Source organism: Vibrio sp. PSi01, from assembly GCF_054960695.1.
In genome coordinates this window covers 1-57,671 of the sequence record NZ_JBHNYN010000010.1, presented here as the reverse complement: position 1 = coordinate 57,671, position 57,671 = coordinate 1, and the positions used below count along the sequence as shown (strand labels likewise).

Sequence of the window (57,671 nt, the reverse complement as noted above, 5' to 3'; positions counted from 1 at the left end):
GACCACGTCATTAATCTCATTAAAGTCTTGACTGAGAATGGCCGTCTTGCAGTGATCAGAGACTTGTTTAACTTGTTCAGCGACCTAAAGGACGAACATGAACGTGTAATCCCTGTCACTGTCACCAGTTCAGAATTGCTTACACAAGATCAAGTGACATCACTCACTGCTGCACTTGAGAAGAAATTAGAGCGTCAGGTTGAAATGGAACAGGTTATTGATGACTCGCTGGTTGGCGGGATCGTCATCAAGGCGGGTGAAACCGTCATCGATGGTTCTTTGAACACATCAATTAACCGATTAGCTCATCAACTTCACGCGAGATAGGTAACAATAATGCAATTAAATTCAAATGAAATCAGCGACCTGATTAAAGATCGCATCTCGAAATTTAATGTGAGCACCGAAGCTCGCAACGAAGGCACTATCGTCTCGGTTCGTGACGGCATCATTACCATTAACGGCCTTGCGGATGTCATGCAGGGTGAGATGATCGAGCTTCCTGGTGGCAAATACGCTCTTGCTCTTAACCTTGACACGCATTCAGTCGGTGCCGTGGTTATGGGTCCCTACACTGGCCTATCTGAAGGTATGAAAGTGAAAGGGACAGGTCGTATCTTGGAAGTACCCGTAGGTAATGGGCTTCTTGGCCGTGTCGTGAACACATTAGGTGAGCCAATCGATGGCAAAGGCCCAGTGAGTTGTGACCGACTCGACCCTGTAGAAGTAATTGCGCCCGGCGTAATCGAGCGTAAGTCCGTCGATCAGCCAATTCAAACCGGCTACAAAGCAGTAGACACCATGGTGCCTATCGGTCGTGGTCAACGTGAACTTATCATCGGTGACCGTCAGACTGGTAAAACAGCGCTCGCTATCGATGCGATCATCAACCAGAAAGACTCTGGCATTAAATGTGTTTATGTTGCGATTGGCCAAAAAGCGTCAACCATCGCTAACGTGGTTCGTAAACTCGAAGACCACGATGCACTTAAAAACACCATTGTTGTTGTGGCATCAGCTTCAGAGTCTGCCGCGCTTCAATACCTAGCACCTTATGCGGGTTGTACCATGGGCGAATACTTCCGTGACCGCGGTGAAGATGCACTGATCATCTATGATGACCTATCAAAACAAGCCGTCGCTTACCGTCAAATCTCATTGCTACTTAAACGCCCACCGGGTCGTGAAGCCTTCCCTGGCGATGTATTCTACCTCCACTCACGCCTACTAGAACGCGCAGCAAGAGTGAATGCAGAGTATGTAGAGAAGTTCACAAATGGTGAAGTGAAAGGCAAAACAGGTTCATTAACCGCGCTTCCTATCATTGAAACTCAAGCGGGTGACGTATCTGCGTTTGTACCAACCAACGTAATCTCAATCACCGACGGTCAGGTTTTCCTACAAACCCAACTATTCAACTCAGGTCTACGTCCTGCTGTTGACCCAGGTATCTCGGTATCTCGTGTGGGTGGTGCAGCACAGTGCAAGATCATCAAGAAACTGTCTGGTGGTATTCGTACATCGTTAGCTCAATACCGTGAGTTAGCCGCATTTGCTCAGTTCTCTTCTGACCTAGACGACATGACGCGCAAGCAACTTGATCATGGTGAGCGTGTAACCGAACTGATGAAGCAAAAACAATACTCTCCAATGTCTGTCGCTGAGCAAGCAACGGTTATCTACGCTGCAGAAAAAGGCTATTTGGCTGACGTAGAGTTGCACAAAGTTGCGCGTTTTGAAGAAGAGTTAATTGCTTACGCAAAAGGTCAAAACCCAGAGTTGTTCGACACCATCAACGCCAACGGTGACTACAACGACGAGATCGACAGTGCACTTGCAAAACTTCTCGGTGACTTTGTAGCGTTGAAAGCTTGGTAAACGCTCCGGTTTGTTGGCTGGAAATCAAAACAAATTAGGAGCAGATAATGGCAAATACTAAAGAAATTCGCACCAAGATAGGCAGTGTTAGTAACACTCAGAAAATCACCAGTGCAATGGAGATGGTTGCGGCAAGTAAGATGCGTAAAGTTCAAGACAATATGACGCTAACACGTCCATATGCCGAGAACATGCGCAAAGTTATCTCTCATGTCGCATCAGGGTCGCTGGAATACCAGCACCCCTATCTTCAACAGCGTAAACCAAAACGTGTTGCTTACATCATTATTTCGTCCGATCGGGGCTTATGTGGTGGCTTGAACTCGAACTTGTTCAAGAAAGTGCTAGAAGAAATGGAACAGTGGCGTACCAAAGGTGTTGAGGTAGAGACCACCTTAATTGGTTCAAAAGCTATCTCATTTTTCCAACGCAGCGGCAATGTTATCGCGCAAACGTCAGGTCTTGGTGACGCACCTAAATTAGAAGACATCTTAGGTACGGTTAACGCGATGCTAGGGCATTACGACGACGAAAAAATCGACAGTTTGTATCTCGTTTATAACCAGTTCATCAACACCATGGTTCAAGAACCAACGACCTTACAGTTGCTACCCCACCCCTCAGATTCAGAGGCCGATGGCGGTAAGAAAAAAGCGCGTCGTTGGGACTATATCTATGAGCAAGCACCAAGAGACATCCTCTCTGAGCTGTTAAATCGATACATTGAATCGCAAGTTTATCAAGGCATCGTAGAGAGCATTGCCTGTGAACAAGCAGCCCGAATGGTAGCCATGAAAGCGGCGACCGATAACGCAGGCCAACTCATCGATGATTTGCAGTTGGTTTACAACAAAGCGCGACAGGCTGCCATTACCCAAGAACTGAGTGAAATAGTCTCAGGTGCTCAAGCTGTCTAAAGGCAGGAAAAGCGGGTCAGAATAGAATTTGAGGATTTAGAGATGAGTGTTGGAAAAATAGTTAAAGTTATCGGCGCGGTGGTAGACGTCGAGTTCAGCGGCGGCAACAGCCCACGCGTTTATGATGCATTGAAAGTGACGAGCGAAGAAGCAAGCTCGCTCGTATTAGAAGTTCAACAACAGCTGGGTGGCAGTATCGTTCGTTGTATTGCAATGGGTACGTCAGATGGCTTGCGCCGCGGCCTCACTGTTGAAAACACAGGCTCTCCGATCACGGTTCCTGTGGGCGAAGAAACCTTAGGCCGTATCATGAACGTGCTTGGTCAGCCTATTGATGAATGTGGTGAAATCGGCCAGAAAGAAAGCTACGAAATTCACCGTGAAGCGCCCTCTTATGAAGAGCAAGCTAACAGCACTGAGCTTCTAGAAACAGGCGTTAAGGTTATCGACCTTATTTGTCCGTTCGCGAAGGGCGGTAAAATTGGTCTGTTCGGTGGCGCTGGCGTAGGTAAAACCGTCAACATGATGGAGCTTATCAACAACATCGCTAAAGCCCACTCAGGTCTCTCTGTATTTACCGGTGTTGGTGAACGTACTCGTGAAGGTAACGACTTCTACTACGAGATGAAAGAAGCTGGCGTATTAGACAAAGTTGCCATGGTTTACGGCCAGATGAACGAGCCACCGGGAAACCGTCTACGTGTTGCACTGACAGGCCTGACTATGGCTGAGCGCTTCCGTGATGAAGGTCGTGACGTACTCTTGTTCATTGATAACATCTACCGTTACACGCTTGCGGGCACAGAAGTATCAGCACTGCTAGGTCGTATGCCATCAGCAGTAGGTTACCAACCAACGCTGGCTGAAGAGATGGGTGTGCTTCAAGAACGTATCACATCAACCAGACAAGGTTCGATCACGTCTATTCAAGCGGTATACGTACCTGCGGATGACTTGACCGATCCATCGCCAGCAACAACCTTTGCTCACTTGGATGCGACCGTTGTACTGTCTCGTAACATCGCTGCATTGGGTCTATACCCTGCGATTGACCCGTTGGATTCGACCTCTCGTCAACTGGATCCTCTCGTGGTTGGTCAAGAACACTACGACATTGCACAAACGGTTCAAACCACGCTGCAACGTTATAAAGAGCTTAAAGACATCATCGCGATTCTTGGTATGGATGAACTTTCAACGGAAGATAAGCAGATCGTATCTCGCGCTCGTAAGATTGAACGTTTCTTAACTCAGCCTTACCACGTAGCAGAAGTATTTACTGGTCAGAAAGGTGTATTTGTACCGCTAAGTGAAACACTGAGAGGCTTTAAAGGCCTGCTAGGCGGCGAATACGACGATATTCCAGAACAAGCATTCTTGTACTGTGGTTCTATCGACGAAGTGCTTAACAAAGCAAAATCACTCTAAAAAGGTAGGTGCATCATGGCTATTGGAGTTACAGGCAATACATTTCAACTTAATATCGTAAGTGCGGAAGGTACACTGTTTTCAGGGCCGGCACATGCCCTAGCTATTTCTGGAGCGGACGGTGAACTGGGGATTCGCCCAGGCCACTCCCCTCTTCTGAGTAAGATAAAACCGGGCGTGTCTGTGTTCGTTACCGACCTTAAAGCCGAGGAGCAAGTGCTGTACATCTCTGGTGGTATGGTCGAAGTGCAACCAGATGTGGTAACCGTGTTAGCCGATACGGCCTTGCATGGTAAAGACATTGACCGTGCTCGCGCGGAAGAAGCGAAATACGCAGCCCTAGAGAACATCAACAAAGGCAATGTCGACATCAACTTTGCACAAGCTCAACTGGAGCTGGCGAAAGCTGTCGCTCAGCTTCGTGCATCAGAATTGACATCTTCTCGCACTCGTCACTGAGAAGAAGCGTTATTTGCCGTTAGCTGTGCTAGCAAACAAATACAAAAAAGGCTCACTGAATAGTGAGCCTTTTACTATCTGCTTAACGCAAAACCGAAGTTTAACGTTGCTCGAATTTCAAAAGAATAGTTTTAGATCTGTAGTTTAGAGCTATAGTTTAGAGCTATAGTTTAGAAGAATTCAATCGAGTTACGGCCGCTTTTGTCGTCACGTTGTGGCTTAGGCGTATCCGCTTTCTTTTTCGCTTTGTTATCTTTCTTCTTTTCTTTTTTCTCTTTCTTAGGTTCTGCCTTTGCACTTAGCATTTCAGACATGCTTTTCTTAGACTCTTTCTTTTTTGAGTCTTTGCTTGGCTGATCTTTTTTAGCCTGAGATTTTTTAGACTGACCTTTCTTCGCCTTGCTGTCTTTTTTAGGCGCATCTTTCTTTTTCGGCTTGTCTGATTCTTCCTGTACTGGCTGGTCACACACCACTACATAGTATTCTTGATTGAATTCAAAGAAATCGCCATCGTACATTTTGCGGCGTTTTCGAGTTTCAAGCTCACCATTTACTGCTACGTAGCCTTCAGATATGATGTGTTTAGCTTCACCGCCACCACTCACTAGGTTAGCTATTTTAAACACTTTGTAGAGCTCGATTGGCTGTGATGAAACATCGATACCAATTGCTTCAATTTCAATCTCTTCGCCTTCTTCGCCCAGCTCTTGGCCTTCGTAGTCAGCGTCTTCGTAATGTTCTTGGTCCATGGTGACCTCTACCTAAATATGTACTTCTGAAATATTGGGCGCAGTGTAATCTTAAAACAACAAAATGACCATGTTGAATTCATCCAGCGCCCATTTGTTCTCGTTACGCCCGACTTGGCTACACACCACCCACATTGGAGAGGCTGACAAGCTGCTTGGTATATTCATGTTGCGGATTACCAAACAAAGTCTCAGTGTCACCCTTCTCAATCACCTCGCCAGCTTTCATTACAATGGTGTAATGACACAAGGATTTCACGACATTCAAATCATGACTGATAAACAAATAGGTCAGACCGTACTTTTCTTGAAGTGACTTGAGTAGATCTAACACTTGCGCTTGTACCGTTCTGTCTAATGACGATGTTGGTTCATCTAGCAAGATAAACTCTGGCTTAAGGATCAGAGCTCGTGCAATGGCGATACGTTGCCTCTGCCCGCCAGAAAACTCATTCGGGTAACGGTGGCGAGTTTCTGGGTCTAAGTCGACCTCTTTCATTACGTCACAGATACGTTGGTCGAGTTCAGTGTCATCAAGTTGTTGATGAACCAATAGACCTTCACCAATCACTTGCGCAACCGACATTCTAGGATTCAATGCAGAAAACGGGTCTTGAAAGACGACTTGCATACGACTTCGAAACGGTAGCATCTGCTGGCGGTTTAAGCCTTGAATTTGTTCGTCAGCGTAGGTAATCGAGCCTTCACTTTCAACCAATTTGAGGATCGCCATACCGGTTGTTGATTTGCCAGAGCCACTCTCTCCTACTAGGCCTATTGAGTGCCCCTTTTTCAAGGTGAATTCCATGTCGGTGACAGCTTTAACATGTGAAATCGTACGCTTGAATAAACCGCCCGTAATCGGGAACCAAACACGAAGTTGATTAACATCGAGCAGAGGTTCACTTTCCGGAGAAACTGGAACGGGCAAGCCTTTCGGATCAGAGTTAATAAGCTTTTGGGTGTAAGGATGAGCTGGCGCATTAAACAGAGTATGACAGTCGTTGCTTTCGACTAAGCGACCATCTTTCATTACCGCGACTCTGTCGGCAATTTGACGAACAATACTTAAGTCATGGGTGATAAAAAGCATCGCCATACCAAGCTCTTGTTGCAGGTCTTTTAAAAGGTCTAGAATTTGCGCTTGCACCGACACATCTAATGCCGTTGTTGGCTCATCAGCGATAAGCAACTCTGGTTCATTAATCAGCGCCATCGCAATCATCACACGCTGACGTTCGCCACCAGATAACTCATGTGGGTACGCTGAAATTTTTTGCTCGGGGTAACGAATACCCACCTTTGAAAGCCACTCTATAGCCAAGGCTTGCGCTTTGTTAGTTCGCATTCCTCGGTGAATAGAGAGAGTTTCAACCAGCTGTTTACCGACTCTATGAAGCGGATTAAGCGAAACCATAGGTTCTTGAAAGATCATACCAATGCGGCCACCACGAATCCCACGCAATTGTCTTTCAGAACAACTCAGAATATCGGTGCCAGAGAAATTGATCTTACCGTTCAAGTAATGCGACGAGCCTTTAGGCAGCAACTTCAACACAGAGTTAGCTGTAACCGATTTACCGGAACCACTCTCGCCCACCAGCGCGAGTGTCTCACCTTTGTATATTTCTAAAGAGACATCTTGCGTCACTTGCTCTATCGAATCTTTTCGCCCAAAACCGACTGATAATTTATCGATGGTCAGAACTGGAGATGCATTAGCAGCCTCTACTGTTGCCCCTGAAGTAGGAACTGTATTTGAAGTCATAACTTATCCTTACTTCTGTTGATGTGGATCGAAGGCATCACGTACTGCTTCACCAACGAAGACAAGTAACGTAAGCATCAACGAAAGTACGACAAAGGCAGAAATACCAAGCCAAGGCGCTTGTAAGTTAGCTTTACCTTGTGCCAAGAGCTCACCTAGTGAAGGTGAACCCGCAGGAAGACCAAAGCCCAAGAAATCTAATGAGGTTAATGTGGTCACCGAGCCAGAAAGGATAAACGGCATCATGGTTAACGATGCAACCATCGCGTTAGGTAACATATGACGAAGCATAATGCGTTTATCGTCGACACCCATAGCCTGTGCGGCGCGCACATAATCAAAGTTTCGACAGCGTAAAAATTCCGCTCGCACGATGCCGACTAAACTCATCCAACTGAACAGCACCATAATTCCGAGCAGCCACCAGAAGTTCGGCTCAATAAAGCTCGACAGAATGATCAGCAAGAACAGAGTCGGCATGCCAGACCAGACTTCAATGAAGCGCTGCCCGAACAAGTCCACCCAACCACCGTAGTAACCTTGTGTCGCTCCGACAACAACGCCGACCACGCTCGATACAATCGTCAGAATGAAACCAAACAGAACGGAAATACGGAAGCCATAAATGATACGAGCTAACACATCTCGCCCTTTATCATCGGTTCCTAGCCAGTTCACCGAATCGGGTTCCGATGGCACTGCGCCAGAAATATCGAAGTTTATCGTGTCGTAGCTAAACGGAATGATTGGCCACACGATGTAACCGCTGTCTTCAATGAGCTCGATAACATATGGGTCTTTGTAATCGGCCTCTGTTTCAAACTCACCGCCAAATTCTGTCTCGGCGTATTCATTGATAACAGGCACAAACCACTGATTATCATAAGAAACCAAGAGTGGCTTATCGTTGGCAATGATTTCAGCGAACAGGCTCAGGCCAAACAAGATGGTAAATATCCAAAGGGAGATAAAACCACGCTTGTTTGCTTTAAAACGTAACCAACGAGCTTCAGCTAAAGGGTTGTTAAACATTTATTATCAATACCTTGTTATTCGTTCGCCATTAACGCGCTTCAAAATCAATTCGAGGATCAACCCAGGTATAAGTCAGGTCGGAGATAATGCTCAGCACCAAGCCAAGCAAGGTCATGATATAGAGAGAGCTGAACACCACGGGATAGTCACGTTGAATGGTCGATTCAAAACCAAGCAGACCAATGCCTTCGAGTGAAAACATCACTTCAATCAACATAGAACCTGTGAAGAAAATACTAATAAACGCGCTTGGGAAACCGGCAATAATGATCAACATAGCGTTACGAAAAACATGCTTGTAGAGAATACTGCTCTCGTCCAAGCCTTTAGCTCTCGCCGTCACCACATATTGCTTATTGATTTCATCAAGGAAGGAGTTTTTGGTCAACATGCTCAGTGTGGCAAAGCCACCGATGACCATCGCAAAAATAGGCAAAGCTAAGTGCCAAAAGTAGTCACCAATTTGCTGATACCAATTGAGCTGGTCGAAGTTACTCGACACTAACCCACGCAATGGGAACCAACTGAAGTAGTTACCGCTCGCGAACAAAATAATCAGGATAATCGCAAACAAGAAGCCCGGAACCGCATAGCCTACAATCACCACCGCACTCGACCAAATATCAAAACGAGAGCCGTGATGTATCGCCTTCATGATGCCTAGGGGTATCGAAATCACATAGATGATTAAGGTACTCCAAAGCCCTAAGGAAATGGAGACAGGTAAACGCTCAATGATTAAATCAATCACGTTACCGCCCTTAAACAGGCTTTCACCAAAGTTAAAGGTCGCGTAGTTTTTCAACATATCGAAGTAGCGGACGTGAATCGGCTTATCAAAACCAAATTGCTTTTTGATCTCTTCAACCACTTCAGGATCAAGCCCACGTGACCCTTTATAGCCACTCGCAGACGCTTGGTCACTTTCGCTTAAATCAACTTCTTGCCCACCACCAGAAAAACGCTCCATGATGCCAGAGTTATGCCCTTCTAATTGGGCGACGGCTTGCTCTACGGGACCACCAGGCGCGATCTGAATAATGAAAAAGTTGATGGTGATGATCGCCCACAGCGTGGGGATCACCAATAATAAGCGTCGAAATATATACGCGGCCATTAACTAACTCCTAGCGACGTTTTTCAGGAAGCAAAGCCGCCTTCTCTTCTGAAATCCACCATGTATCGATACCTAAATCGTATTTAGGCAATACATCTGGACGCTCAAACTTGTCCCACATTGCTACGCGGTACTCACCAACGTGCCATTGCGGGATATTGTAGAAATTCCACTGCAATACACGGTCAAGTGAACGACCTAGCGTAAGAAGCTTTTCAGGATGTTGTTGGTTACGCGCAATTTCTTCTGTTAACGCGTCAACCACCGGATCCATTACACCAGCAGTATTGTAAGTAGAATCAATGTAGTTAGAGTTCCAAACAATCATTAAGTTCGGGCTAGGATAAGGGTTTGCAGAAAATGACGACGAAACCATGTCGAAGTCACGATCACGCAAGCGTTTGATGTACTGAGTAGTATCAATAGTACGGATCTTCATCTCAATACCCATACGCTTAAGGTTCTTTTGAACCGGCGTTGCGATACGTTCCGTAGTTGGACTGTAAATCAACAACTCAAATGACATCGGCTTGCCGGTCTTTTCGTTGGTCATTACTTTGTCTTTCAGTACCCAACCTGCTTCTTTCAAAAGTTTGAAAGCAGTACGCATTTGGCTACGAATACGGCCGCTACCGTCGGTGACTGGCGGTTGGAATTCTTCTGTGAACACTCTCGCTGGAATTTGGTCTTTATATTGAGACAACAACTCGACTTCAGCTTCGCTTGGTAAACCTTTCGCTTCATAATCTGTATTTTGGAAGTAACTACGAGTACGTTTGTACTGGCCATAAAACATGTTCTTGTTCATCCACTCAAAGTCCATCGCGTACGTTAATGCTTCACGAACTTTAGGGTCAGAAAACACAGGAGACTGAATATTGAAGACAAAACCTTGAGTCGTTTCAGGCTTCTCGTGGTTAATCTCTTCTTTAATGATATAGCCTTTATCGAAGTTTGAGCCCGTGTAAGAGTTGGCCCAGAACTTAGCTGAATTTTCGGTTCGAAGATCGAACTCCCCTGCTTTGAAAGCTTCCAGCATTACGGTGTCATCACGGTAGTAATCGTATTGCACTTGCTTGAAATTATTGCGACCCACGTTAACTGGCAGATCTGCAGCCCAGTAATTTTCATCTAGGCCGTAGGTAACACTTTGACCCGATTTATAGCTGATGATTTTATATGGACCACTGCCGACTGGCGGCTCACTCAGCGGCTCAGACAACTTTCTGTCTTTCCAAAAATGTTGGGGTAATACGCGAGTGCTTTGTGCAAAGCTAAACAGCTTCTCACGATTTGGCTTGCTCATCTCAATACGAACAACCAAATCAGAGACTGCCGTTACTGATTCGATCTCTTTGTAATACACGCGATATTGAGGCACGCCCTCTTTTGAAAACTTATCAAAAGTGAATGCAACATCGTGCGCGGTGATAGGCTCGCCATCTTGGAATTTAGCATTTGGGTTGATATCGATTTCCATCCAAGTGAAATCACTGGCGTAGCGAACTTTTGAAGCAATTAACGGATAATACGCATCAATCTCGTCACTCGGAGAAAACATCAATGTATCGTAAATTTCCCCTGTGTAACTCGCAGCAACGCCGCGGGAACCGAATCGATTGAAGCTATCGTAAGTACCTATGCTGCCATAGGTCACTTTACCCTGCTTTGGCGCATCAGGATTAACGTAATCGAAATGAGTAAAATCGGTAGGATATTTTGCTTCACCAAAACCAACCAGTTGCGTGGTTTCAATAACGGTGATGTCGGGAGTTGAATCGGTATCAGAAGCGAAAGTGATAGAGGGTTGTAAAGCAATAAGCGGCAGCATGACTGCACATTTGGCTAAGTTAAACCTGAAAAACTGAGTGCGCTGCGAGGCTTTGTGTCGAAAAACTGTTCCCATTTGACTCTCCCTTCAAATGTCATGAATTCTATATTCACATTGATTAATCGGCTTTAATGTAGGCCGTTAAAACAAGTATAGGTTCAAATCTAACATCATGTAATAACTAATAAAACCATCAGCACTCTATCTCTTACCGTTTATTTACAAATTACTCGGTTCACGCGGAGCTAGTGGGTGCACGGTCTAAGAAAAGAACGCTATAATTTGTCTACCTGTTACGGCATAAAGTTCCATTGTTATAGGACATTCAATTGAACAAACCATACCTACAGATGATACGTAGCCCACGAATTGTCCAACAATCAGTGCGTTAGTGGAGTATCATTATTACCTGGTCTAAATGGGATGACACTTTGAACAAACCAAACCAAATAACATTCGCAACGTTCAATCTTTTGAACTACCTCGAACCACCGAATGCTTACTATGATTTTGAGAACATTTACAGCTTCGAGGAATGGAAGAAGAAGCAACACTGGATGGCTCAAGCGATTAAATCATTAGATTGTGATGTGATTGGCTTCCAAGAAATATTTAGCCCGCGATCTTTAGAGCAGTTAATGAATGAACTTGGTTATCCTTACTTTGCTGTGGTCGATAGCGCGCATGTTGAAGATGATTACCTGTATACCTCGCCTGTCGTGGGTATCGCCTCTCGCTACCCGATTGAAAAAGTGCAGCCGGTTAAACCCGATTTAGAGTTGCTTTCAGCCTTCAATCTTAGTGACAGTTTTTCATTTAACCGAACGCCAGTACACGCCACAATTACCTTACCCCATTTGGGCTCAACCGACTGTTATGTGGTGCACTTTAAATCTCAGCGACCAACCGAGCCCAAAAGTCACATTCTAGATAATGCTGATAGATCTAAAGTCTCTCAAATTTCAGACAACCAAAAGCCCAAAAGCGACATGTTAGTTAAGCTTCATCAAGAACAACTCGGATCTTGGTTATCGAGCGTTCAGCGTGGTTTAGAAGCTCAGATGCTTCATCAATACATTACCAATCAGCGCTACCAAACCGATCAACCCGTTGTGTTGATGGGTGATTTTAATAAGCCTTTGTTTAATGATGAGTTTAAAGGGCTGTTGAGTTACTCAATCAACCGAGACGAAAACAGCAAGCATTGGCTGTCCCATTTTCGATTAAAAGACAGTTGGGATCTTTACCATCAACTGCATGAAGAAGACTTGCTTGAACTGCGTAAACCAACCCATTACTACGGCGCCTCAGGGTCTGTACTGGACTATATTTTAATGTCGAATGAGTTCGATTGTCAGAACTCTTCAAGTTTAATGGAGATCTCTAGCTACACAGTGTTAGACCATCACCTGATTAATCCAAGCTTCGAGCATGACCAATTCAGTACGGACCATGCCATCGTTGCTGTAACCGCTCATATCCGTGAAGCTTAACTGTCCGATTAAGATTTGCTTTAAAATTAAGATTTGCTTTAAAACAGACGTCTCACCCGCTCTCGCCATAACAACGCAATCAGTTAGAACAAAATAAGCTGATGAATAATAGGTAAATAAAAAAACGACCAACTGACAAACCTATCCTCTCATTCCTATTCAAACCATCCGGCTTTTATACTTTTATCGCACGGGCTTACGAAGGCTTACTTTCAAGAGTCGAGTTATTTTGCATAATCTGTTCGCTCTAGTTGGCACTCCATTACCTCCCAAATGAAGAATGAGACAGATAGAAACGCAATGAATAATGAAATCCACCTTGGTGATCTAACTCTGGATACGGCAACTCGAAATATCACGAACAAACAAGGAAACAAAATCCATTTACGTCCGCACCTATTTGCAGTGCTTTGTCTGTTGCTAGAAAACCCCGGTCAACCGGTCCCTAGAAAAGATATTGTAAGCGTATGCTGGGACAACCAACCTATGCCTACACAAGCACTAACCAATGTCGTCTATTACCTAAGAAATGTCTTTATCCGCTTGAGAGTTTCTAACATCAAAATTGTTACTATCCCTCGATATGGCTATACGCTGTTCATCATACCCAATACTGATGAGCGTGATCGCTTAGCTTCAGAAAAACACCCGAAAGCCTCAACACAACAACTTAGCTCAGCACATTCAGGCGAGTAAACCTTCGCTCACCTTGTCTTAATTTTTTGTGCCGACGGAAGTGATTACGATCACCAAAAAACGCCCCATCGAAACGTTTCGATGATCATCATCACACTCTAAGAAAGCGAAGGGTGCAAATGATAAATCAAACACTATTATCACTATCGAAACGTTTCGATGGCTTTTCTTGAGTTGTTCTCAACCCATTAAGCGTTATTTTTCGATAGGTCGTGATATGAAAAAAAGTACTCTAATTAATTCTGAACTCTCTTACCTAGTGGCGACTCTTGGCCATACAGATGAAATCACGATTTGTGACGCGGGCTTACCGATTCCAGACCAGGTAACTCGCATTGATCTTGCTCTGACTCACGGTGTACCAAGCTTTCAACAAACGGTAAAAACCATGTTAGATGAATCTCAAATTGAAGGCGTCGTGATTGCAGAAGAGTTTGCGAAAGTAAGCCCAGAACACCATGCAGCACTGATTGATTTAATCAAGACAGAAGAAGCGCGTTGCGGCAAACCGCTTTCGATTACTTACATCCCTCATGAAGAATTTAAACAGCGAACGCATGAAAGCCGCGCGGTTATCCGTACAGGTGAATGCACCCCATACGCAAATGTCATTTTCCAAGCTGGCGTAACGTTTTAGCTCAAGCAAAACGCAACGACAGTCCAGTGTCATCACTGAACAACAAAACAATACATATACAGAACAATCAAACACAACTGGCCCCGAGTAAAGGAACCGACATGACTCAAGCCATTTTAGAACTTAGCTCAATTGAGAAGGCCTTCCCTGGTGTGAAAGCACTGGATAAGGCAAGCCTCAACGTTTATCCAGGACGCGTCATGGCGTTAATGGGTGAAAACGGTGCAGGTAAATCAACGCTTATGAAAGTGCTTACGGGTATCTATCACTTGGACAGCGGAACTATCGCCTACCAAGGTAAGCCGGCGGCATTTAAAGGACCGCGTGATTCACAACAAGCCGGTATTAGTATCATTCACCAAGAGTTGAACCTAATACCAGAGCTTACCATCGCCGAGAACATCTTCTTAGGTCGTGAAATCACAGGGACTATGGGGCGCATCTTGTGGAACGAGATGTACCAAGAAGCCGACAAGCTACTTAAACGCCTTAACGTGAAACACAGCTCAAAAACACCTTTAGGCCAGTTAAGCCTTGGTGAGCAACAAATGGTAGAGATCGCAAAAGCCCTATCGTTTGAGTCTAAGGTCATCATCATGGATGAACCAACTGATGCATTAACCGATACCGAAACTGAGTCTCTGTTTAAGGTGATTAACGAACTTCGTGCTGAAGGCTGCGGCATTGTTTACATCTCTCACCGCTTGAAAGAGATCTTCGAAATTTGTGATGACATCACCGTACTTCGTGACGGTAAGTTCATTGGCCAATGTGAAGTAAAAGACACCGACGAAGATGGCCTGATCGAAATGATGGTGGGCCGTAAGTTGGACGAGCAATATCCACGTATAGGGCAGAGCCACGGTGAAACCTGCCTTGAAGTGATTGGCCTGACGGGTTCTGGTGTTCATGACGTGAGCTTTACTCTAAAGCGTGGCGAGATTTTGGGTGTGTCTGGCTTGATGGGTGCTGGTCGTACTGAACTGATGAAAGTGATTTACGGTGCCCTTCCGAGTGAGCGCGGTGTCATCAACCTAGAAAACAAAACCATTAACCCTGTAAGTCCGAAAGATGGCTTAGCAAATGGTATCGCTTACATCTCTGAAGACCGTAAAGGCGATGGCTTAGTTCTAGGGCTTTCTGTTAAAGAAAACATGTCTTTATGTTCATTGGATCAATTGACTAAAAGCGGTCAAATCCAACATAAAGATGAAGTGATGGCGGTTGATGACTTCATCAAACTATTCAACATCAAAACCCCGACTCGCGAACAAATTATTGGCAACCTTTCTGGTGGTAACCAACAGAAAGTAGCTATCGCTAAAGGCTTGATGACCAAACCAAAAGTACTGATTCTCGATGAGCCAACGCGTGGTGTCGATGTCGGTGCTAAAAAAGAAATTTACCAACTCATTAATAAATTCAAAGCTGACGGTATGAGCATTATTTTGGTCTCATCCGAAATGCCAGAAGTGTTAGGAATGAGTGACCGCATCATGGTGATGCATGAAGGCCGTGTAAGCGGTGAATTTGATGCTAAAGAAGCAAACCAAGAATTATTACTGGCGTGTGCGGTCGGTAAAAAGATCAACGAGGACGCAGCATGAGTACTAAAACCATGAGCAAAACAACTGAAACTGAAGCGCCAAAGAAAAAACCGTTAATCAGCAAAGAGTGGCTGATTGACCAAAAGTCATTGATTGCTTTGATCTTCCTGATTGTTGTCGTTTCTTTCTTAAACCCAAACTTTTTTACTGTCGACAACATCCTAAACATTCTGCGCCAAACCTCAGTTAACGCAATTATCGCTGTAGGCATGACGCTGGTTATCTTAACCGCAGGTATCGACTTGAGTGTCGGCTCTGTACTGGCACTTTGTGGTGCATTCGCAGCCAGCATGATTGGCATGGAAATCCCAGTGATGATCGCAGTGCCAACCGCTCTAGTAGCAGGTGCAGCATTAGGTGCTATCAGTGGTGTGATTATTGCCAAGGGTAAGGTTCAAGCCTTCATAGCAACGCTTGTGACTATGACACTACTTCGCGGCGTAACCATGGTTTACACCGACGGTCGTCCTATCTCTACTGGTTTCACTGACACAGCAGACGCCTTCGCTTGGTTCGGTACAGGCTACGCAATGGGCATCCCAGTTCCGGTATGGATCATGGTCGTAGTGTTCGCAGCGGTATGGTACCTACTTAACCACACACGCTTTGGTCGCTATGTTTACGCACTAGGTGGCAACGAATCAGCAACTCGCCTATCAGGCATCGACGTAGACAAAGTGAAAATCGGCGTTTACGCAATCTGTGGTCTGTTAGCAGCGGTAGCTGGCATCATCGTGGCATCTCGATTGTCATCAGCTCAACCAACAGCAGGTATGGGTTATGAATTAGACGCCATCGCAGCCGTAGTTCTTGGCGGCACAAGCTTAGCCGGCGGTCGTGGTCGTATCATGGGCACATTGATTGGTGCACTGATTATCGGCTTCCTAAACAACGCCTTAAATCTATTAGACGTATCTTCTTACTACCAGATGATTGCAAAAGCAGTGGTTATTCTTCTGGCGGTATTAGTCGACAACAAAAACAAGTAAAACTCTGTTTTATATTAAAAATATCTATCAGTAACAAACCTATAAACATTAAATCTATAAATAATGTAACAACGAGCTAGGGTTATCCAACCTAGCTCACCCTACATAAAGGACTTACACCATGAAAAAATTAGCGACTCTTATTTCTGCTGCTCTTCTTTCTACAACGGTATCTGTATCTGCACAGGCGCAAGATACAATGGCAATCGTTCTGTCTACATTGAACAACCCATTCTTCGTAACCATGAAAGATGGCGCAGAAGCGAAAGCGGAAGAGCTAGGCTACAAGCTTATCGTTCTTGATTCTCAAAACGACCCAAGCAAAGAGCTTTCGAACATTGAAGATCTAACCATTCGTGGTGTTAAAGCAATCCTGATTAACCCAACGGATTCAGACGCTGTGTCTAACGCTATTCGTATTGCTAACCGCTCAGACATCCCCGTATTAACGCTAGACCGTGGTGCAAGCCGTGGTGACGTAGTGAGCCACATTGCTTCTGATAACGTAATCGGCGGTGAAATGGCGGGTCACTACATCATGGAAAAAGTGGGCGAAAAAGCAAAAGTAATACAACTTGAAGGTATTGCTGGTACATCAGCAGCTCGTGAACGTGGCGAAGGCTTCATGAACGCAGTAAACGGCAGCGACCTTGAGCTTCTTGCAAGTCAACCTGCTGATTTTGACCGTACTAAAGGTCTGAACGTAATGGAAAACTTACTTGCTGCAAACCCAGACGTACAAGCAGTATTCGCTCAGAACGATGAAATGGCGCTAGGCGCACTGCGCGCAGTTCAAGCTTCAGGCAAAAACGTAATGATCGTTGGCTTTGATGGCACTGACGACGGTATTGCTGCTGTTAATCGTGGCCTACTTGGTGCAACGGTAGCACAACAGCCTGACCTAATCGGTTCTCTGGGTATCGAAATGGCAGACAAAGTACTGAAAGGCGAAACAGTAGACGAGTACGTACCAGTACCTCTAAAAATTGTTGCTAAGTAATTGAATCCAAAATCGATTAAATAAAGCAAAAAATAGAGCGACACATAGGCAGGGATTCCCCTATCCCTGCCTTACTTACCCACCCCAGACAATGCATCGCTGTTTCTCAATGAGTCGTCTAAAAAGGCGTGTAATTAACGTAATGAGAAAGACCCATGCATTTTCAAATACGATATATCATAAGGCTCGTATCATGACTCAACTGATTGTTTTAGGTAGCGTTAACGCTGACCACGTATTGCAAGTTCCTTCGTTCCCTCGTCCGGGTGAAACCTTGATTGGCGGTAATTATCAGGTCATTCCTGGCGGCAAAGGTGCAAACCAAGCGGTGGCTGCTGCGCGATTAAACGCAGATATCGGCTTTATCGCCTGTGTTGGTGACGACCCATTTGGTATCAACATTCGTCAAGATTTTGCTAAGGACGGCATCAACATCGACGGCGTTATCGTTGCAAACAACACCCCGACTGGCATCGCGATGATCCAAGTATCCGCAACAGGCGAAAACAGCATCTGTCTTTCTGCGGAAGCAAACAACAAGCTGACTTGCGACCAAATCAAGCCGCACCTAGAGAAAATTCGCAATGCTAAGTACCTGCTGACTCAACTTGAAACGCCAATTGAAGGCATTGAGTTCGCTGCAAAAGTGGCCAAAGAGAGCGGCACGCAAGTGATTCTTAACCCGGCTCCTGCTCGTCCATTATCGGATTCACTGCTTGCTTGTGTCGATGTGATAACACCCAACGAGACCGAAGCGGAAGTCCTAACAGGTGTGACTGTAACTGACAACCAGTCCGCTCACCAGGCGGCTTTAGCTCTGCATGCGAAAGGCATTGAGACTGTGATGATCACACTTGGCGCGAAAGGCGTTTGGGTTAGTCATCACGGTCAAGGTAATGAAGCTAGCGAAGGCGAATTAATTGCCGGTTTTCGTGTTGATGCAACGGATACTACCGCTGCTGGCGACACATTTAATGGTGCATTAGTGACAGGCTTACTTGAAGACATGCCATTACAACGCGCGATTAAGTTTGCTCACGCCGCGGCTGCCATTTCAGTAACTCGCTTTGGCGCCCAAACATCTATTCCAAGCCGTGCTGAAACGGATGCTTTCCTAGCCGAGCAGGTTTCGGCTTAGTGTATTGTTTGGTCTGTAATTAGACCGCACAAATACCCAAGCATAAGCCCCTGTTTTCAGGCAGAATATTGCGCAACGTGGACAAGTTATTCCCACAAGGATTTTTTTATGGCAACAATGAAAGACATCGCACGGCTCGCAAAGGTTTCTACATCGACCGTGAGTCATGTGATCAACAAGTCACGTTTTGTCAGTGAAGAAATCGCTGAGCGTGTTAACAGTGCGGCTAAAGAACTCAACTACGCGCCTTCTGCACTGGCTCGTAGTTTGAAAATGAAGCAAACCAAAACCCTGGGTATGTTGGTTACCACGTCTACTAACCCATTCTTTGGTGAAGTAGTGAAAGGTGTGGAACGTCGTTGCTATGAAAAAGGCTACAACCTAATCTTGTGTAACACGGAAGGCGACAGTGAGCGTATGAAGTCATCCATTGACACTTTGCTACAAAAGCGAGTCGATGGCTTAATGCTGATGTGTTCAACTCTTGAGGGTCAACACATCGATGTCTTCGAGCGTTACCCTGAGTTGCCTGTCGTAGTCATGGACTGGGGCCCTATGTTATTTGCGAGTGACAAAATTCAAGATAACTCCCATCAAGGTGGTTACATGGCAACTAAGCACTTGATTGATAATGGGCACTCTCAAATCGGTTGTATTACAGGTCCACTGCATCGCAATCAAGCCTCTTCTCGCTATAAAGGCTTCCAACAAGCAATGGAAGAAGCCAATTTAACGATCAATCCTCAATGGATTGTTGAATCAAACTTTGAATGTGATGGTGGCTTTGATTCTTATCAAACACTGAAAACTCGTGGCGGAATGCCGTCAGCCTTGTTCGTCAGTAACGATATGATGGCGATGGGTGTAATTCACGCTGCGGCGCAAGATGGCACATCGATTCCAAACGATCTTTCCATTATTGGCTACGATGATATTCATCTTTCTAAATACATGACGCCAGCGTTAAGTACGGTCCACCAGCCAAAACACCGTTTAGGTAAAGCTGCTGTAGACACGTTACTTAACCGACTAAAAACACCTGACGCGTCTCCTCAAGTTGTTGAGTTAGAACCAACGTTAGTTGAACGAAGCAGCGTAAAAGCGATTTAGTGCGCCTTCAGACTAAAGCAAAGCCGTAAAGCACAGAAACAGTGTAAATTAACTCGCTAAAGCAACAATCCAAACAACAGACCCCAATAACAAAGGGCAAGGTTAGTCACCTTACCCTTTTCGTTCCAGTCTATTACCTTTTGGTATTAATCGATTAGATTGGTTGTCTTACTGCTCATCAAATAGACGATTTAAATTCGTAATAACATCCACATTAATTTCCTTATCATTGTAACCAAGTCCGCTTACTTCGCATTACTTCTAAAGCCTCATATCAAAATCTAATGATAGAAAAATGCACAATGTACTACCTAAGAAACCCCAAAAACCATTGAACAAAAAATCATCACATCTAACCCTAAAGGCGCATCTAACACTCTGATTTTTATACTAAGACTAGAAAAGCCTCTATTTCAATAAATAACTCATGCGTTTATTCACAATATTTATGAATAAGCTTGCGTTATTATCGTTAAATTTATAAATTAAATTGAATACTCACGATAATCGGCAATACTTTTCCAATTATGGACATTAAGTATCAACACTTCGCTAAAACATCATTCTACTTTGCCATTTCGTTCTTTTTTTCTATGGCTTTGCTTATTCCTTTTACGCCGCTTCATTATCAAACGTTAACCGAAGACTCATCGAAATTAGTTGAAACAAGGCTTGCGGGAATACAATCAAGGTTTGACCTTTTTCTCTCAGAAATTTCGCCAGACCAACCTTGTGACTCGATTGTTATGCAGCTTCGTCAAAACGTTTTTGATGCAGATTGGGTAAAAGAAGCGGCGGCTTTTAACAAGGACGACCAGTTTTACTGTTCAACCACCGATGGTGAGGTTTCGTTTCGCTTGTACAAAACGATTAGGCAGCGACTCAATGACAGTCCGAATTTAACCACGCTATCGTATTCAAATTCAGCCATTACTCAGGTTCAATCCATCATGCTCATTTTCTCAAATAAGGAAGATGTAGGGGTAAGCCTGATGATACCGCCCCACTTCATCTATGATCTCGTAGAAAAAAACCTGAGCAATTATGGAATTCAAGCCAAAGTTGAAGTGATAAAAAGGGATATTTACCCATCAGACACTGGGGCACACATTGCCAAAGTGCAAATACACTCAAATACTTACCCACTCACTATCACGTCATACATTGGGTATCAGTATTACTTAAACTTCTTATTGAGCTACTCATGGTTTGGCTTTCTGATGGCTGGAATCATTACTATCAGCCTTATCTCGATCAAGTATAAAAAACAGAGCCAACATAGCTTAGAGTACTCACTTTCTAGTGCGTTAAAAAACAAACACCTCCATTTACACCTGCAACCAGTCGTTAACCAACATACCACTGAAATAGTGGGCTGTGAGTCACTCCTTAGGTGGAGCGACCCTGTTGAGGGTAACGTGTCCCCTGCCATATTCATTCCACTTGCAGAAAGCTTAGGATTGATTGAGGACCTGACTTACTTTGTGTTGCGCGAAGTACTCAACACGATAAAACATAATCAAGAGTTATTTGATTCAAAATATATTAGCGTCAATATAAGCCGAAATGTCGTTTCCAATAGTAACTTCGCGAATAAAGTGATGAACATCTACAAGAAACACCCAGACATTCTAAAACGTGTGGTTTTTGAGGTTACTGAAGACGGCGAATGTTCTGACGCCGATATGGTCAAGATAAGAAGTAACCTAACCAAACTGTCTGAGTTAGGTGTGAGAGTTGCAATTGATGATTTTGGGACAGGCTATGCGGGCTTAGATTTTGTGAGACAGTTTCCGTTTAGCATTCTTAAAATTGACCGTGTGTTCGTAAAAAACATATCTGACGAGTCCAGCTTTGGCTTGCCTTTACTTGAGTCTATGTTGCAGCTTGCTCACACGTTAGGGATGCAAGTCATCGTTGAAGGAGTCGAATACGAATCACAAACAAAAATCCTCTCTAAACTGGGCGTCGACTACATTCAAGGCTTCTATTTTTATAAGCCAATGCCGATAAACCTAGCGCTAAGCTTACTCAAGCAGCAGCATTTCGAGCTTAGTCGTGGCTATCAAGCGCCGGCTCCTTCTTCATCAGAGTTAGGCCATTCTTAAATCAGACTGATACGTTTTGTGCCACTCTGTTCTTACCTTCATTCGTATACCAAGGTAGTCAGAGCTCTATTTTTAGAGCTCTGACTACCTTTTTAGGTTCAAAAATAGCTCAACCACACACTATGCATTTGTACACCTAACAATCTAATCTACAATAACTATAGGTTTTTATAGTGTGGAATACGTGACTTTATGTTTGCGAGTTGGTTTGATGATATTTCTCTGCAGAGAAAGCTCTTAGTTAGCTTTTCAATTCCAATCGCATTGATGGTTCTTGTTTCATTCTCTGTCCATAAAAACACCCAATCTATGGTCGAAGATAACCATTGGGTGGTCCACACTCACAAAGCAATTGCTCGAGCTCAAGAACTGTTAAACCTAGCCATTGATATGGAAACGGGTCAAAGGGGCTACCTCATTACGGGTGACCCTGTATTTCTTGAGCCTTATCACCTTGCACTTGATGTTTGGAACCAAAAAGTTCATACCCTTTGTGAACAAGTAAGCGATAGCCCTAAACAAGTCGACCGTCTCCGAAAGATAGATGCGCTTCATAAGCAATGGCTTAAGGAAGCAGGTGAAAAAGAAATCGCCCAACGTAGTTTAGTAGGCAATGGCACAACTACGATGCAAAATGTGATTGCTTTAACTCAGAAACAAACGGGCAAACAACTTATTGATAAAATTCGTAACGAGATAGCCGAGTTTATTTCAATCGAACAAAAGCTTATTCAAATTCGAGTGAAAGAATCCGATCACTCCGCCAATCAAACCAGTTATGTGCTATTTCTAGGAACGCTATTTTCAACGTTCATTTCTCTGCTCGTAGCAGCATGGTCATCCAATCGCATCAAGAAACGTATTCACCTACTCCTTAACGCGGCGAATCAAGTGGCGGCTGGTCATTTAAAGCAAGTCGCTTCCATGCTTGACCGAAGCCCCTCGATGAGTGGTAACGATGAAGTTGCTCAACTCACCCACAGTTTTCAAAAAATGGCGACGACTCTGGTTAAAAGCAACAATCAAATGCATGCCTCAAACCGTGATCTTATCGCTGAACGTAAAAAAGCCGAAGCCGCCGCTAAAGCGAAAAGTGAATTCCTTTCAACGATGAGCCATGAAATACGCACCCCTATGAATGGTGTGCTTGGCATATCGCAGATCATAGCTTCCCAGACTAAAGAACCGGCTACCAAAGAGAACATCGAAGTCATTCTCGATTCAGGCCAACACCTGATGACAATACTCAACGACATCCTAGATTTCTCTAAAGTGGAGGAAAACAAACTCGAATTGGATATTGCTCCGTTTAACTTTGAACAAGTTATTCGACCGGTCTGCAGTGCAATTAAACCGATGGCAGACGAAAAGAGTATCCGTTTAATCGTCGATAACGAGGTGCCTAACAACATAGACCTTATTGGGGATTGCGCGAGGTTGCGCCAAATATTGTTTAATTTAGGGGGCAACGCGGTCAAGTTTACCAATGAAGGCCACGTATTGTTCCAGTTAGCCCTTAATCATCAGGACAACAAGCTCCTTCTGACCATAACGGATACTGGCGTCGGGATCCCGAAAGATAAGCACCAGCATATATTCAACTCGTTCGAACAAGCGGATGCATCCACAACAAGAAAATTTGGAGGCACAGGGCTTGGGTTAGCTATCGTTAAAAAGCTCGTGGAGTTAATGGGAGGTGAGATAACTCTAAACAGTGCCGTAGGGCTTGGAACCAAGTTCCACGTATCATTACCTATAACCTGGCAAGTACACAAAGCAACAGAAACCAACTCAGATCTGATCAGCACGGACGAACCATTCAATAATCCGCTGAACGTGCTGCTAGTAGAAGACAACCGCATTAACGCCATTGTTGCTAAAGGCTTTTGTGAAAACTTCGGATATCATGTTGAACTGGCAGAAAACGGAAGAATCGCGACGGAATACCTGAAAACAGCAAAATATGACCTCATCTTAATGGACAATCACATGCCTGAAATGAATGGAGTTGAAGCAACACAATTTATTAGACAACAGCTTGGCTTAAACACTCTGATATTTGCTTACACCGCCGATGTGTTTCGCGAGGCTCACGACAGCTTTATTAAAGCGGGTGCAGACCACGTTTTAACAAAGCCGTTGCAGCAAGAGAGTTTCTTCGATGCCCTACAGCAGTTTTCTTCACGGCTGCCTAAACACGCTAATAGCGAATCCACGACTGATATAACAAGCAATGTTATCGAACTTCACAGAGAGCCCATTGATAAACTAAGCCTAACAGAAGAAGAGATTAGCCAATCAGAGGTTATTCAATCGTTTAAAGAAAACCACCACGACCTGATTGTGCTTTTGAAATCAACATCGAGAGAACTTGAAGAGTCCATCGATCAACTCATCGAGGCTTACATTCAGCAGGACCTTAAATCTATAAAGAATACTTTACACTCAGTAAAAGGGATGGCTTTGAACCTCGGGCTAAACATGTTGGCACACCAATTGACCGCTCTAGAAAAGCAAATAAAGCATCAGCAGCTGCCAGAAATAGATCAACTTCAAAAGCTCATCAACCGCATCTTAGTCAATGAACATCAGGCTCAACGAATGATAATGGCTTATGCTGCGCCAGTAACTTATATACACGGCCAAGTACATTAAGATCGAGAATCTAAGCCTGACTTCTCGTCGCATATAAGCTCTACCTAAGTCTGCATTAACGTTACCCACCATCAAACCCACTAAGCAGACACTCCTTGTTACATAAGGCACTAAAAAATAACGAAAGAAAACGCGAATACGATGGGTCTTCTTTGAAGAACATTTAATTTCATCGCATCGTTGAGTGCATCACAAGGGATATCATGGAAAAGAAACTTCAAACCAAACTGGCGACTAGCCTACTGCTGCTGAGAATCGGCATTTTTATCGTCTTCTTGTTTTGGGGCTTGGATAAGATCCTTGTACCTGAGCATGCAACAAAAGTACTGTCTGGCTTTTACGGCATCGACATCTCGGACAACGCAATAATGGCTATGGGTGTCGCGCAGCTAGGATTCTTAGGCGCGTTTGTTGTCGGCATGTGGAAAAAGTACACCTACGGCGCGATTTTAGTCCTGCACGCAGGTTCAACTTTCGCCTCTTTTGGAAAATACATGGACCCGTTCAATAACCTACTGTTCTTTGCCTCTTGGCCAATGTTCGCAGCCTGTATCGCACTCTTCTTACTTCGCGATTACGACACTTACAGCGTTACCAACTAACACAAAGGGCGCCGGCTATCGGCGCCCTCTTTGGTTAACTTTCAACAATACAACAAACCCAACACTGGCATAAAGTGCCAAGTGTTGGGGTTTCTGATTTAGTTGTTTGTTTTTTTGAAATCGTGCACTGAATATTTGATGATGTGGGGTTTAGGCTCACTCTTAGGTACTTGTTATAAGCGCGTCTAGTCTAACAAAGAACCTCTAGCCAAAGACTTCGTTACTGCCAAGTTTTGATACCAATTGTTAAACACCAGTTCGAAGTCTTTAAGAACGATGCTACCGAAATCATAATTTCGATACTGCTGACACAACCTAAAAAGCTGTCGACTATCACTAATTGGGACTCTGAACCGAATTAATGAACTGTGCGCTGTAACCAACTTATAACGGCTGTCAAAAGTTACCCTTAACCCCGCTTCGCTTAATTGAGTTCTAAGTTCATTTCTAAACTGTTCCAAAGAATCACCGACAGGAAAACCTTGCAGTAGAATGCAATTGGGGGACGCACTAACACCTTGATATTTTATTTCTATCTGTTGATTTGAACTCAAAACTGAACGAAATATTTCGGTATAAGAATGAATATTGATTTCGCTGAGTTCAAACTCTGGTAAGCATGAAATTACCGACAGAACGGTTAGGTGCAGTTCTTCAAGCGGATGGTAGTATTGGTTGGGTTCTATATCACATACTGCTTTCTGAAAGCTCATGATTTCATCAAGAACAGAACGATTAGCCTGCTTTAAATATGTCAAAGCTGTAATCCCCCTTCTGGTATCACTAGCAATATCTAATAGATGCGAGTCTAGCTCATAATCGTTGTGAATTGATGCTCGCTCAAACCTTTGCCACATCTGATCATAAATACTCTGAATCATTAGTTCCCCAAAGCGTATAAATACCTATTTAGGTGCGAACAACGCTACCACTTAACCAAAACCATACCACCGTAAACACGAAACCCAAGCTTAAACTGAAAATGCCACGCGTTACGAATCACTCTTAAGCAACTTGTTATACCGCTTGGTTGAGGCTAAAATGACCAAAAAAAAGACCACTTAAGAGACCTATTAAATGACCACTAGAATTTTAGCCGATGTTGCTGCAAGCATTACTGAGTTGAAAGCTAACCCTATGAAAGTTGCAACTAGTGCTTACGGTGAACCTGTTGCTGTACTGAACCGAAATGAGCCAGCATTTTATTGCGTACCAGCCGAAGCGTACGAAATGATGATGGACAGACTCGAAGATCTTGAACTACTTACTATTGCGAAAGAGCGTGAATCTGAAGAGAGCATTTCGGTAAATATTGATGACCTATAAACTCGACTTTAAAAAGAGCGCACTCAAAGAGTGGAAAAAGCTTGGCTCAACGCTTCAACAACAATTTAAGAAAAAGCTAATCGAGCGCTTAGATAACCCGCATGTTCCGGCTTCAAAACTCTCTGGAGCTGACAACATGTATAAGATTAAGCTGCGCCAATCGGGCTACCGTCTCGTCTACAAAGTTGAAGACGATGTCATCATTGTAACCGTCTTAGCAGTCGGAAAACGCGAACGTAGCGATGTTTACCGTAAAGCTATGAAAAGGTAGATGATTGATTGCGGTATAGACATAATGCCCCCACGAGGTGCTAGCCTCCAATTTCGTGGGTTAGCGTAAAGCCAGAGCCATAATTAGTGTGTTCAAACAACTAAATTTGGAGGCTAGCATGAATAACGATAGCATAATTTTCATTGGCTTAGATACGCATAAGTCATTTATCCAAGTCGCCGTCTTGCAAGAGCAACGCGGGGCTACACCTGAACATTTGGGACGGATAAAGTCTAACAAGTCCGCCCTCATTAAACTCACACAACAACTGCAATCTAAATATCCAAAAGCCACCCTCCATTTTGTCTATGAGGCTGGGCCTTGTGGATACTGGACATACCGATTGCTCACCAGGCTTGGCCACTGCTGCTGCGTCATCGCCCCTTCCCTTATTCCAAAGAAATCAGGGGATAGAGTCAAAACAGATAAGAGAGATGCTGCAAAACTTGCCAAGCTTTTTAAGGCTGAAGAGCTTACGCCTATTTATGTGCCTGAATCTGAAGACGAGGCGATAAGAGATTTATCAAGGGCTCGAGAAACCGCGATGAAAGATCTTAAAGATGCAAAACTCCAACTCAAAGGCTTTCTTCTACGTAATAATGTACAAGCGACGGTGAATGATAACTGGTCTAAAAAGCATCTACGGTGGCTAACCGACCTCATTCTTCCCCATCACAGCCAACAGATTGTATTGCAAGAAATGATCATCACCATCAGTGAGCGGATGCAAAGATTACAACGGTTAGATAACGAGTTATTACACCAAGTCAAAAACTGGCGTTACTACCCTGTTGTCAAAGCCATTCAAGCTATGCGGGGGGTGCGACTCCTTGTTGCTCTCGGCACCATTGCCGAGCTCGGCGACCTACGTCGCTTCGACCATCCTAGAAAACTTATGGCTTATGTTGGCCTCGTACCGACTGAAAGCTCCAGTGGCGGTAAAACGAAGCGAGGGAGCCTCACCAAATGCGGAAACAGTCGAGCACGACGGTTGCTTATTGAGGGCGCACATACTTATAAGCACAAAGCTAATATCTCCGTCGAACTGCAACTGCGACAAGAAGGACTGCCCAAAGAAATTGTCGATATTGCTTGGCATGCTCAGCAACGATTATGTCGCCGCTATCAACGATTACTACAAAAAGGCAAACATCGAAACGTTGTCGTCGCCGCTATCGCTAGAGAAATGATCGCGTATATCTGGGCTATCGCAAGAGAGGTGGTCGTTAGCGCAGTCGAACCAAAAACACGGATTGCAAGGCTGCCTGTATGAGAAAAAAATTAGTGTTAACGCATTGGATAGAGCATCGGGTGTGGCACAAACACCGACGGCGTTAGGATGGCAATAAAGCTCGCGCTTTATTGAACCACGAGCATAGACTGAAGACAGGTGCCACGACGAAATAAGTAAGGTAGGCGCTGCTCATCTCGCGATGAGTAATCCACGTATATCAGCATGAGAGCCGACGAAATTACTTGCTTCATCTATGCGTTAACACTATCTCAAAATAAACAAAAGGCTCTGAAATGTGGGAGCAGAAACTTCTACGTTTTAATTGACAGTGGGGGTCATATCAACGCCGCATTAAGGTGTGAGCAGAGCTTGGCTATACTTGAGCGAAGCGAAACTGCCAAGCGTTGCGAATCACTCTTAAAAGTCCCCTCATACCTTTCACACTATATCACTACGTATCAAAATAAAACTTAAACTATTGATTTAAAATAAATTACATTTCTTTTAGTGTCGTATTATCTCATTACATCTCACAGCTCTGGCACCCCCTTGCGTACCCCTAAATCCATTGGTAAGTTCTAGGGACACACACAGAAAAACGGAGGGTAACAGCATGGCTGGTATCTCTAAATTGACAAACACACAACTAAAAAATTCAGCACCAAGTGATAAAGAATACTCACTGTCAGATGGTGGCAATCTCTATCTGCGAGTACGTAAGAATGGCTCTAAGAATTGGCTATTTATCTACACCGACCCTACCACAAAAAAGCGCAAAAAAATCGGGCTGGGTTCATACCCTAGTATGACACTTGCGGAGGTTCGTAAAATAGCCCAAGAGCTTCGTGTACAGATAGCCAATAACATTGACCCTAAGGTTTATCGTGAAAAGCAAAAGCTGGAGCGTTTCATTGAAAGCGGACTTACGTTTGAAACTATCGCTGAAAGCATGCTTGCAAGAGATGAAGCTAAAGAAACCACAAGACGAGAAACCTTGATTAATGAAGCTCGGAAACAAGCGATAATCAATGGCACCGACTTTGGTGCAAGTGAAATTGAACGCATCAAAAATCACGTAAGAACCACGTACCGAAAGCGCTTGTTCTTCAAGCGTCACTTGTACCCAAAACTGGGCAACTTACCTCTCAGCTTTATTACACCAACAGGAGTGATTGAAGTGATAAAGCCGATTCAAGCTAAGGGGCAGTTAGAAAATGTAAAGAGAGCTTGTGCTCTTGTAAATCAAGTCATGCGCTTTGCTGTCAACAGAAACTATATCGGAAGTAACTGCTTAGCTGATATCAAGGATGAGTTTGTTAAACCAAAGGTGACTCACATGCCAGCAGTTGAACCAAGAGAGTTGGAATCCGTCATGAGCACTATGTCTAATCACACCATGAAACTGGTAACTCGTTGTGCATTTGAAATGCAACTGCATACGATGACTCGTGCATTTGAACTCGCTTCTATGCGTTGGTGTGACATCGACTTCAAGAAAAGGCTTTGGACAGTTCCTGACTTCTACACAAAATGTGTACGTGAGCACCTAGTCCCGCTGAACGAATACACCCTCGGTATATTAGAGTTCATGAAACCAATCTCGGGAGAACAAGTACACGTATTTCCGTCCGATAAGCCTAACACTAAGTATCCGCATATCAGTCCATCCGCCGTGAATTCAACGTTGAATCTCACGACACTAAAGGGACAATTAGTCAGTCATGGATTTCGAGGTATTGCGAGTACATACCTTAATGAGAATACGGACTTTAAAGTCGATGCGATTGAAATGTGTCTGGCTCACTTGGACAGAAATACAACCCGCTCTTCGTATAACAGCGCTAAGTATTTAGAAGAACGAGTCAAGATACACCAATGCTGGAGTGGCTACATCGTAGAGTCAACAGGAAGGCACTACTCCATCGCCAGTCAGTACAAAGATAAAGCCGCATAACCAGTCACGGTTAAAGCAACCTACAACACAAACACATTAATACTTTATGACAGCCTTAACGATTTAAGGGTGCGGCTTTTTGCACCCTAATTTCAAGAAAATAGAGAGTTTTCAATGAAAAATGAAGCAAACACAAGCAATTTTAACGTCCAGTTCACCGTCAAAAATTTTAACGATGACTCCCTTCCTGCACGATTCAAACACCTAATGAAGCAATGTGATAAACCGAATAACACGCAACCTCCACTCTCTTCACCTAACAAAAGAATGCAGAGAGTTTTGAATGCAAATGGGATCTCACTCAATGAATTTGGGGCTTATCAACTCAAAGTTGCCGTCCCACTCATTTTTAAATTGAAGTTTGCGAAAAACGAGCTACACAGTACGAGACAAACTAGCTTCCCAACGATTACGGCAGAGCTAATCCATCACTACTTCAAAACGCTGAAACAAAACAGCGTCCAAAAAAAACAACGAGAGCAGCATCGATACGCCATCCACTTTTTCTTTCGATTGCTAAACCAACAGGGCTACAGCCACGTTAACACCAGAAAAGTCCTTTCCACTTCCCTACCTATGTTTAAATAATGAGGTTTATTATGTCGTCAGTCACTATTCCAAATATTGTCATCAGACATGCTATCTATGCCATTGATAGCGGCTTCCTACAACAGCCAGGTCATGATTTTTCTAATTTCATTCGTCACGGCGTAGATATTTACACATTAACGAAGATTGAAGCTATCGTTCGCTGGTTGAGAAGTGAACCCTACCTCACCAAACAAGATTTGAGCACGAGAGGCGTCAGTGCAAAGTTTCTGGATAATCACTTAAGTGGAATAGATAACATCCGAGCATTGCTAGGCATCCAACATTATGACTTTTCGGATTTTCTAGAGCAGAATCTTCATGACATAAATGATGAAGTTATTTTGTCGTACTACCAATATCAAACTTTCATTGATGATATTCGTGAGCACTTTACTCTACCAGAGTGCGAGACCTTACCCATCCCCACCCTAAAGGTCAGGTTGAGTGCTCAATGTGTAATAAATTCAATTACATTACTTAAACGTTGCTTAGCCCCCGTACCTGCCAATGACAACGAAGCTTTAGTAATTGGAGTGGGACTCATGCTTAACGATTACGAATGCTTGCATCACTCTAAATATTCACCAGTTGTCACACTTAAGCCAAAAAATGAAGAGCGTAAAATTGATATCGAAATTCGATGCTTAGCGTCAGAGTTTTCTGAAGACACTGAAAACGGGATATGTGTGGTCGATGACATCGGAGCAATGATGAGAGGGCATACCATAAAAAGAAAAGTGATGGACTTCCCTACCCTACTGGCAAAGGATAGCCTTCACTGTAGCTGAAGTGCTGAATGTGTAGAGCACGGTCGCTCATATTGAGCGACCGTTATATTCTAAATAAAAAGCGACAGTGAGGCTTAGATGAAAGTATTTAAAGAAAAATTGGTCAAAACAGAAATAGATAGAATTTGTGACGTTTGCGATGAGAGTGTGAGCATCAAAATTAATGGTATTTTGTTTGTCGAACGAGGCGAATTACATGCCGAATTTGGATACGGCTCAAATGGCGAAGATGGAAAAGTTTACCACCTAGACCTATGCGAAGCTTGCTTTAAAACGGCTCTTCAAACATTAAAAGAACACCGAAGAAACCTCGGAAAATCTGATGCAAACCTACAAGATGATCACTTTGGCTTAGACGAGACTAAAAGCACTCTTTTTTAATACAAAGATACATAAACGCACGCCCTAGCCCAACCAAACAAATCCGCATCAACCAGCTCAATTTTAGACAAAATGAATCAGCAAAGCTCATACTCAAAGGCTAATTAATCAGCACTTAACTTTCCAAACATTGACGGACGTCAAAACCATACTGTATATTTACACAGTATGGTTTTGTAAGGTCATTAAACATGCACATTCTACCGCTTTCTCCATCCAGCATTTCTTGCTCACTTACCTCTTGGGAGTCACCAGCAGCGGAGTATGTTGAGCTTGGTGTTTCATTGGATTCTGTCTTGGTAAATAACCCTAATGCTACATATCTTGCTTATGCTAACGGTGATTCAATGGAAAGCATTGGCATCTTCAATGGCGACTTGTTAGTCATCGATAGAAAGCCACAAGCTCAGCATTTAGATACAGTTATCGTCAGCTTAAATGGTGCATTCATGTGTAAAATCCTTGATGTACACAACAGACTTTTACTGTCAGCAAACCCTCATCACTTACCTATAGAGATCCACCCAGAAGATGCCTTTGCGATTGAGGGGGTAGTGACTCGCTCTATTCGTCTACATAAACCCTTGCCTGAGTTCATGTAATGTTTGCTCTTATAGATTGCAACGCTATGTATGTCGCTTGTGAACAAGTTTTTCGGCCTGATTTACGACACCTACCCTGTATTGTCTTATCCAACAATGATGGTGCAGTTGTAGCCGCAAATAGGTTGGCAAAAGAAGCTGGAATAAAGAAGTTTGAGCCTTACTTCAAGCAAAAGACACTGATTGAAAAGCGTGGTGTAAACGTTTTTTCATCAAACTATGCTTTATATGCTGATCTGTCTGCAAAAATGATGGCAACAATTACAGCTTTCTCGCCTAGAAGTCATATTTACTCGATTGACGAGTGCTTTTTAGATATCAGCCGTTTATCGCGACTTGAGCCAGACTTAACTTCACTTGGTCAACGAATTCGTCAAACCGTATGGAAAGAATGTCGACTCCCTGTTTGCTTTGGCGCAGGTGATACTTTAACGCTCTCAAAAATGGCAAACAGAGTCGCGAAAGTTGATAAAGAGTTAAATGGTGTCTGCATCATTGATTCTGAAGAAAAACGCCAACAATATTTGGCATCACAACCTGTATCTGAAGTTTGGGGCGTTGGAAGACGATTGACACAACGTATGAAGTGGATGGGGATTGAAACAGCTCTAGATCTTGCAAATTTAAGACCTGAACAAGCAAGATGCTCTTTCAATGTAGAAATTGAACGAACCGTTCGTGAGTTAAATGGTCATCCTTGCAAATTTTGGGACGAATGCAGAGCGGACAAACAACAGATATTCAGCACTCGTAGTGTCGGTAACCGAATAACGTCACTTGAAGAACTAAAGCAAGCCCTCGCCTTTCACGCCGCTACCGTTGCAAGAAAAGCACGTAACCAAAAAAGCTCATGTTCTGCTCTCATGGCTTTTGCTAACACTTCACCTTTCGATGACACACCACAAAACTTCAAAGATACCTGCACATTTGAATTTCCAACTAACGACACAAGTAAATTGACCAAAGCAGTGACATTAATGGCGACAAGGTTGTTTAAGCCAGGTGTCAGCTATTACAAAATAGGTGTTGGTGCGATGAGCTTAGTATCAGATAGAAAACGTCAACAGGACTTATTTTCTGAGCCTGAGAACCCCGCATTAATGCAAGCTATAGACAAACTCAATACTCAATTAGGGCGAGATTCCGTATTTTTAGCCGCTCAAGGCATTACGCACGAATGGGCTATGAAGCGTGATTTTTTGTCTCCGCAATACACAACAAAGCTAAAAGACCTGCCGAGAATTCTTTGTTAATTGACGCTCAGAAGGTCCTAGATCAGTAAATCGTTTAAGAAACAAAAGACAAAAAATCATTACTTGAATTTATCGTTTCACGTGATGCATCAATTCGATTCTTAATAAGCTCTAGATTCTCATTAAATTTCATCAAGCAAGCCTTTTCGAATTCAGGGTATTTATTCACCAAACTGACTGTATTGATCACTAACGCTTTGTTTTTATGGTCTTTTTCATCTCCAAGTATGATGTCAATGTCTTTATCATCTAAAACTTCAGAAAACAGTTTTGACGATGAAGTATACACCCACGGCAATGATTCTTTATCCAATCTAGCATCGAAAGGTCTAAATAACTTTTCGGTGGCAGAATGGGTTTTCATCTCAGCAGAATCGACTTTTTGATTACTAATCCTTAGTTTTGTTGGTATGCCTAACCCAGCCAAAACATCATTAGTAACAATAGTAACAGGTATTGCTATCCCTGATTGTAGGAGTAGAGGCTCGCAGTATTTAAGATAAAAATTTTCTTTATCCAATTCTTTTAAAAAAATTAATACTTGTTTTATTTCCACCTCAAACTGTACGAAATACTGATAAGCTGATGTTTTAAAATCATCAGTTTTGGTTCTATCAAGCATGTAGGCAGCAGCATGGTATTCCATCACTGACTTATGAATATATTCACACGAGTCCCCGTCTTTAATGATGAGAGATGTACGATCTATAATATCAGTATGAGCTTGACCTTTAGTAGGTAAACCTAAATCAGAAGCAACTTTCTCTGTCATCTCTGAGAGTTTCCTTTCCGTCATGCTAGGGCCCGTGCTAAAAGTTGCATTCAGGCTTATGCCTTTAAATAATCTTTCAAGCTCATTAACCGTTAAAGCAGAGTAACTATCTCGTTTTAAGGATTTTAGTTTGTCATGCTTACTTGCGAGTGCCAAAAACAACTCACTATAGAACTCTATAAGAGTGGTAGGGTCACGCTTAAGAAGAGGATATACACTTATGAAGATATCGACCAAAATGGGTGAAATCATTATTGCGCTTAATTCTGGTCTTGTATCTAAAATTTCCACAAGATACTCTTTTTCATCGTTTCGGATGTATATATTTTTGAGAATCAATTTTCGAACTTTGTGCTCGGTTAGATCTTGTAAGACAGCAATTCTAGTACCTGCTGTATACATAATGCTTGTTCCTGGGCGGGAAGTTACTAGGATCGATGCATTAAATTTAAAATGTAAAGCAGTTACAAACTGCTCTGCTTGCACCTGTTGATCATGTTTTACTTCGTCAAACCCATCAAGCAAGATTTCAAAATAATTATGCATGATAAGCTGAACCATAACTTCCTCTGACGGTATATTAATACCAATATGAGAAAGCTCATCCATAACGTAACATAGTGGACTTCTAGATCTGTCGGAGAAGTCGATGTTTCTCAATGAAATCAAGACAGGAAGTTTGTTCCCTTTATCTAAAAGAGTATAAGCAATGTACCTGAGTAGAGTTGTTTTACCTTGACCTGCTTTACCTTCAATAACTGTAATTTCATTTTGATGAATAAAAGGCTTTGTTGCGGTCACTTCTTGCTCGTGACAATTGTCATCATAAACCAGAATTGCAGGTATATAGCTATCAGCAATATTCGTATTCGACCTTTCAGCAACCAAACTTCGAAATTGGAAGTACCGCCTATTCATTTTATGAGCGACTTCAGAAGTATTAGTGGAATCCAAAAGCATATTAAGCTGTTGAACTACCTGATCTACTTCCCCCATACTTTTCACTTTATTAATGACCTTAGGGAGAAGGTTTGTTAGTAATGGTTTTACTAAATGATCAATCATTGATAAAAATCCAGAGGTAAGTTTTGGTGATTAATTTCACCATAATAGTCAACAAAAAGAGCTGCATTGACTAGAATTTCCCCTTTGTTAACCCTTTCATTGTTTTTTGGGACATCGTTTAGAGTTTAGGTGGCGGACATTTAAAGTAATCAGTCCAGTACCCCTTCCAATCAACAGACAAGCTAAATAATGAAGCGCCTCCTTGATGTGCAATATCTAACCAACCCTCTCCTACAAGAGGTTCCTGTCTCAAAGCTCGAGATATGTTATTAGGAGCTTTGATGTTCTTTGGGTCTGTGATGATATACGTATTGATTGCTTTTGTTATCTCACTACCACTACTAGAATTATACCCCTGCTTGGTGCGAACTACGAGCCCAGCAAATATTAATGGGAGGTAGAGAGTTCCTTTGATTTTTTTGGCTTCCAAGTATTTAGGAAGCTCTTCAAGAATCTCATCATCAAAATCCAACTCTTTAATTGGTTTAGAGTAAAATTGCTTAGGCAGACTAATCTCCGAAGTATTTTCGAAAAACGGCAACAACCCTGTCTGATAGTATCTTTTCAAGTCAAGGATTGAGTTTCGGTTATACATATTATCGATTCGAGGAACAGTTATATAACTAGAGTCATCACAAAGAAACCCTTTAGGCTCATCCTTAGTATTTATTAAATGTGCGTAACAGCCATAGTCCAAGGAATACAGGTTAAACTTCTGACTTTGTATTGTGTTTACAGAAACACCTTGCTTAATCAAGTGAATAACCCTAGCGTCAAACAAAAAGTCGATTAATGAGTCATCCGAGTCGCTTTGCACTAAAAATGCTCTAGTTTTCTTATCTGCGATAACAGAACTGACAATCCACTCGAGTAGCTTAACAGCTTCTTTTCGAGAATTGATATCCTTGCTTTTTGAAGTCGTATACCAATGCCTAGCTGCATTGCGAATACCCGTAACTCCAATTTTTCTATTACCTGCGTACAGTGATGCTTGGGATATGATGTGAATCGCATCTCTAGGAACGCCTTCACTTGCTCTAGTAAACTCTTCTAGAGCGGGTTTATTAGTAAAAACCTGGGAGATAAAGGACTCTACATTGTTTGGAACTACACCACTGTTATCTGATGCCTGTACATGCTTATAAATCAGGTTTTTAAAAAATTGTACTGACTTCTCACTGTCACTATCAAAGACCATAAACTGGTCTAAGTTAATAGAGGTTGACGCGTCTGAGGAGACTTCTAAACCAACAAATTCGCCGCTATCATTACACGTGCGGAAATTAGAGCGATGCATTATTGCAGCAATTTTTACCGTAATTGACGGAATTGAAAAAACTATCCGCCTAAGCATGTCTGCCAAGTATGGCTGAAGGTCTAGTGGAATCTCACTCCACTCATCTATCAATAAATAAAGGCTCTTTCCTGGCAAATGCTTAACTATGCGAGTCAATATCCTCGAAAGAGCGCCAAAGTGAATTCGAAGGGTTCTTTTGCCACTTTCTCTCGTTGTTGATGAGCCTGAACAGTTTTCTTGTGTACGGTCAGAATAAGAAACTCCCAGTTTCGGCGTTGTTGATAATGTACCATTTAGGCCGCAGGTCGACTCTTGATAAACTGAATTAGTTGAACTGGTTTCTACTTCAAACTGCCCTTGCACGGTCATATTCGTTGCTTCTTCTACAAAGCTATCCAACATCGGAACTAGAATAGAAAGATCACACTCATCGTTATTGTAACTTTCATCTAGAATCTGCTCTCTAACTTCACAAAGAGTATCTGATAATAATCGCGAAGCCCTTTCACTAAGGCTTAGATTCGCATCTGAATACATTCCTCCAGTAGAACCCATCGTTCTCATATCTAAACTGACGGTGAGCATGCCTTGGTTTTGAATATCATTCTTTAAATATCTAAGAAGGTGGGTTTTCCCCGTACCTCGCCGTCCGTAAATAATTTGATTCTCAGCACAAGAAAATAGCGAAAAGACTGAACCAACATTAACAAATGACTTTACTAAGTAATCATCTGGCTTGCGTTCTGCTCGCCTAGGCATCGTCACAAGTATTTCACTTAGAGATTTCATTCAGTTAGCTCCATTGTCTTTATGTCATCACTATCATATAACGGAAACTATCATATTGAAAACTAACTAATTACTTTTGTGTTGAATCACAGTAATAGGAACAAACCCGATAATGTTTGCCTTTAACAGGTTACTTCCCCTTTAACTAAGCCCCACCTTTCACCCAACGTTTATATACATTAGTGCTCGGCTAACAAGTTTCGTAGCAGAGGCTTGTTACAGCACCCTATGGCGCAACTACTAAAAATGCTTATGCGTTGGAAAACAACAGAGAAGAAATCCTTACTAGTTGCCAGCACGGAATGGAGCTTTCGATTTAAAATAATGCAGCTAACTCTAACTCTCTAACCTGCAAAAATGACGACACATCATTGCTTTATATTGTTCTATAAGAAAATAATGAGTCAACACAACAGCAACCAATTTCTCAATTGAAATTTCACTTTTTCAGGAGTTAGAATCATGTGGAAAAAAAGCTTAGCCTTGGTCATTTCATCCATGCTCACGAGCGGGGCATTTGCACAAAGCTTCGAAGCAATTACCCTAGGAAGTAAGGGAGGTATCCAAGATGGTAATCTCACATCTTTCATGTTCAAAAGCGAACACGACAGCAATTACGTTTTGCTAGATGCAGGATCTGTTGTTAATGGCCTTATAGTAGCAAATGAGAAAGGTACATTTGAGAGTATCGTTGTTCCTGAGAAGTCACCCTATACCAAAGTGGGATATCTATTACGTGAAAAAGTGAAAGGCTATTTTGTTAGTCACGCTCATTTAGACCATGTTGCAGGCTTAATTATCTCATCACCAGATGATTCAAATAAACCAATTTATGGGCTTGAAGCAACAAACCAAGCCTTAATGGACAATTACTTTAACTGGTCGGCATGGCCAAACTTTGGTAATGATGGTAAAGGCTACAAACTGAATAAATACAGCTATATCAACCTACCTGAACAACAATGGCTTCCCGTGGTCGATACATCACTACAAGTTAAAGCACTGGCATTAAAACACTCTGGTGGGCGCTCTACCGCTTTCTTACTCAAAAACCCGCAAGATGAAGCCTTTATCTATTTTGGTGACACTGGCCCTGATTTAGTTGAGAAAGGCTCCGCCTTAAATAAGGTTTGGCAGACACTAGCCCCATACGCCAAGGAGGGTAAGTTAAAAGGCATGGTAATAGAAGTATCCTTTACTAACAGCACTCCTGACAAATCGCTATTTGGTCACTTAACTCCAAATTGGCTAATGAAAGAGCTTAAGAAGCTAGAAGAACTCAGTGGTAAGGGTAGCTTGGAGGGGCTGGACATTGTGGTAAGCCATGTAAAATATAGCTTAAAAAAAGGGGAGGACCCACAAACAATAATTAAAGCTCAGTTAGACGAAATCAACGACTTAGGTGTTAATTTCATCTTCCCGATTCAAGGCGAAAAAATGAGTTTTTAATATGAATAGATTAGGGGGTGATTTACCACCCCCACTGCACAACTTTACTCTATTACAAGCGTTTAAACCGATACTGCGGCTCTTTTTCTCTAAATTGATTATAGACTTCTTCCGCGACTTCAAAACGAAACACAGTGCCATCTTCAGCTTGAGTTGCCCAGTTTTTAACACTTCCGCTACTGGTAAAACCGCCTGCTAAGATTCCTATTTTTTCCTCAACCTTCGCTCCTGAATCTCGACCGAAAGCTCTAGCGACAGGATAACCTAAGCAGCAGAGCTGGCCTTTGGCTTCATAAACATCATAATTTTCATCTACAGTTACTTCGACAGCAATTTTGGAAGAGTTAAAGATATAATCTAACTCATCAACTTGCTCAGCGATAAGACCACTGAACATCCAAGATTGACTGCTTTTGTCCCATTGACCACCAAGAGCGCGACACTTTTCAATCAAATAGGTGTTGTATCGGCTTTCGAGCGTCAACAAACCAGACTCTTTCTGTTCATCAATTGGCGAAGTCAGTTTGAAGATAAGATCTGTTCCATATTTAGAACGTACAGACATATCCTCCACATCAAGCAACTGCTCACCAAGTGGTAAATCACTTGAATTTTCATCAATTACTATTCTACATTTACAACCATTCAGCAGTGCTGCAAAATACTTTCGATTTTTCTTTAAAACGTTAAACTCTTTCATGTTTCCTCCGAATAAGTAATGAGCTTAAATTTAAAAATTTCGTCTTAACTTTCAGTTAGTTATCGTTATTATTTTTGCTATTATTATATTATTCGGAGCTTCCAAAGAGCCGAGCTTTTCGAAGCTAAACTCAACGAATTGTCGAGCGTTTTTTAAAGACAGTGCCTGTTAGACTAGCCCTGCTGAAGCACAAGCTTGCTTAACATGGCACAGTGCGGTAATGTCATATACAGCTCTGCGCCACTCCTCTGGGTAATGCTAGAGGTTATTGAGCTATTTTAAACTAGTGAAAATCCATGGCTTGTAGCAATGGTGAAGCTTGCTTAAGCTTTTCCCGCTGCTTAATGAGATCTGCTACTACAAGCTTTTGATCCTCACCTACAGCGCAAGCGATGATAAACGCATCCACTTCGTGAGATATAAAGCCAACGGCTTTAACTCCACCTAGGTTAATTGATGGAGGGAACCTGCCTTCTTTGATTCTTCGATGTAGGGTTGCATTAGATAAACCAACACGTTGAAGTACTTCTGCTTTTCTCTCTATTTTGAGAAATTTAGTATTTTGATTAAGCGCCATAAGACGCCTCCGTTTATTCTTATTGTAGGACTCTATGAGCCGTTACAAACAGAATAATATCAAAATAGATCTAAGATCAAGCATTAAATATAAAATAATTGAAATTAACTTTCATTAAAATATAACCTAAATTGTTTTAATTATACATAAGCACCATATTTAACTCATTTCAAACCTAATATATATAGCCTTTGTATATTATCAAAAACCTCTTGATTACTTTATTATACATATACTATCTCTTCTAAAAAATACGATATGATAGCGGATGAAAGCTGATGATATGTAGTAATAGGGGGACGCACTTCTAGTGCGTCAAAACGCAGTTGCGGTGCGTCATTGCGCACTTCTACTGCGTGATAACGCAATTTAATATAATTACCCATATATTTAAATATAAAAATAGCCATATTATATATTACTTTATTTTAATGCAAATACGTGCGTATAATAATATAAACAAAGAACAAAAATAGTAACAAGCTGGTATCGCGCGTTATTATTTGTTCCAAATAATATACACGAAATCATGCCTCACTACGTGAGGTTTCGCTAACAGCCTTACGGCGTTATCGATAATAAACAAAACACTCTAAATAATGAAAATAATAAACAAGAGCTAAAAATGGATATTAATATAAATACAGTCGCAGCTACTGTCATTAGCTGCACTTCTAGAAAACAAAAGCAATTAATCGCTGAATTAATACAGGGACATAACTACTCTGAAGTTGAACTAGTTACCTTATTACCCAGTATTCTCCCCTCCCCTATCGAATCGGGAGTAAGTATCGCAGAGCAACAAGCTCTTATTACTGCGCTTGCTCATACCCTGTGCATCCAAAGTGCTAATCAAGATGAGCTAGCTGAAGCTCAAATATTGATTCATACCGTTAATGCAAATTTTAAGAAGCCACGTAAAGCAGAGAAAGATCTGTACTGCAGAGCAGTGAAAACCAATCTCACAGAGAGAGAATACCAGAACCTATTGGAAGTAATGACAAGCTACCACTACAAATCAGCAAGCCAGTTTCTTCGAGATGTGATTACTCAACAACTAACAGTAAAACCACAACAAGGCCCTGAAATTACGCAATACTTTCAGAGTACTAAACATATTGCTGAAGCTTTAGATTCTTTGATAGAAGAAGGCAATCCTCTACATAATAACGTACTCACTGAGCAATTCAGCGCCGCTCTTCAAAAATTACAACAAACTCTCCAAACAACGAGAAATCTCGCGATTGATTCTCATAATGCTCAAACTGCTGAAATCCTTGCTATGCATTTTCTCGACAGCAGTAAGCTACGAGAACTCTACCGAAATAAGCTTGAGTTAGAGGATGCTGAATTATGATTTTTGAGGAATTGAAGTGCAAAAATGACAGGCAAACCATTCATGATGCTACCCAGTTAGTTCGATATGGAGCGAAGCAAAGTGACGATGTCACACAAATGGTCGACTACTCATCAAGCCAATCTAAGGACGATAATCTAGGGGGAACATCTCATTTCATTTGTGCGAACGAGATTGCTTCTGTTCCCCTATACGCCAGTAAGCAAGATGCTCGTAACATTGATTGGAGCCAAGCGATTGCTGATCTACAGAGTGCTCATCTAACAAACCCAAATACGAAGCAACCCTACCGACACTTTGTTGTCTCCCTTGCTGAAGGGGAACAGTTACCCCACCAGCAGTGGAAAAGTACCATTAAAAAACTTATGAATCACCTCGGTTATGAAAACGCTCGTTATATCGCATACAAACATTCCGATACTGATAATGAGCATGTTCATATTGTCGCTTCCACAACCAATTTACTAACAGGGAAAATTATCTCGAATTGGCAATCTCACCTTCGAGCGCAAGAGATTATGAGGGAACAAGAAGAAGGTCTAGGGTTACAAAACGTGGCTAGTTCAGGGGAACACCATACAAGTTATGATGCTGATATTAATGGTGAAAAGGAAATGACCGTTATTCGTATGATGAGAAGAAGAGTGGATAATGCTATTCGCAGCCTGCCCCCATGTAGCTCATTAACGGAATTTGAAATCGCGCTGCTAAAGCAAGGCATTGAGCTAGAACTCATTCTCGATAAGGCAGGTTCACAGTTTAAAGGCGTTGCTTACCGATTTCATCAATATCGTTTTGCTGGCTCATCACTTCGAAGTGGCAACAAGTACACAATCGGAAAGCTTATCAAAAATAGGGTTCTCAATTCTGATGCTGTATTTATCGATGAATACAACAAACATCACCAAGAGGTCAAACAAGCCACCACTCATTTTGATGTGATAAGGGAACAAGCAATAAAGCATGCAGATCAGCTTAAAGTACAGCTAGAAGAGTACAATCTACAACAATACAGGTTTATGATATTTAGGTTCGCCAAGGTTCATGAAGAGGCAATGATGATGCAAGTCGAGTATTGGTTTGAATATTCCAAAAGAATTCGGTCTACAAGAGACAGAGCAATAATTAAAGCTATTTATGAATTTGAGCGCGGCGTCTACACAGCTGCCAAAACCGTAAACCTCTTATTTTATCACCTAATACTGGCGCTCTTTGAATACTCTCTTCACAAAAACTATCGCCTTAGCATTGAGCCTGTAGAAAAACAGGCTTTGGCACAACATGAAGAGAATAACCACAATGATGCAGTCTATGAGTGCTAACTGCCCTTAATAGAAAGGTGAGGCTCAAAAGCCTCACTTCTACTAGATTTTATTGATCACAATCTTGAGCATATCTACCTCATGACTAAGAATGTTTTCACGCCCTACTCCATCAGGCCCCCAATCCTTATATTCCATCATGATTGCCTGTTTTAAACTCTCAGCACGGTTATTCTCTTGATAGAACTTCTTCTTATCTTGCGGAGAGTAATTACTCAGCCTTGAATTACTACTTGGTGAGATGAGGCAAAGGTTACCAAATCGGTCAACATCATCCATCTTCTTTGCACCTGATGGATCGGTTTGTGGGAAGTAATGTTCGACTGAGGTTCTGAATGCAAATTGAAAGCTTGTGAAGTGCTCTCCTAACGACTCTTTGTTGATTTCACAAACAGAGTTACCTTCTAACAGATGCTTCCAAAGTAGGTAATCCAAACGATTAAATACAAAGTTCTGAACGCCAGTTCCTTGATGCAATACGCCATTGTTCTCTTTATCAAACACCACAACTTCATTGCTACCCGTGATTTCTTGAAAATAACGGTCACTTAAACTTTCCAGTTCAGATAAATAGTGATCACCATCCACTGTGAAATCTGTACTCTGATCTACTCTTTTTTTCAGAATACTCAGAGCATCATTTAGCCAGCGTTTATACACCAATGCAGGATTAGAGACATGGAACATTGCCAAGATCATACGGATCTTTTCATTTAGTTTGCTGTCTTCATCTTTGCCAAATGAGTTGATATAGCTTGGACTGCTTGATGAATTATCTAGCGTCAGTAGACTCCACGCCCGTTTATTCTCGTGTGTATCTGGTTTGATGATATAACGGTCGTATAGCACACGGCATTTAAGTAAGTTTTCAGCAAATTCCTTAGCTTCGACTTTCAAACCTTTCTTGTTACAAAGGAAAGCATCGATCAGCTTCTTATCATCAAGAGAAGTGTTGCTATGTTCGGGTATCAGCTTTAAAACATGGAGTAAGAAGTTTGAGAAGTCGATAACCGAACCAAAGCGCTCTTCTTTCTCTCGTTCTTCGTCTTCGTTGTTTTCACTAGATGCTTTATTGCTAATGATGTCTCGCAGCGTCATGGCATCTTGCTTTTGCTGTTTGGTTTCGTGCTTTTGCTGAATAGCTTCAAAATTCGGTGGCATAGCTTGCCAATCATCACCAAAGATCCCTTTACGCAGATCCGTTTGAAAGCCCATCTGGGCGTAACGTTTCATGTTTGAACACGCATCCCAGATAGTAGAAAAACAGCTTCGCTCATCATCAGCCTTGAGCGTTGCCATGAATTTTGCTTTTAAAACTTCATGCTTTTCTAGCTGCTCACCACGGTTGTTCATGATCTCAAAATAGTGGTTAAGATCAGTTTCTGGTGGAACAATCACTCTTAGTATGGTGACTCTTTTTAACAAATATTCTAGGAATCGCTTAGTTTTATCCCCTTCATCAAGCCCTTTGGTTTTAAAGTAACGCTCGATGATATTGTAGGCTGCATGGATGTTAGGCTCTTCTGACTCGCCATTATTGTTTCCCTTGTAGATATCCTCTAATGCTCGGGAAGATTTAGGACGACTATCGAATGTCAGGTTAATCTCTACCTCATCAAGTTTTTTAGCATCAAGCCCGTCTCGATGTTTCAGGTAAGCCAACAAAATGGAGAGTGTCGTATGCCTTTGCTGACCATCAATGGTTTCAAATATCACATTTGATTGATGAGTGTGAGATGTACGTTGATAAACGACAAGGCTACCCAAGTAATAACGCTCTTGCTTTGCTGTGCCTATATCACCTGATTGTGTAATAAGCCCTGCAGCATCGCTGATATCTTGAATAAGCTGCTCTATTTCAGATGCGCCCCAAGCATAATTTCGCTGATAGATAGGAATCACATACTGAGTTTCTCTGTCGAAAAGTTTTTTAACAGATAACTGTTCGACTTGATTAGTTTGGCTCATTTACTCTTCCTAATTTCATATCATCAATAGACTTTTCTACGTCTTCAGCATTGGTAAATTTTGGCTCTTCAATATAATCAGGTTGGAAATTCAATACCTGCTGAGGGTGAACGGCTTTGTTGATCGCTCTGAACAATCCGCTGCGTGTTTTTGCATGATTATCCACGGTTTCCATACCAATACGCATCCAACGAAGACGTAGGTAATACGCCCAGCGATAGCAGATCTGAGCAGCTTTATTTAACTCCACGTCACCGAACTTATCGTAGTAGTACATTACAGCGCATAAGAATAGGTTTCGTACATAGCTATCCCCTTTGCGGTTACTGCCTTTGTACTTGGTGTGCTCCTCAACAAATGCAGATAACTTCGCATCCTCACCGACAAATAGAGTTGAGTGAATTGCCATATAGTGCTGAATGTACTCAAAGAAACGCTTACCGTTGATCATTACCTGATCAACTTGGAATGGATAGGCTTTAATTTGCTTGTCCCATTTACGTGCGGGATCAGCATTAAAAGTTTCAATCGCATAATCAAGCGCCAGCATGGAATCCACATAGGCGTATTGAGTGCTGTCTAGATTAATGCCTTTGAATACATCAATGTTATGGCGACTGAACTGTATGCCGTAGTCACCATCAACCCAGCGGCGCATACGGAACAAGAACTCTCCCATGATGGTGTGCAAGTTCGCAGAGTCATCATCTGGGTTTACGCCCTGCTCCCACAAGCTAACATGGTGTAGACGCTCAGTTTGCTCTGTTGAGTCCATCATTTCGCGCAGGTGATAAGCCTTTAGCAGATCGTGAGGGGCAAGCGCTTTACCACGAGAGTTTTGTGAATCAAAGAACTGAAAGGCTTCACTGAGGTCATCTAGCGTAACTTGAATAAGCTCGCATTTGTTAAGGACGAAACCGAGCAGCTCCTGCTTTTCTGTATCTGGCAGGCTTGCTACCCGTTCAGAGATAATTTGTGCATTGTTCTTGAGGTTTTCGATACTGACTGAGGATTCAAATTTATGCTCAAGAAGCGTTGATGAGATGGTTTTCTCATCTCCATCAAGAATGGTGCAAAGTAGTGTTAACGTAAGCAGGCGCTGCTGACCATCAACGATGTTGAGACTATCCTTTTCTTTGTCTTTTTCTGGTTCTTTATCTTGATGCAGCACCACCGTTCCAAGCCGATAGCATGGCTTGGTACTGTGATTAAAGATGTCATCAATTAACTGATTAACGTGCTTGGATTGCCACTTGTAAGGGCGTTGGTACTCAGGAATTGTCAGTGATTTTTCCAACAACTGAGATATCGTTTGAGGTTCATTAGAAATGATCGACATAATTAGACCACCAGCTCAACAATAACATCAGGCTTAGTTTGTGAATTTTTAGTAATACTAGTAATCATTTCTACTCTCTCAGTTAGACATAACTTTTATTTATACTTAAGACGTAAAAGGAAAGGGTTCCACTGAGTTACGACTCAGTGGAATACAACTAATATCTCTCTAAGATGTCTGGTAAGTATCGCCTTTTAATTCAAAGTCACCAGACTTAACTTGCTCGGCAAGAACGTTCTCCGTTCTAACTTTCATCGCTTTACTGGTACTAGAAAAGCCGAGAACCTCGGTTATTGATTTCACTAGATCGTCACTTGATATAGAGAATGTATCCTTAACCGTCTCAATGGCTGCCTGCGCAATTTCACCATCATAAATCAGATCATATTTACGCTCATTGGATGGCAGTTCAGCTCGGCTACGGATGGTGATTTCACTTTGACTCGCAATAATAAACTCACCATCAAGATCTACTTTAGCTTGCCTGCTAAGCAAACTAATACCATCAAGGATTGCTCGATTGATTCGCGCACCACTTCGAGAGCTGCCAACGGCCGATAACAAACGAATACTAAGCTGCTTAACGTGAATTGGAGATTCAAGCTCAACCACTTTTAAGATATCTTCCGCTAATGTTGCTGTACTGACATCAGGTATCGTATCCCCCAGTCCAAGGTATAACTGATCCGTTGGGTAGACCTGATAAATCGCAGCAGACGATTGATGTTCAACCTCTACCCTTTCAATCGCAGCTTTAACTTTTGGCTTTGATTGTACAACCTCTTCCACTACTGGCTCTGAATCATAAGCTTCGTAATATGCAATCGCAGATTTAATAGCGTCATCAAGTCTTCCTGTTTCTTTGTGGCGATTGCGGAACCAATCAGTACTCCAGATACGGTGGAAACGCCAACCTAACCCTTCAAGCACACTCTGACGGATGCGATCTCGATCTCGCGCACTCTTAGAGCTGTGATAAGTTGCGCCATCACACTCGACTGCAAGCATATAGCGACCAGGTTTATGTGGATCTCTCACTGCAATATCAATATAGAAACCTGCACAACCTACTTGTGGTTGAACTTGATAACCTAACGAACGAATTGAAGAGATGACTTCTTCTTCAAATGGCGAATCAGGTCCTTTGCCAGTCTCTTCTCGCTTAACCAAATCACCAGTTTCAGCGTAATGTAGGAAGTTCTTCAATGCTCGAACACCAAATGGAGATGCGTCAGTAGTTGGCATCTCCTCACCCTTAAAGTTACTGAAAACTTCCATGCACATACGAGCACGTGAAATAAGCACGTTCAGTCTTCGCTCGCCACCTTCACCATTCAGCGGACCAAAACTCATTGGTAGACGCCCTTCATTCGTCTTGCCATAACCTATGCTGATATAGATAGTGTCACGTTCGTCACCTTGTACGTTTTCAAGGTTCTTAACGAAGAAATCTTCTCCTTCTTCATGCTCCCCAAAGAAATGCTCAAGGTCTGGATTCGCCTTTCTTAAGCGTTCCACCTCAAGAAGAATGGCATCACGTTGGGCTGTACTGAATGCAACCACGCCCAGTGTTTGGTTTGGCGTTGTTTTAGCATGTTTAATCACCGCCTCTGCAACGGCTGCGGCTTCACCTATGTTGCTTCTTGAGCCACCTCGGTCATAAGTGGTATTCGACAAGTAATTGAGGCTCAAGCCTTTTGCATTAGGATTAATGCCAGATGACGGGAAAATCATTAGCTTGTTGTCATAAAACTCTTGGTTTGACACCGCGATCAACGACTCATGGCGGCTACGGTAGTGCCACTTAAGCATTTTTTCTGGCGTGCCTGACGCTAAAAACATCCCCAAGATACTTTCCATATCAGCCGTTAAGCTCTCTTCGGCCTCTTCATCGTCAAGGACTAACTGCTTACCAAAGAAGCTGGTTGGTGGCATTTGTTTCGTATCACCAACAACGATGACTTGTTTACCACGCAGAATAGCTCCAAGTGCATCGGCAACTTTAACCTGTGACGCTTCATCGAAGATAACTAAATCGAAGTCTACAACGCCTGGCTCTAGGTAGGTTGCAATCGACATTGGACTCATCATAAAGACAGGTTTGATCTGCTGTATCACTCGACCCGATTTGTTAAGCAGACGCCTAATAGGCATTTGACGGCGCTTTTTATTAAACTCACGCCTTAACGTTTCTACTTCACCTCTCGCTGATGGGTTCGGTAGATTATCGTAAAGCTGTTTTACCAAAGATTCTTGCGAAAAGTGGAACAATTGACCGTCAATATCACTGAACTGTTCAATTTGTTTTTCATGCTCAACACGATCAAAGTAGCGGATTTCATCTCGTGAATCATATTGATGATCCACTAGCGAACTGTAGTACGTGAATTTAAAGCAATCTTGAATAAGTGTGGACTCTTTCGTCCAAGTGAATGCCTGTTGTCTCCAATCAGAAAGTCCAATGGCATCAAGGTCTGAGCCTAAACGATTAAACCGTGTTAATGGGTAGAACTTCTGAATATCGCTCTCAATCGTTTCAACTTCCTCACATTGCAGGGCATCACATCGTTCAACAAAGGAATTAAGGTCCAATTTCAGCAGTGATGCGAGTTCATTGATTACGCTAGTGCGCTTTTCGATAAGTGCATTAACCTTATCAAGCTCTGTGGTAGTAAAGGAAATTTCCTTTGATGGGTCTAGGTATTGCGCTGCACTGTGATCCAACGTTCCTGATTTAATCCCTGAATGGCATTGCTGCACCCATTGAAGCGGCTTTAGTATCGCTTTCCAGTCTGTGCTCTCATTTTTAAAATGACTGCCGATAGTATCAATTGCCAATTGTGCAGATTCAATAAAGCTTTTTTGAGTCGAACGATACTCCAGTACCGCATCAATCTTCTCAATCCAGTCACTTGCGCCACCAGCAAGCCCATTTTTGCACATGCCTGTATAGGTGCTTTTTGCTTTACGGTAATCGCCAGATAGGAATCGCCACCACTTTTGACCTGTGGTCAGCAACGAGCCACGAATTGGCATCCAATCATAATCTAATGCAGTATCGACAAAATGCTCTGAAAGTTCGGATTTTTGATCTTGTAGCGTTGCACCTTGAAGCGCAAAATCAAGTATCTGATCGCCTTTCGATTCCCAAGCAGGAGCGTTTACATCAACATTCTCAAGCTCGGGTCTATCTGCAATAAGAGATAGGCCATCAAGCACTGAAATGCAATCTGTATAGTTAGCGATCGGTGAGACGTAACCAGCGCAGGCATGAAGAGCTTTAACTTGGTCAATGATCTCTTGCTGTGTTTGCACGACTTCAGCAACAAGCTTTTGCGCCGACTTGTCATCTGATGGCGAATAGTCTTTAAGATTAGTCGATGAAAACAGATTCAGGCTTGGTGCAGCGTGTTCCGTTAGGTAATCGACAACCTCTGTTATTTTGGCGAGGGCTGACAGGTAGTAACTCTTATCCCAAACGTTCAAATCAAAGTCGATACGAGGCAACTCATCTAACTCGATTGAAGCATCGGTAATGATTCGCTCTAACTGTGAACTATAACCTAGAGCATCATGATAGCTGACATCTGTATTGCCGATGCTCTCATTCACCGACTGGCAGTAATCATCCAATTTATTACGAAGAGAAACCAAGCGGTCAATATCTTCACTCCTCTCAGGGGTAACAGGAGCATGCTGCATCAGTGTACTTTCTAATGATGAAAGAACAGACTTCTTATTCGCCTTGTGTGAGTGAAGTTCTAATACTGAATCACCAATATGGCAATTATCTAATCGGCGTTTAACGACATCAAGCGCTGCCATCTTCTCTGCAACAAACAACACCTTTTTGTTGTCAGCTAAAGCTTGAGAGATGATGTTGGTGATGGTTTGAGATTTACCTGTACCTGGAGGGCCTTGAATCACAAGATTCGCCCCTGATTTAGCTGCCAAAACCGCTTCGGTTTGACTTGAGTCAGAATCTAAAACAAGTTGAACTTCTTCAACACGATTTACGTCCATTGGTGTTGAATCAAGCAAGGTTGCGTCACGCTCAAAACCTTCGGTGAACAGCTTTTGGATCACGCTATTTTCCGATGGTTTTTGCCCCTCAGGCCACACATTATCTGATAAGTCCTGATACATCTGAAATTTACCAAACGAGAAGAAGCTCAGTACGATTTTATTGCTCTCGACTGACCAACGCTTTTCACCAGAAATGGCAGTTGCAACCTGCTCTAGATACCCTTGGAAATCATAGCCGCTCTCTCCCTCTTCAAATTCGGGTAGAGCAATACCAAATTCCATTTTAAGCTTTGCAGCAAGAGTCAGGTTTGTACCTAGCTCATTTTCTGTATAGCGAATTTTGTATGAATCACCCGCATCTTCTCGAAAAATCTCAACAGGAACTAGTACTAAAGGGGCATATCTAGGATTGTCTGAATTATCATCTTCAAACCACTTAACAAACCCCATCGCAAGATAAAGAAGATCAACCCCTTGCTCTTGCACAAATGTGGTGGCTTCTGTGCTTAGTTTTAGTAATCGAGTGTCTAATGGCTTTCTAAATAACTGAGTTTGTAAGGCATTATCTGAGTGCCTCTTATCACCATTGGCTTCTTCAAGGTGAGTTGTCAAATCAGTTAAAGATATCGACTTGCTGTCTTCTGTATCCAGAGAGTCTGGAGCAGGTAGGAATGACATCATTTTTGACTCATCAACCAAGTGCTCAAACACCTGTTCAGACTTTTCGTCAACAATGTCTAGAATTTTGGCTCCCTTGCCAACATTAAGTAGTGTATTCCCTCTAAGGCCCATATCAAGGAGTTCTTGACGGCTTTTATCAAAAATATCTTTGAGATTTGAGTTCATCTTTCATTTAGGCCCTTATGCAACATTATCCGTATTTTATCCAAATTTGTAAGTTATGCTATATGACATTGAGCACAATCTGATTATGCAACTCAATAATTCATCACAACTGTATAAAAATAAGCCTTACTAACCTTTTCCAGAACTTTTTGTTATTTCCTTAATACTAAAGAAGCGGCCATTGGGCCGCTTCTTTAGCTAATCAAACCTACTGAGACGTATCACCAATACTCATGATCAACCATTTTCTTATGCATCTGTAACGCGAAGCAGCCATCATTCCAAAATAGCTGGCGTCCGTTGAGTTCACTACATTCTTCAACATAGTCATCGTAGTCTTCTTCGCTATCAAATTTTTTAATACGATTAATCATTTTCTCGCTATTTGCTTCTGAATCGATGGCAACAAGTAAAACTCTAGTTCCTTCAATCTCAGTATATTTTTCTAAATGAATGCCACCCACAATTCCACAACCCGCAGCGCTTGTAGAAGAGTCATTGAGTTGCAAACCAGAACTTTCTTCCAAAAAGTATTTAAAAGAGTACTCTTCGGAAAAGCCTTGTTCAGCCTCGTCTACTATTTTTTGGAAAAAACCATCAATAAATTCTTCATCAAAGTGACCTAGTTCATTCGTATCACTGTAGTTAGACCAGAGGCATTCATCATGACTGATGTCATAAGAAAATATTTGGCAAGAACAATCAAATTCACCGTCAACTAACTGAACCGTAAGTTCCCCTACCCAGTTTACGCCATTGCTCTCTACACTTGATGAGACCAATACATCATAGTTCCCACCATCATTTTTTTGGGCGCTATGGTACTGTACAACGATCTTGTTCATTCCACACCTCCTTGAGCTAATACTGGAGTGAAATGTGGGTCAAGCCTTTCAAACTGAGAGGCCATGCGAGTAACAACTAAATCAGGAACACCATGTAGATTCTGGTAATTACCATCCATTTCGATAACTTGGAAAAGTAATCCCATATCACCCGCTAACGATTTATAAAACTTCATTTCCCAGTTTTTAATAAACGTGTTAGCAACAACTACACTATAACCAGCGGAGAGAAGTCTTTTTGTTTCAAGTTTGCACCAGTTATGTGCATCTTTGATCTGAGCATTATCGTATTGATATCGACCATCTTTATCGATAAAAAATTGATCAGCTTCAACCAATTTTGCATCTAAAGATTTAGCATGGGTTGTCTTGCCTGAGCCTGGAATACCACGGATAAGTGTGAGTTTCTGTGTCATCTTAAAATACCCTTATTACTTGCAATTGAAATTGCGTCATTGGTATTAAAGATGCTGTGAGTTAGCACAACAGAATAGGCATATCTATACGCCAAACGAGGGCTTAGCTTCTTCAAGAAAAGATCTAAGTGAGAGAAAAGAAACTGATTATCAGTTTTAAAACGTTCCATAATGGACTCCATTTACAATATAAAAATATTAACTTCAACTCATTGAATGAGTGCTTTTCGTGAAAAATGCATTGGTAATTCCCAATTTCCATTAAACACATTCATTTATCGTTGTTATATTAAGTTATTATATTGTTATAAGAGTCCTTGAGTTTCCTCATGAACGTTAAAAATCTAACATGTTAATTCTAAATATGTAAAGCTATATTTTTTAACCCAAGAGCTGAACGATCGATTTTCGATCAAATCAATATTCTTATTACTTAATTATGAATACGGCTGGTCATTAACCAATTTTTATACTGTTTTGCTAGTGGTGACATCGATATTCTAGCTTTTTGAGAATTTCCGCCATACCTACCAAGAACAAATCCACACCTAGTTAGCAATGATTTTAAGTAACCTGTTACTTTATATGTCTGCCCCCCTCCGCATTTCTTAGGATACCTAATATGTGGTGGAAAATAGAGATCAAAGGTATCACCATCCATGCTTTCCAATATTCCTGTTACAGAGGATTTGTAGAGAAAATGCCTCGATTTCCCTTCTTCAAAACCATAGCCACTGAACAAGTATTGAAAGATCGAGTTAGCTAGGTGCTGTTTCTGTTTAGAGTAAATGCCGAGCTTAACAAGAGCTGCTTCATCTAGAACAAAAGGAAAGTGAGCAAATAACTCTCGGTCAAAGTTATCATCAAACTTTACATGCTCTAAATTGACCTTACCCAAGTTATATACCATTTTGATATCAAACTTTCTTACCTCAGCGATCCCTATTGATGATAGTGTGTTACTACGCTGATTTCTGACAAAGTCATTCCACGATATATCCTCTGCATTTACTATCGCTAGTAGTTGTCTTGCTTTGAATTCAGTATCAAACTGCCTTTTTTCCTTGGAAGCCCCACTATTATGCTGTAAAGATATTTGGCAAGAGACTTCAAAGCCAAGCCTTTCTAGTGTGAACCACATAGAGAGCGCTAAATGTTCATTCAGCTCTTGTTTCTGTTTTTTAAACTTTAAGTTTTCATCGTAACGCAGACCAAGGTGTGAATAATCACCTGATGATTTAATACGGCGAGTACTTTGCCATTCATGACACCAAAAATTATATTCTTTTGCGCATCGAAAACGTCTAGAAAAATTCACCAACTCGCGAGGGATCAGTGTTGATTCACAAACAACATTCACTACATTACTGTAATTTTCAGTAATTGAAAATCCAGCCCCCAAGCACGGGGATGCCATAATCGCCCTATACTTTGCTAACTCTCGATTCGGATCAGCGAGAAAAGCTTTCTGGGCTGGCATATCCCGATTATCACTATGCAACACCAGAATTCCATCATCCAAAGCTTTCGTTTCGCAATCTAAACCTAGACGGTTCAGATAACCTAGCTGAGCAACTGCCCGTTTCATCGTTTTTAGATTGTCAAACAAACACACTTTATCTCGTTCTAACACTGTTCGAATCTGCTCAGTGCTTAAGAATTCTTTTTTATTCATAACAGTTGCCGTCAATGAGTTATAAGGATTTTCGGTACACTCAATAATCGACAGCTCTCCACGAACCTGCTTTAAGAAAGATAACGAATTATCTGTAAGATCAGCGTCAGCCACTATGACCTTTGGTACTGTCTTTAAAATTTGGACTAATGCTTCAAAAACTCTATCTGCTTGCATTGTTCGACAGTTTTCGCTGCACACTAGAGTCTTGTAGACCTTCTCGAACTCATCAATAAGCAACGTACTAGCTGAACAAATCTTTTCAAGTATGTGGGGTTTCCAAATACTATTAATGACGCAACCCATGCTGTTAGCTTGCATTAACTTTCCTAAGTCTTGCTCATGATAAGAAGCACTACTTGTTTTCTGGCAAAATTGGTCAACCAGTGAAATCAAATGTGATATATAAACTATCTTGTTACCTACGGATGCTTCTGTTGCGATTGGAGCATATACATGGCTAGTTTTTCCAACACCTGTAGCCGCTACTATTGCCGTAGTTGAAGTGAGCTTTGAATGATCTAGATCTGTTAAACTACCTATTTGTTGATGGTTGTCAGCCGAGGTAATTTTAAAATCATCCTCAACACCCTTTCTCACCGCATTTATCCTACGGTTGAGACATCTAATAAAGGGGCCTTTCAAGCTCTCGTCAAGGACATGAGTAGTTGCACAATCCTCAGCGCAAGAAAAGACAAAAGGAATTTCTCTAATCGCTATCTTCGATGCTAGTTGAGCTAGATTTCCAGAACGTGTTAACTCGAATGCTTTGCATAGATACTCAAGCTTTGCATGTTTAGAACTCGGTAGTGATTCCGAAATCGACACATCAAACACTGTACAGCCAAGACCAAAGTAGTTTTCTTTTAGAAGCTTAACGGCTCCCTTACGAAAATTTTGGCTATCAATGGCGATAGTTACCCTACAATTGGCATACCTGTAATATTCACATACTTGTTGTACATTTTTTTCATCCAAGGGAATGACAATTGTCGCTGACTCTGATTGAAAGTTGATTTGGCTTGATGCCTTGACCACGATATTTTTCGTGTCTCGTTCCCGCTCAACAAAATGAGCAAAATTATGATTCTTAGCTATTATTTTCATTGTTCTTATTCTTATTTAAGCTTTCTTAAACAGGCACTGAGTGCCTGCATTTCTAAAGGGGATATTAGGTTAGGCTTTGCTGTGATAGGTACTGCTCTAAACGGCCTTCAAGACGATATCTTTCAGTATTTGCTGAATCACACTCACGTTGTAGCTCTCGGTATTGTTCGATCAATTGGCAGCTGCGAGTTTCCAGTTGGCGATTCGCTATTTTCAATTCATCAATCTCTTCCTGATATTCCATTGTTCTAACTTGCAAGCTACCTACTTCGGCTTGACAAACTTTTAGATTCGCAATCTGCTCTTTTAGCGTATCAATCAGTTCATCACCCTCTGATAATTGACGCATCAGGATTGACTTCTCAGCTTCAAATTGAATCGACTCCTCAGCTAATGCTACTTCGATTTCGCTCTGCACGTGGTGCCAGATAGCATCAATATCAATTTTGATCGAGCCTAGAAGTCGCTGTGAAAACTCTTGGGGCACTGTTTCTAATGGTAGGTTTGGTGAGCACAACGCTATATACGCTTCGTAGGCAGCTCTGGACTTATAAAATTTACCTCCCACCGCTTCATTAAGTTGAGTGACATTTTGAATTGGTTTGCCTGATCTTTCTCCTTGTTTCATTGCGGAGTAATAGTCCGAGAACGGCTTACCTTTTTGAATGCTGTAGCCTGAGTTCTTCAGTCTTCCTTCAAATGATGCCTTCATCCGTAGGTAAGTTTGGTCAGTAAAGTCAGTTCGCTGAGTCAGTTCGTCTGTCAGTAAGTCATTTGTTGCCAGCGTACTAACTGACATAGTTTGATTTCGTCTTTTCATCTTATTTTTCTTATTTATTGGTTGGACATGACTCCACTATAAATTTTCTGTACCATCACGGAAAAGCCCAAATAACCACGCAACCCTATTGACATGAGATATAGAGAACTAGAAGTAGAGTTAGTACTGAACTTGAATAGGCTTAAAGTTACAGCATCACAAAAAGGACTTAAGCTTCTCAAGAAAAAGCATAGTGATAGCTGTGGCATTCTTGTCTCTAGCGCATTCACTCAGCCCCAACTATCATCCTATTACTCAAATCTGCTTTCTGAAACGCTCACTTTTTGCAAAAAATATGAGGGATTAAAACCTCAAAATATTGAAGAATTAGTACGTTATTGCGGTGGGCTAAAAGCAACTGTAAATAACATTCAACATGCATACGTATTTGAGTTATCAGTGAGGTTTGATGATGAACTGGAGTTCTTACTTTATGCAATCGAAAGCGCACTAATCAAAGCTATAAGCGTTACAAACCAAACACAGAAGTGGCTGTCTTATGAAGTCGCTGATGAAAAGGGAATATTGGGGACTTACAATGCACAGTACAACATTCATTTGCCTATGTGCGCCCTATGCTGGAAACGGACCAACTCATTTAGTTTTTATTGCAATGAGCATAATTCGATTCGTAATAAAAAATCGTACAATTCTGCTGTTAGAAAAGTTTTCTCATTTACGACCAGACACTCTTCGAACACAGGTTTAACCAGTTTTGCCAATGGTTATACAAAGAAGAATGGGAAGCAAAGGAGGCTGGCTACGAAGCTTTTCGGTATGGTGAATGACACCGTTCTGCCCGTCTTCAATGTTCTCAGTTACCTGACTGAAACACACTGGAAATCATATGCTGAAACGATCATTATCTACACAAAAAATCACTACCCTACTAGCTTTCATCGCTTAGATCTGGCAAAAGATTTAAGGCAATTTAGTGCCTACGACTCTTTGTTGGATTGGGGGTACATGGTAATTGACTGCTTAGATAATTCAGGAAATGAATCATCTAGCTGGAAAAGTTCACAAGAGTTAATTCATCTCAATAACGATCAATTAAGACTTACTTTACTCCATATTTTAGCGAGGTATGAAGCGACACAACGCATATACCAACCATTAAAATCAGGCCCTATGAAAGGTTATGGTGTCGATATAGATAAGCGTGAAATCCTAACAGAACTCTACAACAATCAAATCAGGGAAAATGGTCATGTGAATTTATCTCAGATTGCTAGAGAAATGAAGCTATCCAGGCAACGCGTTAGTGTTCTAGCTAAAAATCTAAAACTGGGGAACTAGCTTGCCTAAAAAGTGCATTTGCTCAATTTGTATATATAACTAGAACAAAATGCGCTTTCTCAAGCACAAGCAGCAAGCGCTTGTGTTAATTCTACAGTCCGCACCAATCAAGCAAAATCTCACTAACTCGAAAATGGACAAAACCTTGTTAGCGTCATTTCTAAATTAGCATTTAGCTGATTATTTTAGGCATCGAAAAACCGCTAACCTTGAGGCCAAATTCATTTATCCACTATATTCGTGTTAATCCGCCATGTGGCGGATATCTTATACATCGTACTGTTTCTTAGCAGTGAAGACTTCCGACGAAACCGTTTTTGGATGGTAACCCTGCCCCTTAGGTTGCACGATAAACTGCAATGAGTCCGACAAAGCTACAGGGTTC

46 protein-coding genes (1 of these 46 running past the window's edge) are annotated in these 57,671 nt (G+C 42.1%); 29 read left to right on the top strand and 17 right to left on the bottom strand.

The features are described 5' to 3' along the window. The 5 genes in view from ACFI6G_RS14455 to ACFI6G_RS14435 are tightly spaced (at most 47 nt apart) and all read left to right on the top strand, a layout consistent with a single transcriptional unit that may run on beyond the window. A protein-coding gene (locus tag ACFI6G_RS14455) for a F0F1 ATP synthase subunit delta (protein ID WP_462710333.1) crosses the window boundary here: on the top strand, window positions 1-327 show its 3' portion. It extends 225 nt beyond the left edge of the window; 327 of the gene's 552 nt are visible here — the last part of the coding sequence; its start codon lies beyond the left edge, outside the window; it ends in the stop codon at window positions 325-327. A 9-nt stretch (window positions 328-336) separates the two neighbouring features. Beyond that, entirely contained in the window at window positions 337-1,878 is a 1,542-nt protein-coding gene (gene atpA / locus ACFI6G_RS14450) for a F0F1 ATP synthase subunit alpha (protein WP_010429141.1), read from the top strand. A 47-nt stretch (window positions 1,879-1,925) separates the two neighbouring features. Further along, window positions 1,926-2,795, top strand: coding sequence for a F0F1 ATP synthase subunit gamma (atpG, locus tag ACFI6G_RS14445; RefSeq protein WP_462710332.1), 870 nt, complete (start codon window positions 1,926-1,928; stop codon window positions 2,793-2,795). Window positions 2,796-2,837: 42 nt separating this feature from the next. Then, window positions 2,838-4,223: a F0F1 ATP synthase subunit beta gene (atpD, locus tag ACFI6G_RS14440; protein WP_016766771.1), complete on the top strand. Its 1,386-nt coding sequence runs from the start codon at window positions 2,838-2,840 to the stop codon at window positions 4,221-4,223. Window positions 4,224-4,238: 15 nt separating this feature from the next. Next, complete coding sequence (locus tag ACFI6G_RS14435; protein WP_010429133.1) at window positions 4,239-4,682, top strand: F0F1 ATP synthase subunit epsilon; 444 nt, start codon at window positions 4,239-4,241, stop codon at window positions 4,680-4,682. A gap of 170 nt (window positions 4,683-4,852) precedes the next feature. Here the strand turns inward: ACFI6G_RS14435 and ACFI6G_RS14430 are convergent, their stop codons facing one another. From ACFI6G_RS14430 to ACFI6G_RS14410, 5 genes are all read right to left on the bottom strand, one after another. Then, complete coding sequence (locus ACFI6G_RS14430; RefSeq protein WP_010429130.1) at window positions 4,853-5,431, bottom strand: RNA-binding S4 domain-containing protein; 579 nt, start codon at window positions 5,429-5,431, stop codon at window positions 4,853-4,855. A 118-nt stretch (window positions 5,432-5,549) separates the two neighbouring features. Beyond that, entirely contained in the window at window positions 5,550-7,199 is a 1,650-nt protein-coding gene (gene yejF / locus ACFI6G_RS14425; protein WP_462710331.1) for a microcin C ABC transporter ATP-binding protein YejF, read from the bottom strand. Between the two features lie 9 nt (window positions 7,200-7,208). Further along, complete coding sequence (locus ACFI6G_RS14420) at window positions 7,209-8,231, bottom strand: ABC transporter permease (protein WP_004730360.1); 1,023 nt, start codon at window positions 8,229-8,231, stop codon at window positions 7,209-7,211. A gap of 31 nt (window positions 8,232-8,262) precedes the next feature. Further along, window positions 8,263-9,351, bottom strand: a complete 1,089-nt coding sequence (locus tag ACFI6G_RS14415) for a microcin C ABC transporter permease YejB (RefSeq protein WP_004730359.1) — start codon at window positions 9,349-9,351, stop codon at window positions 8,263-8,265. Between the two features lie 10 nt (window positions 9,352-9,361). Continuing rightward, on the bottom strand, window positions 9,362-11,257 hold the full coding sequence (locus tag ACFI6G_RS14410; protein WP_016789879.1) for an extracellular solute-binding protein: 1,896 nt from the start codon (window positions 11,255-11,257) through the stop codon (window positions 9,362-9,364). 356 nt (window positions 11,258-11,613) lie between these two features. Between ACFI6G_RS14410 and ACFI6G_RS14405 the strand changes: the two genes are divergently transcribed. The 11 genes from ACFI6G_RS14405 (at window position 11,614) to ACFI6G_RS14355 (ending at window position 25,217) form a co-directional block, all read left to right on the top strand. Next, window positions 11,614-12,675: an endonuclease/exonuclease/phosphatase family protein gene (locus ACFI6G_RS14405; protein WP_102286063.1), complete on the top strand. Its 1,062-nt coding sequence runs from the start codon at window positions 11,614-11,616 to the stop codon at window positions 12,673-12,675. A 300-nt stretch (window positions 12,676-12,975) separates the two neighbouring features. Then, window positions 12,976-13,371, top strand: coding sequence for a winged helix-turn-helix domain-containing protein (locus ACFI6G_RS14400; protein WP_016766767.1), 396 nt, complete (start codon window positions 12,976-12,978; stop codon window positions 13,369-13,371). Between the two features lie 217 nt (window positions 13,372-13,588). After that, window positions 13,589-14,008, top strand: coding sequence for a D-ribose pyranase (gene rbsD / locus ACFI6G_RS14395; protein ID WP_010429095.1), 420 nt, complete (start codon window positions 13,589-13,591; stop codon window positions 14,006-14,008). Between the two features lie 101 nt (window positions 14,009-14,109). Beyond that, a complete protein-coding gene (gene rbsA, locus ACFI6G_RS14390) occupies window positions 14,110-15,615 on the top strand; it encodes a ribose ABC transporter ATP-binding protein RbsA (RefSeq protein WP_016766766.1) in 1,506 nt (501 codons plus the stop codon). Next, window positions 15,612-16,604, top strand: coding sequence for a ribose ABC transporter permease (gene rbsC, locus ACFI6G_RS14385; protein ID WP_009844905.1), 993 nt, complete (start codon window positions 15,612-15,614; stop codon window positions 16,602-16,604). The genes rbsA and rbsC overlap by 4 nt, the downstream gene beginning before the upstream one ends. 121 nt (window positions 16,605-16,725) lie before the next feature. Then, entirely contained in the window at window positions 16,726-17,604 is an 879-nt protein-coding gene (gene rbsB / locus ACFI6G_RS14380; RefSeq protein WP_010429076.1) for a ribose ABC transporter substrate-binding protein RbsB, read from the top strand. A gap of 193 nt (window positions 17,605-17,797) precedes the next feature. Then, a complete protein-coding gene (gene rbsK / locus ACFI6G_RS14375) occupies window positions 17,798-18,742 on the top strand; it encodes a ribokinase (protein ID WP_010429073.1) in 945 nt (314 codons plus the stop codon). Between the two features lie 108 nt (window positions 18,743-18,850). Continuing rightward, complete coding sequence (locus ACFI6G_RS14370; RefSeq protein ID WP_046208928.1) at window positions 18,851-19,852, top strand: substrate-binding domain-containing protein; 1,002 nt, start codon at window positions 18,851-18,853, stop codon at window positions 19,850-19,852. 527 nt (window positions 19,853-20,379) lie between these two features. Continuing rightward, window positions 20,380-21,960, top strand: a complete 1,581-nt coding sequence (locus ACFI6G_RS14365) for an EAL domain-containing protein (protein ID WP_016766761.1) — start codon at window positions 20,380-20,382, stop codon at window positions 21,958-21,960. 192 nt (window positions 21,961-22,152) lie between these two features. Then, window positions 22,153-24,615, top strand: coding sequence for a CHASE3 domain-containing protein (locus ACFI6G_RS14360; protein WP_046208927.1), 2,463 nt, complete (start codon window positions 22,153-22,155; stop codon window positions 24,613-24,615). Window positions 24,616-24,818: 203 nt separating this feature from the next. Further along, window positions 24,819-25,217: a hypothetical protein gene (locus tag ACFI6G_RS14355; RefSeq protein WP_016766759.1), complete on the top strand. Its 399-nt coding sequence runs from the start codon at window positions 24,819-24,821 to the stop codon at window positions 25,215-25,217. Window positions 25,218-25,402: 185 nt separating this feature from the next. Here ACFI6G_RS14355 and ACFI6G_RS14350 read toward each other — a convergent pair whose 3' ends face one another. Beyond that, on the bottom strand, window positions 25,403-26,098 hold the full coding sequence (locus ACFI6G_RS14350; protein ID WP_102360591.1) for a 2'-5' RNA ligase family protein: 696 nt from the start codon (window positions 26,096-26,098) through the stop codon (window positions 25,403-25,405). A 196-nt stretch (window positions 26,099-26,294) separates the two neighbouring features. Here ACFI6G_RS14350 and ACFI6G_RS14345 point away from each other — a divergent pair, with 196 nt between their 5' ends. From ACFI6G_RS14345 to ACFI6G_RS14305, 9 genes are all read left to right on the top strand, one after another. After that, window positions 26,295-26,543 carry a type II toxin-antitoxin system Phd/YefM family antitoxin gene (locus tag ACFI6G_RS14345; protein ID WP_004730320.1) on the top strand — a complete coding sequence of 83 codons (249 nt, stop codon included), beginning with the start codon at window positions 26,295-26,297 and terminating at the stop codon, window positions 26,541-26,543. Beyond that, a complete protein-coding gene (locus ACFI6G_RS14340; RefSeq protein ID WP_010429015.1) occupies window positions 26,533-26,814 on the top strand; it encodes a type II toxin-antitoxin system RelE family toxin in 282 nt (93 codons plus the stop codon). The genes ACFI6G_RS14345 and ACFI6G_RS14340 overlap by 11 nt, the downstream gene beginning before the upstream one ends. A gap of 118 nt (window positions 26,815-26,932) precedes the next feature. Beyond that, window positions 26,933-28,087, top strand: a complete 1,155-nt coding sequence (locus ACFI6G_RS14335) for an IS110 family RNA-guided transposase (protein WP_371964547.1) — start codon at window positions 26,933-26,935, stop codon at window positions 28,085-28,087. A 574-nt stretch (window positions 28,088-28,661) separates the two neighbouring features. Next, window positions 28,662-30,002: a tyrosine-type recombinase/integrase gene (locus ACFI6G_RS14330; protein ID WP_462710330.1), complete on the top strand. Its 1,341-nt coding sequence runs from the start codon at window positions 28,662-28,664 to the stop codon at window positions 30,000-30,002. Between the two features lie 114 nt (window positions 30,003-30,116). Then, complete coding sequence (locus tag ACFI6G_RS14325; RefSeq protein ID WP_462710329.1) at window positions 30,117-30,590, top strand: hypothetical protein; 474 nt, start codon at window positions 30,117-30,119, stop codon at window positions 30,588-30,590. An 11-nt stretch (window positions 30,591-30,601) separates the two neighbouring features. Continuing rightward, window positions 30,602-31,381, top strand: coding sequence for a hypothetical protein (locus ACFI6G_RS14320; protein ID WP_462710328.1), 780 nt, complete (start codon window positions 30,602-30,604; stop codon window positions 31,379-31,381). 78 nt (window positions 31,382-31,459) lie between these two features. Beyond that, window positions 31,460-31,762, top strand: coding sequence for a hypothetical protein (locus ACFI6G_RS14315; protein WP_102510898.1), 303 nt, complete (start codon window positions 31,460-31,462; stop codon window positions 31,760-31,762). Between the two features lie 191 nt (window positions 31,763-31,953). Next, on the top strand, window positions 31,954-32,364 hold the full coding sequence (locus ACFI6G_RS14310) for a LexA family protein (protein ID WP_462710327.1): 411 nt from the start codon (window positions 31,954-31,956) through the stop codon (window positions 32,362-32,364). Next, a complete protein-coding gene (locus ACFI6G_RS14305) occupies window positions 32,364-33,617 on the top strand; it encodes a Y-family DNA polymerase (RefSeq protein WP_462710326.1) in 1,254 nt (417 codons plus the stop codon). The genes ACFI6G_RS14310 and ACFI6G_RS14305 overlap by 1 nt, the downstream gene beginning before the upstream one ends. Window positions 33,618-33,651: 34 nt before the next feature. Here the strand turns inward: ACFI6G_RS14305 and ACFI6G_RS14300 are convergent, their stop codons facing one another. Then, window positions 33,652-35,454, bottom strand: coding sequence for an NACHT domain-containing protein (locus ACFI6G_RS14300; protein ID WP_102510895.1), 1,803 nt, complete (start codon window positions 35,452-35,454; stop codon window positions 33,652-33,654). A gap of 118 nt (window positions 35,455-35,572) precedes the next feature. Beyond that, the gene (locus ACFI6G_RS14295) at window positions 35,573-37,540 is read right to left on the bottom strand and encodes an ORC-CDC6 family AAA ATPase (RefSeq protein ID WP_462710325.1); all 1,968 of its coding nucleotides are present in this window, start codon (window positions 37,538-37,540) and stop codon (window positions 35,573-35,575) included. Window positions 37,541-38,002: 462 nt separating this feature from the next. Between ACFI6G_RS14295 and ACFI6G_RS14290 the strand changes: the two genes are divergently transcribed. Beyond that, complete coding sequence (locus ACFI6G_RS14290; protein ID WP_462710324.1) at window positions 38,003-38,989, top strand: MBL fold metallo-hydrolase; 987 nt, start codon at window positions 38,003-38,005, stop codon at window positions 38,987-38,989. A 52-nt stretch (window positions 38,990-39,041) separates the two neighbouring features. On the opposite strand, the gene ACFI6G_RS14285 is transcribed toward ACFI6G_RS14290, so the two are convergent. Both ACFI6G_RS14285 and ACFI6G_RS14280 read right to left on the bottom strand, forming a co-directional pair. Then, the gene (locus tag ACFI6G_RS14285) at window positions 39,042-39,689 is read right to left on the bottom strand and encodes a hypothetical protein (RefSeq protein WP_102510892.1); all 648 of its coding nucleotides are present in this window, start codon (window positions 39,687-39,689) and stop codon (window positions 39,042-39,044) included. 283 nt (window positions 39,690-39,972) lie between these two features. Beyond that, complete coding sequence (locus ACFI6G_RS14280) at window positions 39,973-40,266, bottom strand: helix-turn-helix transcriptional regulator (RefSeq protein ID WP_102510891.1); 294 nt, start codon at window positions 40,264-40,266, stop codon at window positions 39,973-39,975. A gap of 625 nt (window positions 40,267-40,891) precedes the next feature. Here ACFI6G_RS14280 and ACFI6G_RS14275 point away from each other — a divergent pair. Both ACFI6G_RS14275 and ACFI6G_RS14270 read left to right on the top strand, forming a co-directional pair. After that, window positions 40,892-41,623: a chromosome segregation ATPase gene (locus tag ACFI6G_RS14275; RefSeq protein ID WP_102277839.1), complete on the top strand. Its 732-nt coding sequence runs from the start codon at window positions 40,892-40,894 to the stop codon at window positions 41,621-41,623. Beyond that, window positions 41,620-42,945 carry a relaxase/mobilization nuclease domain-containing protein gene (locus ACFI6G_RS14270; protein ID WP_102277840.1) on the top strand — a complete coding sequence of 442 codons (1,326 nt, stop codon included), beginning with the start codon at window positions 41,620-41,622 and terminating at the stop codon, window positions 42,943-42,945. The genes ACFI6G_RS14275 and ACFI6G_RS14270 overlap by 4 nt, the downstream gene beginning before the upstream one ends. A gap of 42 nt (window positions 42,946-42,987) precedes the next feature. Here the strand turns inward: ACFI6G_RS14270 and ACFI6G_RS14265 are convergent, their stop codons facing one another. The 7 genes from ACFI6G_RS14265 to ACFI6G_RS14235 form a co-directional block, all read right to left on the bottom strand. Next, the gene (locus ACFI6G_RS14265) at window positions 42,988-44,913 is read right to left on the bottom strand and encodes a DUF262 domain-containing protein (protein WP_102277841.1); all 1,926 of its coding nucleotides are present in this window, start codon (window positions 44,911-44,913) and stop codon (window positions 42,988-42,990) included. Continuing rightward, entirely contained in the window at window positions 44,900-46,252 is a 1,353-nt protein-coding gene (locus ACFI6G_RS14260) for a DUF262 domain-containing protein (protein WP_102277842.1), read from the bottom strand. Before ACFI6G_RS14260 ends, ACFI6G_RS14265 begins: the two co-directional genes overlap by 14 nt. 168 nt (window positions 46,253-46,420) lie before the next feature. Beyond that, on the bottom strand, window positions 46,421-51,124 hold the full coding sequence (locus ACFI6G_RS14255) for a DUF3320 domain-containing protein (protein WP_462710323.1): 4,704 nt from the start codon (window positions 51,122-51,124) through the stop codon (window positions 46,421-46,423). 221 nt (window positions 51,125-51,345) lie between these two features. Beyond that, the gene (locus ACFI6G_RS14250; protein ID WP_102277844.1) at window positions 51,346-51,969 is read right to left on the bottom strand and encodes a hypothetical protein; all 624 of its coding nucleotides are present in this window, start codon (window positions 51,967-51,969) and stop codon (window positions 51,346-51,348) included. Further along, on the bottom strand, window positions 51,966-52,385 hold the full coding sequence (locus tag ACFI6G_RS14245) for an AAA family ATPase (RefSeq protein ID WP_102277845.1): 420 nt from the start codon (window positions 52,383-52,385) through the stop codon (window positions 51,966-51,968). Before ACFI6G_RS14245 ends, ACFI6G_RS14250 begins: the two co-directional genes overlap by 4 nt. A 433-nt stretch (window positions 52,386-52,818) precedes the next feature. Next, entirely contained in the window at window positions 52,819-55,167 is a 2,349-nt protein-coding gene (locus ACFI6G_RS14240; protein WP_102277846.1) for a hypothetical protein, read from the bottom strand. A 64-nt stretch (window positions 55,168-55,231) separates the two neighbouring features. Then, the gene (locus ACFI6G_RS14235) at window positions 55,232-55,987 is read right to left on the bottom strand and encodes a hypothetical protein (protein WP_102277847.1); all 756 of its coding nucleotides are present in this window, start codon (window positions 55,985-55,987) and stop codon (window positions 55,232-55,234) included. 93 nt (window positions 55,988-56,080) lie between these two features. On the opposite strand from ACFI6G_RS14235, the gene ACFI6G_RS14230 reads away from it, so the two are divergent. Beyond that, complete coding sequence (locus tag ACFI6G_RS14230; RefSeq protein WP_102277848.1) at window positions 56,081-57,286, top strand: MarR family transcriptional regulator; 1,206 nt, start codon at window positions 56,081-56,083, stop codon at window positions 57,284-57,286. Window positions 57,287-57,671 lie beyond the last annotated feature (385 nt).

Coding starts and splice junctions, on each gene's coding strand:
- atpA (WP_010429141.1), top strand. CDS start 337: ATGCAATTAAATTCAAATGAAATCAGCGACCTGATTAAAGATCGCATC.
- atpG (WP_462710332.1), top strand. CDS start 1,926: ATGGCAAATACTAAAGAAATTCGCACCAAGATAGGCAGTGTTAGTAAC.
- atpD (WP_016766771.1), top strand. CDS start 2,838: ATGAGTGTTGGAAAAATAGTTAAAGTTATCGGCGCGGTGGTAGACGTC.
- ACFI6G_RS14435 (WP_010429133.1), top strand. CDS start 4,239: ATGGCTATTGGAGTTACAGGCAATACATTTCAACTTAATATCGTAAGT.
- ACFI6G_RS14430 (WP_010429130.1), bottom strand. CDS start 5,431: ATGGACCAAGAACATTACGAAGACGCTGACTACGAAGGCCAAGAGCTG.
- yejF (WP_462710331.1), bottom strand. CDS start 7,199: ATGACTTCAAATACAGTTCCTACTTCAGGGGCAACAGTAGAGGCTGCT.
- ACFI6G_RS14420 (WP_004730360.1), bottom strand. CDS start 8,231: ATGTTTAACAACCCTTTAGCTGAAGCTCGTTGGTTACGTTTTAAAGCA.
- ACFI6G_RS14415 (WP_004730359.1), bottom strand. CDS start 9,351: ATGGCCGCGTATATATTTCGACGCTTATTATTGGTGATCCCCACGCTG.
- ACFI6G_RS14410 (WP_016789879.1), bottom strand. CDS start 11,257: ATGGGAACAGTTTTTCGACACAAAGCCTCGCAGCGCACTCAGTTTTTC.
- ACFI6G_RS14400 (WP_016766767.1), top strand. CDS start 12,976: ATGAATAATGAAATCCACCTTGGTGATCTAACTCTGGATACGGCAACT.
- rbsD (WP_010429095.1), top strand. CDS start 13,589: ATGAAAAAAAGTACTCTAATTAATTCTGAACTCTCTTACCTAGTGGCG.
- rbsA (WP_016766766.1), top strand. CDS start 14,110: ATGACTCAAGCCATTTTAGAACTTAGCTCAATTGAGAAGGCCTTCCCT.
- rbsC (WP_009844905.1), top strand. CDS start 15,612: ATGAGTACTAAAACCATGAGCAAAACAACTGAAACTGAAGCGCCAAAG.
- rbsB (WP_010429076.1), top strand. CDS start 16,726: ATGAAAAAATTAGCGACTCTTATTTCTGCTGCTCTTCTTTCTACAACG.
- rbsK (WP_010429073.1), top strand. CDS start 17,798: ATGACTCAACTGATTGTTTTAGGTAGCGTTAACGCTGACCACGTATTG.
- ACFI6G_RS14370 (WP_046208928.1), top strand. CDS start 18,851: ATGGCAACAATGAAAGACATCGCACGGCTCGCAAAGGTTTCTACATCG.
- ACFI6G_RS14365 (WP_016766761.1), top strand. CDS start 20,380: ATGGACATTAAGTATCAACACTTCGCTAAAACATCATTCTACTTTGCC.
- ACFI6G_RS14360 (WP_046208927.1), top strand. CDS start 22,153: ATGTTTGCGAGTTGGTTTGATGATATTTCTCTGCAGAGAAAGCTCTTA.
- ACFI6G_RS14355 (WP_016766759.1), top strand. CDS start 24,819: ATGGAAAAGAAACTTCAAACCAAACTGGCGACTAGCCTACTGCTGCTG.
- ACFI6G_RS14350 (WP_102360591.1), bottom strand. CDS start 26,098: ATGATTCAGAGTATTTATGATCAGATGTGGCAAAGGTTTGAGCGAGCA.
- ACFI6G_RS14345 (WP_004730320.1), top strand. CDS start 26,295: ATGACCACTAGAATTTTAGCCGATGTTGCTGCAAGCATTACTGAGTTG.
- ACFI6G_RS14340 (WP_010429015.1), top strand. CDS start 26,533: ATGACCTATAAACTCGACTTTAAAAAGAGCGCACTCAAAGAGTGGAAA.
- ACFI6G_RS14335 (WP_371964547.1), top strand. CDS start 26,933: ATGAATAACGATAGCATAATTTTCATTGGCTTAGATACGCATAAGTCA.
- ACFI6G_RS14330 (WP_462710330.1), top strand. CDS start 28,662: ATGGCTGGTATCTCTAAATTGACAAACACACAACTAAAAAATTCAGCA.
- ACFI6G_RS14325 (WP_462710329.1), top strand. CDS start 30,117: ATGAAAAATGAAGCAAACACAAGCAATTTTAACGTCCAGTTCACCGTC.
- ACFI6G_RS14320 (WP_462710328.1), top strand. CDS start 30,602: ATGTCGTCAGTCACTATTCCAAATATTGTCATCAGACATGCTATCTAT.
- ACFI6G_RS14315 (WP_102510898.1), top strand. CDS start 31,460: ATGAAAGTATTTAAAGAAAAATTGGTCAAAACAGAAATAGATAGAATT.
- ACFI6G_RS14310 (WP_462710327.1), top strand. CDS start 31,954: ATGCACATTCTACCGCTTTCTCCATCCAGCATTTCTTGCTCACTTACC.
- ACFI6G_RS14305 (WP_462710326.1), top strand. CDS start 32,364: ATGTTTGCTCTTATAGATTGCAACGCTATGTATGTCGCTTGTGAACAA.
- ACFI6G_RS14300 (WP_102510895.1), bottom strand. CDS start 35,454: ATGATTGATCATTTAGTAAAACCATTACTAACAAACCTTCTCCCTAAG.
- ACFI6G_RS14295 (WP_462710325.1), bottom strand. CDS start 37,540: ATGAAATCTCTAAGTGAAATACTTGTGACGATGCCTAGGCGAGCAGAA.
- ACFI6G_RS14290 (WP_462710324.1), top strand. CDS start 38,003: ATGTGGAAAAAAAGCTTAGCCTTGGTCATTTCATCCATGCTCACGAGC.
- ACFI6G_RS14285 (WP_102510892.1), bottom strand. CDS start 39,689: ATGAAAGAGTTTAACGTTTTAAAGAAAAATCGAAAGTATTTTGCAGCA.
- ACFI6G_RS14280 (WP_102510891.1), bottom strand. CDS start 40,266: ATGGCGCTTAATCAAAATACTAAATTTCTCAAAATAGAGAGAAAAGCA.
- ACFI6G_RS14275 (WP_102277839.1), top strand. CDS start 40,892: ATGGATATTAATATAAATACAGTCGCAGCTACTGTCATTAGCTGCACT.
- ACFI6G_RS14270 (WP_102277840.1), top strand. CDS start 41,620: ATGATTTTTGAGGAATTGAAGTGCAAAAATGACAGGCAAACCATTCAT.
- ACFI6G_RS14265 (WP_102277841.1), bottom strand. CDS start 44,913: ATGAGCCAAACTAATCAAGTCGAACAGTTATCTGTTAAAAAACTTTTC.
- ACFI6G_RS14260 (WP_102277842.1), bottom strand. CDS start 46,252: ATGTCGATCATTTCTAATGAACCTCAAACGATATCTCAGTTGTTGGAA.
- ACFI6G_RS14255 (WP_462710323.1), bottom strand. CDS start 51,124: ATGAACTCAAATCTCAAAGATATTTTTGATAAAAGCCGTCAAGAACTC.
- ACFI6G_RS14250 (WP_102277844.1), bottom strand. CDS start 51,969: ATGAACAAGATCGTTGTACAGTACCATAGCGCCCAAAAAAATGATGGT.
- ACFI6G_RS14245 (WP_102277845.1), bottom strand. CDS start 52,385: ATGACACAGAAACTCACACTTATCCGTGGTATTCCAGGCTCAGGCAAG.
- ACFI6G_RS14240 (WP_102277846.1), bottom strand. CDS start 55,167: ATGAAAATAATAGCTAAGAATCATAATTTTGCTCATTTTGTTGAGCGG.
- ACFI6G_RS14235 (WP_102277847.1), bottom strand. CDS start 55,987: ATGAAAAGACGAAATCAAACTATGTCAGTTAGTACGCTGGCAACAAAT.
- ACFI6G_RS14230 (WP_102277848.1), top strand. CDS start 56,081: ATGAGATATAGAGAACTAGAAGTAGAGTTAGTACTGAACTTGAATAGG.